The organism is Staphylococcus sp. EG-SA-15 (genome assembly GCF_017151895.1).
In the GTDB taxonomy this organism is placed as follows: Bacteria; Bacillota; Bacilli; order Staphylococcales; family Staphylococcaceae; genus Staphylococcus; species Staphylococcus aureus.
Map to the genome: position 1 here is coordinate 1 of NZ_JACVZN010000016.1, position 55372 is coordinate 55372.

At 31.3% G+C, this 55372-nt stretch carries 56 protein-coding genes and 3 pseudogenes; 12 read left to right on the forward strand and 47 right to left on the reverse strand.

From position 1 onward, the window contains the following. The 3 genes from alsT to parE all read right to left on the reverse strand — a co-directional run. A partial coding sequence (gene alsT, locus IDG64_RS08305; protein WP_206171303.1) for a glutamine transporter AlsT occupies positions 1–1235 on the reverse strand: 1235 nt, incomplete at its 3' end. Between the two features lie 249 nt (positions 1236–1484). After that, positions 1485–3887 (reverse strand): DNA topoisomerase IV subunit A, encoded by a 2403-nt coding sequence (parC, locus tag IDG64_RS08310; RefSeq protein WP_001289570.1) that lies wholly within the window; start codon positions 3885–3887, stop codon positions 1485–1487. Beyond that, a complete protein-coding gene (parE, locus tag IDG64_RS08315) occupies positions 3887–5878 on the reverse strand; it encodes a DNA topoisomerase IV subunit B (protein WP_001548666.1) in 1992 nt (663 codons plus the stop codon). The genes parC and parE overlap by 1 nt, the downstream gene beginning before the upstream one ends. Before the next feature lie 205 nt (positions 5879–6083). On the opposite strand from parE, the gene plsY reads away from it, so the two are divergent. Both plsY and IDG64_RS08325 read left to right on the forward strand, forming a co-directional pair. After that, on the forward strand, positions 6084–6692 hold the full coding sequence (gene plsY / locus IDG64_RS08320; RefSeq protein WP_000972779.1) for a glycerol-3-phosphate 1-O-acyltransferase PlsY: 609 nt from the start codon (positions 6084–6086) through the stop codon (positions 6690–6692). Positions 6693–7067: 375 nt separating this feature from the next. Next, positions 7068–7364, forward strand: coding sequence for a HesB/YadR/YfhF family protein (locus IDG64_RS08325; protein WP_001165377.1), 297 nt, complete (start codon positions 7068–7070; stop codon positions 7362–7364). Between the two features lie 206 nt (positions 7365–7570). Here the strand turns inward: IDG64_RS08325 and menI are convergent, their stop codons facing one another. The 3 genes from menI to IDG64_RS08340 form a co-directional block, all read right to left on the reverse strand. After that, positions 7571–8038, reverse strand: a complete 468-nt coding sequence (gene menI, locus IDG64_RS08330; RefSeq protein WP_000640487.1) for a 1,4-dihydroxy-2-naphthoyl-CoA hydrolase MenI — start codon at positions 8036–8038, stop codon at positions 7571–7573. A gap of 179 nt (positions 8039–8217) precedes the next feature. Beyond that, positions 8218–10923: an aconitate hydratase AcnA gene (gene acnA, locus IDG64_RS08335; RefSeq protein ID WP_000729744.1), complete on the reverse strand. Its 2706-nt coding sequence runs from the start codon at positions 10921–10923 to the stop codon at positions 8218–8220. Positions 10924–11752: 829 nt separating this feature from the next. Continuing rightward, the gene (locus IDG64_RS08340) at positions 11753–13399 is read right to left on the reverse strand and encodes a BCCT family transporter (protein ID WP_001088978.1); all 1647 of its coding nucleotides are present in this window, start codon (positions 13397–13399) and stop codon (positions 11753–11755) included. Positions 13400–13602: 203 nt separating this feature from the next. Here IDG64_RS08340 and mscL point away from each other — a divergent pair, with 203 nt between their 5' ends. After that, on the forward strand, positions 13603–13965 hold the full coding sequence (mscL, locus tag IDG64_RS08345) for a large conductance mechanosensitive channel protein MscL (protein WP_000910489.1): 363 nt from the start codon (positions 13603–13605) through the stop codon (positions 13963–13965). A 70-nt stretch (positions 13966–14035) separates the two neighbouring features. Here mscL and sbcC read toward each other — a convergent pair whose 3' ends face one another. The 8 genes from sbcC to sosA all read right to left on the reverse strand — a co-directional run bounded on the left by sbcC (position 14036) and on the right by sosA (position 22198). Beyond that, the gene (sbcC, locus tag IDG64_RS08350) at positions 14036–17065 is read right to left on the reverse strand and encodes an exonuclease subunit SbcC (RefSeq protein ID WP_000803177.1); all 3030 of its coding nucleotides are present in this window, start codon (positions 17063–17065) and stop codon (positions 14036–14038) included. Positions 17066–17068: 3 nt separating this feature from the next. Then, positions 17069–18190 (reverse strand): exonuclease subunit SbcD, encoded by a 1122-nt coding sequence (sbcD, locus tag IDG64_RS08355; RefSeq protein WP_206171304.1) that lies wholly within the window; start codon positions 18188–18190, stop codon positions 17069–17071. A 123-nt stretch (positions 18191–18313) separates the two neighbouring features. Continuing rightward, entirely contained in the window at positions 18314–18781 is a 468-nt protein-coding gene (locus IDG64_RS08360; RefSeq protein WP_000966142.1) for a CcdC family protein, read from the reverse strand. Positions 18782–18874: 93 nt separating this feature from the next. Next, positions 18875–18973, reverse strand: a complete 99-nt coding sequence (locus IDG64_RS08365) for a hypothetical protein (RefSeq protein WP_001789897.1) — start codon at positions 18971–18973, stop codon at positions 18875–18877. After that, positions 18960–19202, reverse strand: a complete 243-nt coding sequence (locus tag IDG64_RS08370) for a YneF family protein (RefSeq protein WP_000246909.1) — start codon at positions 19200–19202, stop codon at positions 18960–18962. Before IDG64_RS08370 ends, IDG64_RS08365 begins: the two co-directional genes overlap by 14 nt. A gap of 277 nt (positions 19203–19479) precedes the next feature. After that, positions 19480–21468: a transketolase gene (gene tkt / locus IDG64_RS08375; RefSeq protein WP_000481446.1), complete on the reverse strand. Its 1989-nt coding sequence runs from the start codon at positions 21466–21468 to the stop codon at positions 19480–19482. A gap of 120 nt (positions 21469–21588) precedes the next feature. Next, positions 21589–21828, reverse strand: coding sequence for a DUF896 domain-containing protein (locus tag IDG64_RS08380; RefSeq protein WP_000071351.1), 240 nt, complete (start codon positions 21826–21828; stop codon positions 21589–21591). 136 nt (positions 21829–21964) lie between these two features. Beyond that, positions 21965–22198 (reverse strand): DNA damage-induced cell division inhibitor SosA, encoded by a 234-nt coding sequence (gene sosA / locus IDG64_RS08385; protein ID WP_000499650.1) that lies wholly within the window; start codon positions 22196–22198, stop codon positions 21965–21967. 142 nt (positions 22199–22340) lie between these two features. Here sosA and lexA point away from each other — a divergent pair, with 142 nt between their 5' ends. Continuing rightward, positions 22341–22964 (forward strand): transcriptional repressor LexA, encoded by a 624-nt coding sequence (lexA, locus tag IDG64_RS08390; protein WP_001208755.1) that lies wholly within the window; start codon positions 22341–22343, stop codon positions 22962–22964. Positions 22965–23342: 378 nt separating this feature from the next. Here lexA and IDG64_RS08395 read toward each other — a convergent pair whose 3' ends face one another. The 5 genes from IDG64_RS08395 to IDG64_RS08415 form a co-directional block, all read right to left on the reverse strand. Continuing rightward, positions 23343–24359, reverse strand: coding sequence for a CAP domain-containing protein (locus tag IDG64_RS08395; protein ID WP_172792699.1), 1017 nt, complete (start codon positions 24357–24359; stop codon positions 23343–23345). A 21-nt stretch (positions 24360–24380) separates the two neighbouring features. Then, positions 24381–25358, reverse strand: a complete 978-nt coding sequence (gene guaC / locus IDG64_RS08400; RefSeq protein ID WP_000688126.1) for a GMP reductase — start codon at positions 25356–25358, stop codon at positions 24381–24383. A 156-nt stretch (positions 25359–25514) separates the two neighbouring features. After that, on the reverse strand, positions 25515–25784 hold the full coding sequence (rpsN, locus tag IDG64_RS08405; protein ID WP_001085655.1) for a 30S ribosomal protein S14: 270 nt from the start codon (positions 25782–25784) through the stop codon (positions 25515–25517). Positions 25785–26237: 453 nt separating this feature from the next. Further along, entirely contained in the window at positions 26238–26387 is a 150-nt protein-coding gene (rpmG, locus tag IDG64_RS08410; RefSeq protein WP_001265708.1) for a 50S ribosomal protein L33, read from the reverse strand. A gap of 90 nt (positions 26388–26477) precedes the next feature. Further along, positions 26478–27995 (reverse strand): catalase, encoded by a 1518-nt coding sequence (locus IDG64_RS08415; protein ID WP_000082542.1) that lies wholly within the window; start codon positions 27993–27995, stop codon positions 26478–26480. Positions 27996–28198: 203 nt separating this feature from the next. Between IDG64_RS08415 and IDG64_RS08420 the strand changes: the two genes are divergently transcribed. The 3 genes from IDG64_RS08420 (at position 28199) to IDG64_RS08430 (ending at position 30185) form a co-directional block, all read left to right on the forward strand. Further along, complete coding sequence (locus tag IDG64_RS08420) at positions 28199–29653, forward strand: amino acid permease (RefSeq protein ID WP_000389956.1); 1455 nt, start codon at positions 28199–28201, stop codon at positions 29651–29653. A 138-nt stretch (positions 29654–29791) separates the two neighbouring features. Continuing rightward, a complete protein-coding gene (locus IDG64_RS08425) occupies positions 29792–29896 on the forward strand; it encodes a hypothetical protein (RefSeq protein WP_001791424.1) in 105 nt (34 codons plus the stop codon). Then, a complete protein-coding gene (locus IDG64_RS08430; RefSeq protein WP_000580198.1) occupies positions 29871–30185 on the forward strand; it encodes a hypothetical protein in 315 nt (104 codons plus the stop codon). The genes IDG64_RS08425 and IDG64_RS08430 overlap by 26 nt, the downstream gene beginning before the upstream one ends. Before the next feature lie 292 nt (positions 30186–30477). On the opposite strand, the gene IDG64_RS08435 is transcribed toward IDG64_RS08430, so the two are convergent. The 4 genes from IDG64_RS08435 to IDG64_RS08450 are packed head-to-tail and all read right to left on the reverse strand — an operon-like array spanning position 30478 to position 34602. Next, the gene (locus IDG64_RS08435) at positions 30478–31281 is read right to left on the reverse strand and encodes a Cof-type HAD-IIB family hydrolase (protein WP_000186309.1); all 804 of its coding nucleotides are present in this window, start codon (positions 31279–31281) and stop codon (positions 30478–30480) included. A 57-nt stretch (positions 31282–31338) separates the two neighbouring features. Continuing rightward, on the reverse strand, positions 31339–32253 hold the full coding sequence (gene thrB, locus IDG64_RS08440) for a homoserine kinase (RefSeq protein ID WP_000073184.1): 915 nt from the start codon (positions 32251–32253) through the stop codon (positions 31339–31341). 1 nt (position 32254) lies between these two features. Continuing rightward, a complete protein-coding gene (thrC, locus tag IDG64_RS08445; RefSeq protein WP_001255460.1) occupies positions 32255–33316 on the reverse strand; it encodes a threonine synthase in 1062 nt (353 codons plus the stop codon). A 5-nt stretch (positions 33317–33321) separates the two neighbouring features. Continuing rightward, positions 33322–34602 (reverse strand): homoserine dehydrogenase, encoded by a 1281-nt coding sequence (locus IDG64_RS08450; protein ID WP_000735864.1) that lies wholly within the window; start codon positions 34600–34602, stop codon positions 33322–33324. 190 nt (positions 34603–34792) lie between these two features. Here IDG64_RS08450 and IDG64_RS08455 point away from each other — a divergent pair, with 190 nt between their 5' ends. Further along, positions 34793–36175, forward strand: a complete 1383-nt coding sequence (locus IDG64_RS08455) for an aspartate kinase (RefSeq protein WP_000868645.1) — start codon at positions 34793–34795, stop codon at positions 36173–36175. A 54-nt stretch (positions 36176–36229) separates the two neighbouring features. On the opposite strand, the gene IDG64_RS08460 is transcribed toward IDG64_RS08455, so the two are convergent. Beyond that, positions 36230–36805 (reverse strand): hypothetical protein, encoded by a 576-nt coding sequence (locus IDG64_RS08460; protein ID WP_001803470.1) that lies wholly within the window; start codon positions 36803–36805, stop codon positions 36230–36232. 330 nt (positions 36806–37135) lie between these two features. On the opposite strand from IDG64_RS08460, the gene IDG64_RS08465 reads away from it, so the two are divergent. Beyond that, the gene (locus IDG64_RS08465; protein ID WP_000011823.1) at positions 37136–37990 is read left to right on the forward strand and encodes a hypothetical protein; all 855 of its coding nucleotides are present in this window, start codon (positions 37136–37138) and stop codon (positions 37988–37990) included. A 142-nt stretch (positions 37991–38132) separates the two neighbouring features. Here IDG64_RS08465 and nucI read toward each other — a convergent pair whose 3' ends face one another. Continuing rightward, on the reverse strand, positions 38133–38666 hold the full coding sequence (gene nucI, locus IDG64_RS08470) for a thermonuclease NucI (protein ID WP_000841351.1): 534 nt from the start codon (positions 38664–38666) through the stop codon (positions 38133–38135). A 138-nt stretch (positions 38667–38804) separates the two neighbouring features. Here nucI and IDG64_RS08475 point away from each other — a divergent pair, with 138 nt between their 5' ends. Then, on the forward strand, positions 38805–38993 hold the full coding sequence (locus IDG64_RS08475; protein ID WP_001027143.1) for a hypothetical protein: 189 nt from the start codon (positions 38805–38807) through the stop codon (positions 38991–38993). A gap of 121 nt (positions 38994–39114) precedes the next feature. Here the strand turns inward: IDG64_RS08475 and IDG64_RS08480 are convergent. The 3 genes and pseudogenes from IDG64_RS08480 to IDG64_RS08490 form a co-directional block, all read right to left on the reverse strand. Beyond that, a pseudogene (locus IDG64_RS08480) lies at positions 39115–39204 on the reverse strand (ABC transporter ATP-binding protein); the annotation flags it as partial. A 175-nt stretch (positions 39205–39379) separates the two neighbouring features. Next, positions 39380–40861: a cardiolipin synthase gene (gene cls, locus IDG64_RS08485; RefSeq protein WP_001212860.1), complete on the reverse strand. Its 1482-nt coding sequence runs from the start codon at positions 40859–40861 to the stop codon at positions 39380–39382. A gap of 56 nt (positions 40862–40917) precedes the next feature. Next, positions 40918–41115, reverse strand: coding sequence for a hypothetical protein (locus IDG64_RS08490; protein ID WP_000435068.1), 198 nt, complete (start codon positions 41113–41115; stop codon positions 40918–40920). A gap of 269 nt (positions 41116–41384) precedes the next feature. Here IDG64_RS08490 and IDG64_RS08495 point away from each other — a divergent pair, with 269 nt between their 5' ends. Further along, the gene (locus tag IDG64_RS08495) at positions 41385–42410 is read left to right on the forward strand and encodes a threonine aldolase family protein (RefSeq protein WP_000622704.1); all 1026 of its coding nucleotides are present in this window, start codon (positions 41385–41387) and stop codon (positions 42408–42410) included. Positions 42411–42966: 556 nt separating this feature from the next. On the opposite strand, the gene IDG64_RS08500 is transcribed toward IDG64_RS08495, so the two are convergent. The 19 genes and pseudogenes from IDG64_RS08500 to hflX form a co-directional block, all read right to left on the reverse strand. After that, a complete protein-coding gene (locus IDG64_RS08500) occupies positions 42967–43161 on the reverse strand; it encodes a hypothetical protein (RefSeq protein WP_001217295.1) in 195 nt (64 codons plus the stop codon). A 10-nt stretch (positions 43162–43171) separates the two neighbouring features. Further along, a pseudogene (locus IDG64_RS08505) lies at positions 43172–43819 on the reverse strand (minor capsid protein); the annotation flags it as partial. Between the two features lie 70 nt (positions 43820–43889). Further along, positions 43890–44012, reverse strand: a complete 123-nt coding sequence (locus IDG64_RS15500) for a hypothetical protein (RefSeq protein ID WP_000027399.1) — start codon at positions 44010–44012, stop codon at positions 43890–43892. A 401-nt stretch (positions 44013–44413) separates the two neighbouring features. Further along, positions 44414–44626 carry a hypothetical protein gene (locus IDG64_RS08515; RefSeq protein ID WP_001566611.1) on the reverse strand — a complete coding sequence of 71 codons (213 nt, stop codon included), beginning with the start codon at positions 44624–44626 and terminating at the stop codon, positions 44414–44416. Then, positions 44593–44721: a hypothetical protein gene (locus tag IDG64_RS08520; RefSeq protein WP_031835011.1), complete on the reverse strand. Its 129-nt coding sequence runs from the start codon at positions 44719–44721 to the stop codon at positions 44593–44595. Before IDG64_RS08520 ends, IDG64_RS08515 begins: the two co-directional genes overlap by 34 nt. Before the next feature lie 64 nt (positions 44722–44785). Then, positions 44786–44908, reverse strand: a complete 123-nt coding sequence (locus IDG64_RS15505) for a hypothetical protein (RefSeq protein ID WP_000273438.1) — start codon at positions 44906–44908, stop codon at positions 44786–44788. A 5-nt stretch (positions 44909–44913) separates the two neighbouring features. Continuing rightward, a complete protein-coding gene (locus IDG64_RS15160) occupies positions 44914–45348 on the reverse strand; it encodes a hypothetical protein (protein ID WP_000910096.1) in 435 nt (144 codons plus the stop codon). A 195-nt stretch (positions 45349–45543) separates the two neighbouring features. Then, a pseudogene (locus IDG64_RS15165) lies at positions 45544–45750 on the reverse strand (minor capsid protein); the annotation flags it as partial. A gap of 72 nt (positions 45751–45822) precedes the next feature. After that, a complete protein-coding gene (locus IDG64_RS08530; RefSeq protein ID WP_000956747.1) occupies positions 45823–46074 on the reverse strand; it encodes a hypothetical protein in 252 nt (83 codons plus the stop codon). A gap of 128 nt (positions 46075–46202) precedes the next feature. After that, positions 46203–46307 (reverse strand): hypothetical protein, encoded by a 105-nt coding sequence (locus IDG64_RS08535; RefSeq protein WP_000477492.1) that lies wholly within the window; start codon positions 46305–46307, stop codon positions 46203–46205. A gap of 511 nt (positions 46308–46818) precedes the next feature. Beyond that, positions 46819–47004, reverse strand: a complete 186-nt coding sequence (locus IDG64_RS08540; RefSeq protein ID WP_000006110.1) for a hypothetical protein — start codon at positions 47002–47004, stop codon at positions 46819–46821. A 427-nt stretch (positions 47005–47431) separates the two neighbouring features. Further along, positions 47432–47542 carry a hypothetical protein gene (locus IDG64_RS08545; protein WP_001788716.1) on the reverse strand — a complete coding sequence of 37 codons (111 nt, stop codon included), beginning with the start codon at positions 47540–47542 and terminating at the stop codon, positions 47432–47434. Between the two features lie 701 nt (positions 47543–48243). Then, positions 48244–48450 (reverse strand): hypothetical protein, encoded by a 207-nt coding sequence (locus IDG64_RS08550; protein ID WP_001002340.1) that lies wholly within the window; start codon positions 48448–48450, stop codon positions 48244–48246. Positions 48451–48743: 293 nt separating this feature from the next. Next, a complete protein-coding gene (locus IDG64_RS08555; RefSeq protein WP_001789892.1) occupies positions 48744–48968 on the reverse strand; it encodes a hypothetical protein in 225 nt (74 codons plus the stop codon). A 688-nt stretch (positions 48969–49656) separates the two neighbouring features. Further along, positions 49657–49854, reverse strand: coding sequence for a hypothetical protein (locus tag IDG64_RS08560; RefSeq protein WP_001789891.1), 198 nt, complete (start codon positions 49852–49854; stop codon positions 49657–49659). Positions 49855–50346: 492 nt separating this feature from the next. Beyond that, positions 50347–51687, reverse strand: a complete 1341-nt coding sequence (glnA, locus tag IDG64_RS08565) for a type I glutamate--ammonia ligase (RefSeq protein ID WP_001126603.1) — start codon at positions 51685–51687, stop codon at positions 50347–50349. An 18-nt stretch (positions 51688–51705) separates the two neighbouring features. Then, on the reverse strand, positions 51706–52074 hold the full coding sequence (locus IDG64_RS08570; protein ID WP_000624945.1) for a MerR family transcriptional regulator: 369 nt from the start codon (positions 52072–52074) through the stop codon (positions 51706–51708). A 242-nt stretch (positions 52075–52316) separates the two neighbouring features. Continuing rightward, positions 52317–53555, reverse strand: coding sequence for a methionine gamma-lyase family protein (locus IDG64_RS08575; protein WP_000652047.1), 1239 nt, complete (start codon positions 53553–53555; stop codon positions 52317–52319). Positions 53556–53573: 18 nt separating this feature from the next. Next, entirely contained in the window at positions 53574–54812 is a 1239-nt protein-coding gene (gene hflX / locus IDG64_RS08580; RefSeq protein WP_000068617.1) for a GTPase HflX, read from the reverse strand. A gap of 111 nt (positions 54813–54923) precedes the next feature. On the opposite strand from hflX, the gene IDG64_RS08585 reads away from it, so the two are divergent. After that, positions 54924–55372, forward strand: a 449-nt coding sequence (locus IDG64_RS08585; protein WP_206171305.1) for a glutathione peroxidase, incomplete at its 3' end; no start/stop codon positions are given.

Sequence of the window (55372 nt, forward strand, 5' to 3'; positions counted from 1 at the left end):
TTTACAACTGCACCGACAAAGACAAGTACTACAACAAGACATCTAAAGATAAATAATATTACACGGTTTGTTGATAAAAATTCAATATTAGATTGACCGTAATAGTAATTACCTACCACAGATGAAAATGCAAACAGTGTAACTGCTATTGTTAAGAAAATACCTCCAGCAGAACCTAAATGCTCATTAAGTGCTGATTGAGTAACTGCAACACCTTGAGGTGCGTTATCACCAAATTTCAGTCCTGAATATAGTAAAATCATGATTGCAGTTGCTGTACAAACCAACATTGTATCAAAGAACACACCTAATGATTGGATTAAACCTTGCTTAACAGGGTGTGGTACGGCAGCAGTTGCCGCTGCATTCGGCGCAGAACCCATACCAGCTTCGTTAGAGAATAAACCACGTTTGATACCTTGAAGAACCGCAGCACCTACAGCGCCACCAGTTACTTGTTCGATACCAAATGCACTTTTAATAATCGTACCTATCATAGGAACAATTTGATCTAAATTAAATAGCAATATTACTAAAACCATACCAATGTAAATGATAGCCATAATCGGTACAATTAACGAAGATAACGTAGCAATACTACGTACACCACCAAATATAATAATAGCTGTTACGATTGCTAAAATAATACCTGTGATTACTGGACTAATATTATATTGCGTATTTAACGACTCCGCAATTGTATTAGATTGCACTGTGTTAAATACAAATGCAAATGTAATTGTAATTAAAATCGCAAATACGATACCTAGCCATTTTTGATTTAAACCTTTAGTAATATAGTAAGCTGGACCACCACGGAATCCACCATCTTTATCATGTACTTTATAAACCTGAGCCAAAGTCGCTTCTATAAATGCACTCGCTGCACCTATAAATGCAATAACCCACATCCAAAATACTGCACCTGGACCGCCTAAAACAATCGCAGTCGCAACACCAGCAATATTACCAGTACCAACTCTCGAACCAGCACTAATCGCAAATGCTTGGAATGGCGAAATACCCTTCTTACCATCTTCTAAAGTTTCTGGACGTTCTACTAAAGCTCTAAACATTTCAGGTAACATTCGTAATTGAACGAATTTAGAACTAATTGTAAAGAAGAATCCAGCTGTCAATAATAGACCAATTAAATATTGAGACCATATTAAATCGGTACCAACATGGACAAATTCTTTAAACCATCCAGGTATTAAACTATCGAAATCTTTCAAAATAAACCCCTCGCATCCTCTACATGAATCATGTACCTTCTATAAAATTAGACCGAATTGAAACTTCAGTAAATATAGAGATACATCATCATTTCTTATACAATACAAGAGATTTATATTAGTTTGGTCAAAGTATATCGCTAATTTAACGATAAGTACTTGGTCAGCATTTAATATAAATCCCTTGAATTTAGTCAAAATTTAACATTACTGTATTTTATCATTTAATTTCGTGATTGCATATAGTTTTTAGCTAATATACATGTCTATTACTTCACCAAAATCATCTGTATCTACAATGAATGAGCCATTTGTATATTGTTCAGATTTATGAATATCATTAATTAAACCATGTTCTTCATTTGATTTTGAATATAATGTATATTGACTATGTTCACCTGTCACTACATGTGCAGCTACAATACGATGTGGATTTTTCTTTAATTCTTTTAATAAAGTTATTCCACGTTGTGCTCTTTTAGCAACTTGTAAGATTTTAAAACTAATACGTTTTAACGAGCCGCGTTGTGTGGCCATCAATATAGTATTATTTTCAGAAACACCTTCTGTCATAACAACGAAATCTTCAGCTTTAAGATTTATTGATTTAACACCAGCTGCCCTTAATCCGGTATCTGATAGTTCACTTGTATTATACGTTAATGACATACCTTTATTAGTAATGACGGTAATTAATTGATCTTTTTCAAAGCGCATAACACTAATCAAATCATCATTTTCTTTAACTTTAGTAGCAATTAAAGGTTTATTAAAACGCGTTGTTTTAAATAGAGGCACTGTACTTTTCTTAATCATGCCATTTTGAGTCGCAAAAACATAAAATGCATCTGTATTAAAGTCCTTTTCATTAAAGACATTAATAACCACTTCATCTTCTTCGATAGGAACTATTTGTGATACATGTTGCCCCAATTCTTTCCAACGAATATCTGCTAATTTATGAACCGGTATAAATAGATAACGACCTTTATTTGTAAATACTAGTACGGTATCTTGCGTATTTACTTCTTGATGTTTAAGTAAACTGTCACCATCTTTTAAACCAATATCTTCAACACCGCTAGCATTAAAGCTACGAATAGAAGTACGTTTAATATATCCATGACGTGTCATACTTAAAATAACTTCTTCACTAGGCACCATAACTTCTTTGTCAATTTTAATTTCTTCAATTTCTGCTTCAATTAAAGACAGTCGTTCAGATTTGAATTTCTTTTTAATTTCATTCAATTCTTCTTTTATGACATTCAATAATGCATCATGGTTATCAAGAATATGACGTAATTGTTTGATTAATGCTTCAAGTTCTTTATGTTCACCTTCAAGCGCAACTATGTCAGTATTTGTTAAACGATATAACTGTAACATTACAATTGCTTCAGCCTGTTCTTCTGTGAACTCGTATACTTCGATAAGGTTTTCTTTAGCGTCACGTTTGTTTTTAGAGCTACGAATCAATTCGATTACTTTATCTAAAATTGACAACGCTTTAATCAAACCTTCAACGATATGCATACGTTTTTCAGCATTATCTAATTCAAACTTTGTTCTATTTGCAACAACCTCAATTTGGTGATTCAAATAACTATCTATAATTTGACGAATACCCATCAATTTTGGACGACCATCACTAATAGCGACCATGTTGAAATTATATGAAATCTGTAAATCAGAGTTTTTATAAAGATAATTTTTGATTGATTCACTGTTCACATCTTTTTTCAATTCAATTGCTATTCGTAAACCAGTTCTATCAGTTTCATCACGTACTTCAACGATACCATCGACTTTTTTGTCAGCACGTAATTCATCGATACGTTTTACTAAGCTACTTTTGTTCACTTCATATGGAATTTCAGTAATAATTAACTGTTTACGTCCATTGCGTAAAGTTTCTTCTTCAACTTTAGAACGAACTATAATTCTACCTTTACCTGATTCATAAGCTTTTTTAATACCATCAATACCTTGAATAATACCACCAGTTGGAAAATCAGGACCTTTAATATATTTCATTAATTGATTGACTGTAATATCCGGATTATCAATATATTTAAGGGTTGCTTGAATCACTTCAGCTAAATTATGTGGTGGTATATCTGTCGCGTAACCTGCAGATATACCTGTAGAACCATTCACTAGTAAGTTAGGAAATCTTGATGGCAATACCATTGGTTCGAGTGTCGTATCATCATAGTTTGGAATGAAAGAAACTGTCTCTTTATTAATATCACGTAATAACTCTTCAGCTAGTAAGCTTAACTTAGCTTCAGTGTAACGCATTGCCGCTGGCGGATCATTATCGATACTACCATTATTACCATGCATTTCAATTAAGACATGTCGTAACTTCCAGTCTTGACTTAAACGGACCATTGCTTCGTACACTGAGGAGTCTCCATGTGGATGATATTGACCAATAACATCACCGACTGTTTTCGCACTTTTACGGAAATTTTTATCGTGTGTATTACCACTTGAATACATTGCATATAAAATACGACGTTGTACTGGTTTTAAACCATCACGAACATCTGGCAATGCACGCTCTTGAATAATATATTTACTATATCTTCCAAAGCGATCACCTAAAACATCTTCAAGTGATAAATCTTGAATTATTTCACTCACTAGATTTCCTCCTCATCAAATTGATCATTTTCAAGCACTTGTACTTCAGAATTATCTAAAATACTTTGGTCCTCTTGCATACCAAACTCAACATGCTTTTCAATCCATTCACGTCTAGGTTGTACTTTGTCACCCATTAATGTTGTTACACGTTTAGATGAACGCACTTCATCTTCAACTTGTACACGAATTAAAGTTCGTGTTTCTGGGTTCATCGTCGTTTCCCATAATTGTTCAGGGTTCATCTCACCCAAACCTTTGTAACGTTGTAACGTGAAGCCTTTACCAAGTTCTTTTTGTAATTTATTAAGCTCTTCGTCTGTCCAAGCGTATTCAACTCGCTTTGTTTTGCCTTTACCTTTTTCCAATTTATAAAGTGGAGGTAAAGCAATAAATACACGACCTGCTTGAACAAGCGGTTTCATATATTTGAAGAAGAATGTTAACAATAGCACTTGAATATGCGCACCATCAGTATCAGCATCAGTCATAATAATTACACGATTATAATTACTATCTTCAATTTTAAAGTCAGTACCAACGCCTGCCCCGATTGTGTGGATAATTGTATTAATTTCTTCATTTTTAAAAATATCTTCTAGACGTGCTTTCTCTGTATTAATTACCTTACCACGTAATGGTAATATCGCTTGGAATTTGCGGTCTCGTCCAAGTTTTGCTGAACCTCCCGCAGAATCACCTTCGACTAAATACAATTCATTTTTTTCAGTGTTTTTACTTTGTGCAGGTGTTAATTTACCAGATAGCAAAGTGTCTTTACGCTTGTTTTTCTTACCTGAACGAGCATCTTCACGAGCTTTACGTGCAGCTTCCCTTGCTTGTTGTGCTTTAATCGCTTTTTTCACAAGTGATTTAGACAATTGTCCTTTTTCTTCTAAATAGAATGGCAATTTGTCTGCAACAACTGAATCAACAGCACTTCTAGCTTCAGAAGTACCCAATTTAGATTTCGTTTGTCCTTCAAATTGCAATAATTCTTCTGGAATACGAACAGACACAACAGCTGTTAAACCTTCACGAATATCATTACCATCTAAGTTTTTATCTTTTGTTTTAAGTTCATTAATACGACGTGCATAATCATTAAATACACGTGTCATTGCTGTTTTAAAACCAACTTCATGTGTACCACCATCTTTAGTACGTACATTATTTACAAAACTTAAAATACTTTCTGAATATTGATCATTATATTGGAAAGCTACGTCTACCTCTATACCATTTGCTTCACCTGAAAATGTAGCTACGTCATGCAAAACTTCTTTTCCTTCATTGACATAACTAACAAACTCTTTGATTCCTTCTTCATAATGGTAATGCTCTTGACGCTCTTTACCACTGCGTAAATCATTAAGCGTTATTTTTAAATTTTTCAATAAGAACGCAGACTCTTGTAGTCGTTCGCTTAAAACATCAAAATTAAATGATGTAGATGCTTTAAAAATTGTGTCATCAGGTTTAAATGTTACTTTGGTACCTGTTTTCTTAGTTTTACCTTTTTTCACTAAACCAGAAGATGGCGAACCACCGTTTTTAAAACTTTGATGATATATATTACCATCTCGATGGATTTCAACTTCAAGCCATTCACTCAATGCATTTACAACTGAAGCACCAACACCGTGAAGACCACCTGAAGTTTTATAGCCGCCTTGTCCAAATTTACCTCCTGCATGTAAAACAGTAAAGATAACTTCGACTGTCGGTTTACCTGATTTATGTATACCTGTTGGCATACCACGTCCATTATCTTCTATAGAAATACTACCATCTTTATTAATTGTTACATCTATTTCGTTACCGTAACCATTCAATACTTCATCGACGGAGTTATCGACAATTTCATATACTAGATGATGTAATCCCCGTTTATCAGTTGATCCAATATACATACCAGGTCTTTTACGAACTGCTTCTAACCCCTCTAAAACCTGTATTGAATCATCTGAATAATTATTTTGTTTATTCATTGCCAATGATTTCGCCTCCTGCAAACGTACGTTCGTTTTTAAAACTATACAATAGTTATTCTTATATAAATCAGCGTAAAATGCAAGTATCAATTAACTTTCATAGCTTAATTCCATATATTAATCCCCGTTTTTAAAATTTTTAGCCGTAATTTAAACGAATATGATAAAATAGTCCTAAGATATTAAAGGATGTGTAATATTTATGATGATAATCGTCATGTTACTACTAAGTTATCTTATCGGCGCTTTCCCAAGTGGATTCGTAATTGGAAAATTATTTTTCAAAAAAGATATTAGACAATTTGGTAGTGGTAATACTGGCGCTACTAATAGCTTTAGAGTATTAGGTCGTCCTGCAGGATTCTTGGTAACATTTCTAGATATTTTCAAAGGGTTCATAACTGTTTTCTTCCCTTTATGGTTACCAGTTCACGCAGATGGCCCTATTAGTACTTTTTTTACAAATGGTTTAATTGTTGGCTTATTCGCTATACTTGGACACGTTTATCCTGTTTATTTAAAATTCCAAGGTGGCAAAGCGGTTGCAACTAGTGCAGGTGTCGTCTTGGGAGTCAATCCGATACTTTTACTAATACTTGCAATTATCTTCTTTATTGTATTGAAGATTTTTAAATATGTTTCTTTAGCAAGTATCGTTGCAGCAATTTGCTGTGTGATTGGCTCGCTTATCATTCAAGACTACATTTTATTAGTCGTTAGTTTCTTAGTTTCAATCATATTGATAATTAGACATCGCTCTAATATCGCAAGGATTTTTAGAGGCGAAGAACCTAAAATAAAATGGATGTAACAATTTTTTGACATTAGTCCATCATTGCATATTTTTTTGCAGTTGATGGATTATTTTATTTTTGCAAAAACAATTTTTTTAACTTAAAATCCAACTATACTTAGTTTTTTTACAAGAACATTTGATACCGAGACATAAATCAATGTCATAGGCTCCACAATGTTATATTAGCTGTAGTTAACCGAACGAAATGCGCTTATAACTAGGTTTTTTCAATTCTGGTCGGGGGTCCCAACATAGAAGCTTATGGAAATTCAGCTTACAATAATGAGCAGGTTGGGGTGGGCTCCAACACAGAGAATTTCGATAAGAAATTCCACAAATAATACAAGTTGGCCCACTCCCATTCTGTAATAAATATAGGAGGTCATTGTTATGCAAATAGAACTTACTGATGCAGCAGTAACTTGGTTTAAAAATGAACTAGAGTTGCCTGAAAATAATAAAGTGCTCGTGTTTTTTGTAAGATATGGTGGCGAATTCCAACTCAAGCAAGGATTTAGTCCTGCTTTTACAGTTGAACCAAAGGAAGATGTTGATATTGGCTATGAACAACAATATGACGATTTAAATGTTGTCGTAGCGGAAAAAGATTTGTGGTACTTTGAAGATGACCACATTATTGTAAATGTAGTTGATCACGAAGATGAAATTTCTTATTCCACAAAATAACTAAAATAAAACGAACTTGTTTACACATTCTGATGTGTACTGAACCTCGGAAGTTGTACTTTGGTTTAGCACATCTGATGTTGTATGAACAAGTTCGTTTTTGCTATATATTAGCTTATCTTCACGCTAATTACATTAATGTTAACGTATTGGCTATTTTTTATAGATTAATTGTTAATATTGCCTCTCCAAACATTTACAGTAACTTATAAAGAATCAATACCATCCATTATCTCTACTGTTTTCCCTTCATTATTGAGCGTTTGCACTTTACTATAGGCTTCATGCCAATCTGGGAAATAACGATCCAACCGTATAGGCTTAAAAGTATCTTCTTTAATGCAAATCAATTCTGTGGAACCTGTAGTTGCAAGTTCACCTTTTTCATTAAAAATCTCATATTTATACACTGAACGTAATCTCGAATATTTTTCAACCCAAGTTTTAACTTTAACTTTTTCTGGATAAAAAATAGACTTTTTATAATTGACATTGAGGTCAGTCACAGGTGAAATGATTCCTTGTTTTTCCATATCAGCATAACTAAAACCTAACTTCGATATATAATCCAACCGCGCAACTTCAAACCAAGTTGCATAATTCCCGTGATAAATTACACCCATCTTATCAGTTTCAGCATAACGCGCTTCTATTTCTGTAATACTATATATCATTTTAAGCCTTCTTTCAGTTTAACTTTATATCTCATTCTAACATAAAATACAAGAAGAGGCCGGCCAAGAACACAAAGGTTTTGAACCGACCTATTATATCATAAAGTTTATAGAAGTATTTTTGAGCACTATCAAAGTGCCTCAAATACCGATTTAAATTTTACTGTGATATCTATTTTTTATTGCGCTAATTTATTTCTTAAAACCATTTGTAAAATTCCACCGTGACGATAGTAATCCATTTCAACAAGTGAGTCAAAACGAACCATAGCGTCAAATTCTACCAAATCACCATCTTGCTTCTTAGCAGTAACTTTGACGTAGTCATGTGGTTGAACATTTTCATCAATATTAACAGAAATTTCTTCTGTACCATCTAGACCAAGAGAATCAGCTGATTCACCTTTTTTAAACTCTAATGGTAATACACCCATCATAACTAAATTTGAACGATGGATACGTTCATAACTTTGTGCAATAACTGTTTTAACACCTAATAAGTTTGTACCTTTTGCTGCCCAGTCACGAGATGAACCCATACCATAATCGTTACCAGCTAATACAACTAAACCTGTACCATCTTCTTTATATTTCATTGCAGCATCAAAGATAGGCATTACTTCATTTGTTGGCCAATAAGTTGTAAAACCACCTTCAGTACCTGGCGCTAATTGGTTTTTAATACGTATATTAGCAAACGTACCTCGAACCATTACTTCGTGATTACCACGTCTTGAACCATATGAATTAAATTCACGAATAGGCACTTGATGATCTTGTAAATATTTACCAGCTGGCGTATCTTTACCAATTGCACCTGCTGGAGAGATGTGGTCAGTTGTCACAGAATCACCGAATTTACCCATAACACGTAAACCATTTAATGGAACAATCGTACCCGGTTCTTTAGATAATCCTTGGAAGAATGATGGATTTTGAATGTATGTTGAATTAGGATCAAAGTCATATAGAGGTTGATCAGTTACATCAATCTCATTCCATAATTCGTTGTTATTGTATACGTTATTATATTCTTCAATAAATAATTCAGGTGTTACAACACTATCAACGGTATCTGAAACTTCTTTAATTGATGGCCAAATATCTTTCAAATATACATCTTCACCGTCATTACCTTTACCAATAGGTTCATTTTGTAAATCAATATCAACCGTTCCAGCTAATGCATAAGCAACAACTAACTGTGGTGAAGCTAGGTAATTGGCTTTAACAAGAGGATGGATACGACCTTCAAAGTTACGGTTACCAGATAATACAGATGTCACTAATAGGTCCTCATCAGCAATCGCTTTTTCAATTTCTGGTAATAAAGGACCTGAATTACCGATACAAGTTGTACATCCATAACCAACCAAGTTGAAGCCTAAATCATCTAAATAAGGTTGCAAGCCAGCATCTCTTAAATATCCGGTAACAACTTTTGATCCTGGTGCTAGAGAAGTTTTAACGTATTCAGGAACTTTCAAGCCTTTTTCAACTGCTTTTTTAGCAACTAAACCTGCACCTAACATTACATAAGGGTTAGATGTATTTGTACATGATGTAATTGCTGCTATTGCAATATCACCTGTTTTCATTGTAGCTTTTGATCCATCTTTGAAGTTAATTTCAGCTTTCTTATCAAATTCACTTTTATCTAAACCGTGTCCTTGGTTGCCCGCTGGAGCTGTTACAGAATTTTCAAATGATGATTTCATATCACTTAAGAAAATTAAATCTTGAGGACGTTTTGGTCCTGAAAGCGATGCTTCAACTGTTGATAAATCCAATTCGATAACATCTGTATAATTAGGATCTTCTTTCTCAACATCAAAGAACATATGGTTTTGTTTCAAATATTCTTTTACTAGCGCGATATGCTCATCTGATCTACCAGTTAACTTCATATATTTAAGAGATTCATCATCAACCGGGAAGAATCCGCAAGTTGCTCCATACTCTGGTGCCATGTTTGCAATTGTAGCACGGTCTGCTAGTGGTAAATGTTGTACACCTGGACCAAAGAACTCTACAAATTTACCAACAACACCTTTTTTACGTAGCTCTTGAGTTACTCTTAACGCTAAATCAGTTGCTGTTGCGCCTTGTGGTAATGAATTTACTAGTCGTACACCAATAACCTCTGGAATTGGGAAATAAGAAGGTTGTCCAAGCATTCCAGCTTCAGCTTCAATACCACCAACACCCCATCCTAGTACGCCAATACCATTTATCATTGTTGTATGTGAATCAGTACCAACTAATGTATCCGGAAATGCAGTTTTTTCACCATCTACATCACGAACATGTACAACACTTGCTAAATATTCTAAGTTAACTTGGTGAACTATTCCAGTTGCAGGAGGAACTGCATTGTAATTATCAAATGCTTTCGTTGCCCAATTTAAAAACTGATAACGTTCATAGTTACGTTCAAATTCTAATTTCATATTACGTTCAAGAGCTTCTGGATTTGCATAGCTATCCACTTGAACTGAGTGGTCAATAACTAAATCCACCGGTACTTCTGGATTAATTTTAGTAATATCTCCCCCAACGTCATCCATTGCTTTACGTAAAGAAGCTAAATCAACTACGGCTGGTACACCTGTGAAATCTTGTAAAATAACACGAGAAGGTTTAAATGGTACCTCGCCTTCATTTCCATCTTTTCCAAACTGACTTAAAGCTTTAATATGATCGTCTGTAATTACAAAATCATCTTCTTGACGAAGTAAAGATTCTAACAAAACACGAATTGAATAAGGTAAATTGGAAACTTTAGTAATGCCTTGCTCTTCTACAGCTTTTAAATCATAGTAAGTATAACTTTGGCCATTCAAGTCAAAATGTTTTTTTGATTGCTCTTTAAAATTTGCAGCCATTTAATGATCCCCCTTGATACATTTTTATATTTATATGCCTTGATTAAATTGTATTATTATATTTATTGATAAACAACTCATCATGCTTAGAAAACGCTTAATTTAGGTTTTGACTTTTTAATCAGAGTATATAAGCAAAACTTATCATACAGGTAAGGTGTAATAAGTATTTTTTATTAATTGAGAATAATTATCAATTTCGTGAATGATTCAATTCAATTTTCAAACGTATTATTTCATTGAGCAGAAAGAAAATTGTGGCGCCAAACTTTAATATTTCTTTTCAATGTCATTCTTTTGATGGGAGTGGGACAGAAATGATATTTTCGCAAAATTTATTTCGTCGTCCCACCCCAACTTGCACATTATTGTAAACTGACTTTCCGCCAGCTTCTATGTTGGGGCCCCGCCAACTTGCATTGTCTGTAGAATTTCTTTTCGAAATTCTCTGTGTTGGGGCCCCTGACTAGAATTGAAAAAAGCTTGTTACAAGCGCATTTTCGTTCAGTCAACTACTACCAATATAACTTCGTAGAGCATAGAATATTGATCTATGTCCCAGTCTGAGTTAATTTTCTATAAAAGTATAGTTAATTTTTTTATACCGTCGTACTTCACTTTAGCTTTGTCAAACCTCTTTCTATTAAGTTGTCAGAAATAAACCTATCTTAAAATATAAAAAAATCGAGAATTCGTAGTTTAATAACGAAATTCTCGTTCTTATCCTTTTGAATATACTCAATTTTCCACAAAAACAAACAAGTAGTATATCTGTTCTAGCTACTAGAATGACATACTACTTGTTATTAAAATACTTAACTAAACTTTATTAGTTATCTTTTTTCTCTATATTTCTACGTGACTGACGCTTTTCAAGAATGTCAGATTCATAATCTTCTTGTTGACTCTTGATATATTCTTGTAAGCGATGTTTATTCGGAGTCAATGTTAAACCTAGGAATTTACGTTCCTGGTTCGCATCCTTGTAGAAACTTACCATCATGAGTATGACGACAAAGGAGAATGGGAATGCACTTATAATTGCAGCACTTTGAATCGCATTTAAAGCTTCAGCGCCGTTACCGCCACCAGCTAATAAAAGTACAAATGCTATTAAGGCCTGTGAAATTCCCCAAACAACTTTTACCATACTAGATGGATTTAATGAACCAAATGTTGTTTGCATTCCTAATACAAATGTTGCTGAGTCAGCAGATGTAATAAAGAATGATGCAATTAATAATAATGCAATCAACGATAAAACAATGCCAAATGGCACATGATTAAACACTCCAAATAGCTGTGTTTCAGGAGTCATATCAAAAATTTCTTTGTGTTTCTTACCTGTCTCGATGCCTAATACACCAAAGACACTAAACCAAACAAAACTAACAATTGCTGGAACTAGCAAGACACCAGAAATGAACTCTCTAATTGAACGTCCTTTTGAAACTCGTGCAATAAACACTCCAACGAATGGACTCCAACTTAACCACCAACCCCAGTAATAAAGTGTCCATGAAGACATCCATTCACGTTTTTGAGGATTTAAAGCTGCTGTATCAAAACTATTAAACAAGAATGTGTTTAGTAAACTACCCGTAGAGCTAGTTAACATATTTAAAATAAGAACAGTTGGTCCAACAATTAAAGCAGCTACCATTAAAATAGTACCTAAACCAATGTTCAAGTTACTTAAGTATTGAATACCTTTACTTAATCCAGACCATGCACTTGCTATAAATAAGATAGTAACAACAATGATGATAATCGCTTGTACAAACGTATTGTTTGGAACATTGAACAAGTAATGTAAACCACCATTAATTTGTAGAGCACCCATACCTAACGAAACGGCTACCCCAACGATTGTCGCAAATACAGATAAAACGTCAATAAAAATTCCAATAGGACCTTCTACTTTATCACCTAAAAGAGGACGTAAAGTTCTAGATAATAAACCTGGTTCACCTTTACGGAATTGCGAATATGCCAACGCTAACGCAACAACACCATAAACAGCCCAAGCATGGAATCCCCAATGGAAAAATGTTGAACGTAGAGCTTCAGTATAAGCTTCAGTAGTTTTGGGATCTGCTGTAGGTGGCGTAGCAAAGTGCGCCATCGGTTCTGCTGCACCATAAAACACCAAACCTATCCCCATACCAGCACTAAACAACATAGCAAACCATGAAATTGTATTAAACTCAGGTTTGTCATTTGGTTTACCTAGTTTAAGTTTTCCAATAGGACTAAAAATAAGGAATATACAGAAGAACACGATAATCGTAGTAAGAATAAGATAATACCAACCTAACTTTTCTGTAATCCACATTTTAATATTATTGGTAACATAGTTGAATTGTTCAGGTAAAAATGCACCAAGTAATACGACTATAGCAACAACAATTGCACTATAGATGAAGACTGGTGAATACTTCTTTCCATTTGGATTCTCTGGTGAAGAAGAATTCATAATTAATTACTCCCTTCAATTCTATATTTAATTTTATGTAGTAGAATAAAAATATTATCTAAACATTTTATTCAATAACTCACGCACCTTTATAGGATAACAAAGGTCTTTGCGATAATCAAATTTTCTTGAATAATCTATTTTCTAATTTTTTTATTTGTTGTATAATTGAGGTTACATTTAAAAAAGAGAGGTTGAGTGTAATGTTAAAAGAATTCAAAGAGTTCGCCTTAAAAGGTAACGTCTTAGATTTAGCAATTGCTGTTGTGATGGGTGCAGCTTTCAACAAGATTATATCTTCATTAGTAGAAAATATCATTATGCCATTAATTGGTAAAATTTTCGGATCAGTTGATTTTGCTAAAGAATGGTCATTCTGGGGTATTAAATACGGTTTATTTATCCAATCTGTTATCGACTTTATTATCATCGCGTTTGCTTTATTCATCTTTGTTAAGATTGCAAATACATTAATGAAGAAAGAAGAAGCCGAAGAAGAAGCAGTTGTGGAAGAAAATGTTGTGTTATTAACTGAAATCAGAGATTTATTACGTGAGAAAAAATAATTTTTAAATAAAAAGAGATGGGCTAAGGTTGTTCTATACATTCCAAAGTACCATCTCTATTTTTTATGTTTTAATTTCTTTTGAATCTTGTTGAACTCTGATATTGATCTGATTTCACTTCTAAAACTAAAGGTATTCTATTTTTCAATTCGCTCACATGTGAAATAATCCCAACCATTCTACCAGTTGATTTAAGATTTAATAAAGTGTCTAACGCTGTTTCAAGCGTTTCTTGATCTAATGTACCGAATCCTTCATCAATAAATATTGATTCTAGTGAAATACCTCCTGATTGCTGCTGTACAATTTCGCTTAACCCTAAAGCTAATGCAAGCGACGATTGGAAAGTTTCTCCACCGGATAACGAGCTAATATGTCTAGACTTATTTGAATGCAAATCAAATACATCAATTTCTAGGCCACTAAGACCATGAGAAACCGCTTCTCGCCTAATTAGTTGGTATCGATTATCTGACATTGTTGCTAATCTCAGATTTGCTTGAGCAATAATTTGATCTAAATAGTAAATTAATACAAAGTTTTCCAATGTAAGATTTTTGTTGTTCTTACCACTGACAATCTCAGCCAATTGAAATATTTCTTGTTGATCCTTTAATTCTTGATTTAAGTAATTAATATGCGAAACTATAGATTGTGTTTTTTTAATATTATTTTGACATTGATAATGAACAGCAGAGTATTCATCTATCAGTGTATTCATCTTTCCTTTTTTCAGTTCATATTCATCTATTAATTTATCAGAGTCCAATAACTCTTTATCCTTGGTTAATGATTCTAACCTAGCTATTTCCATTTCAAATTCATGATAACGTTTTTTATAAGTATCCCTTTTCTGCTCTAATTCCTCTTGCTCGCCCCTCCAGGCTATTATTTCATTTATATCATTGTCGTCAGTTAAATTCAGCCTCGACATTTCCATTTCAATAGATTGTTCATTCAATTCTAAGTCATTATTGTAAGTTTCTAGTTGATTTTCATAGTGATTTAGATTATTTTGCTCAATTAACTTTCTTTGAGACAATTGCATTAACTTATCTTCAATCTCCTTTGAGAGTTCTTGATGCTGATTCACATCTTGAACATACTTCTTATAATCCACCTCAAAATTAGTGATATTATTATATTTCGAGAGTGTTTCAAATTCAGTGATGAGATCTCGACATAATTTCAACTCAGATTCATTTTTATTTAGACGCAATTGTTTATTATGAATTTGCAACGTTAGATTATCTTTTTCTTCTTTCATTTGTTCTATAAATTTATTAAGATCTCTTTGATTATTCAATGCATTTTCATTTTCTAGCAGACGCTTATTCAATACTTCAAGTGAAAAATCACTTTGCGTTTTAATATTAATATTCGATATTTTTTCATTAACAAATTTAATTTCAGAATTATGCACAGCAATATTCGATTTTATAGCGTGGATATTTGCTTCAATTTCTTTAATTTCATTTTGACGTTTAGCAATACTTTCAAAATCAATATGATGCCCTAAATCCTGAATTTCATTACCACATATCGGACATTGATCTCCAATATTTACAGCAGATTTAACTTCACTTATAAAGCTTTCTTTATCATTTAAGTCCAATTTTGTTTTATCGTAGCGATCTAATTTTATTTCGAGATTCTTCAATATAGATGTTTCTTCATTAATTTGATTCTCTAACTCTTGCTTACTACCTAATAGTTTATCTAATTCAGCTTTAGCTTTTTCATTTTCTTTAATTATATTAATTTCATTATTTATGTTCGTTATCGTATTATTTAGTTCGATAATTTTCTCGTAATCACTTTCGTTATTACCTATTGAATCTTCGACCTTTTCTAAACCTTTAATTAGATTATTTAATTCATCACCTAATTGTTCACTCTCAGTTCTCAAGCGTTCAATATTGAGATAACTTTGTTGATACTTATTAATATCGTTAAATAATACTCTAGTTTTATCAATAAAAGAGATTTTACTTTCAATTAAATCTCCATTTTCTTCTAACATTTTTTTCTCTTTGTCTATGTTTCGCTTATCACAATCAAGATTCAATATTTTATTATTGGTTTTAGAAATATCTTTTTTGCTATTAGCAATTTTAGTTTCAATTTTTTCTCTATTTTCAATATAATTCAATAGGTTTGTAATATCTTGTAACAACTTTAACTTAGCTTCAATTCCCTCTATTTCAGGTTGTTGTTCTTTCAATTGAACGAAATCAATTTTATTTTTGTTGAGTTGATTAATATTATCTTTTAATATATTATTTTCTAATGTTTTCTTTTCTATTATTTCAAATTCTTTAATAGCAGTTTCTTTACTTTCATTTACAGATGCTAGTATTTCTTTCGACCTAGCTTGTAAAAGTGGTATATTTTCAATCAATTTGTCTATCTGTTGAGTGGCAACCTCTAATAAGCCTTTTATATTGTCATCATCAAATGATTCAATTTCTTGCCATAAAAGGTCAATTTGTTGATATCTATTCTCGATTTGAGCTTTTTCTTTTTTTACTTCTTCTTTTAATATTTCTCGTATAGCTTCAAATTTTTCACTGTCAAACAGTGTTCTTAATATCCCTTGCTTTTCACGACTGTTTGATATTAAAAAGCGTTTGAATTCACCTTGAGGCAAAATAAACAATTGTCGGAATTGATCTGCATTTACTCCTAATAATTCAATAATGAATTGGTTACCTGAAATTACTTTACTTTCTCTAATTTCATACTTGCCATCCACCATCTCAAATACATCAAATTTAGCGTTCGTTTTTGTTGTATTACCTTCTTTGATATAAGGGCCTTGTCTATGCACTTTATAAATTCGCTGATTTAATTGAAATTCAAATGTTACTGACATCGGCTGTTTACCATCAGCGAAATGACTTCTCAAATCATTTTCTTCTCTTTGTTCAGTTGATGCTTTACCAAACAAGGCATAAGTCATTGCATCAAAAATCATTGTTTTACCCGATCCAGTCTTACCACTTATTAAAAACAATTCATTATTATCAATTTTAGAAAAATCAATTTCTTCTTTTAAAAAGGGGCCGAAATTATTCAACTTTAAATGTAATGGTTTCATTCATTAATCCTCCTTTCTCAATTCGTTTTCTAAAATATTTTTTATCTTTTTAGATTGGATATCCGATAATTCTTTATCAGTTATATGTTTATAAAACATTTCGATAATTGACATGTCATCTTTTTCACTTATTTCTATAGCATTATTTTCTTCATTATAATTAAAAGTTTCATTCGTCAGCGCTAAAGTATTAGGATAAATTTGTTTTAAACTCATCATTGGATCAGTAATATGAGACATATTTTTAAGTTTAAAATGTAAATAATTATCTTTATTTTTCACATGAACTTTTTCATTAATAACATCATTATATTCGCCTGAGATAATTTCCAATTGTCTAAGTGGCTTAAGAGGAATAAATACATCGTTAATAATGCCATCATTAATTGTTACACGTCTATACCCTTTAGCTTGACCCGCTTCCGAAAATGAATACTGCAATAAGGAGCCACTATATTTAATTTTGTCGTCTTCTATACTAAATGGATGATGCAAGTGACCTAGCATGACATAATCAAATATATCAAAAACACGTTTCTGAACTGACTCAACCGTTCCAATAGTTAATGGTCTTTCAGAATCAGATGTCTTTCCACCTTGAACAGTCAGATGACTAATTAAAATATTGACGGCATCTTCATCAATTGCCGGTGCTATTGTTTCAATACAGCGCGTAATTCCCTGTTGATGCGTTTCAATGGTGTCATCTTCAAAATAGTGTTTCATTTCGCTCACAGTAGCATAAGGGAGTGTATAAAAATTAACCCCACTTATCTCTATTGGTGAATTAATCGATGTAAAATCTGTTCTTATAAATAACTGATTATGTTCAAACCAACTCGCCCCATAGTTTAACCTCTCTTTACCATCGTGATTTCCACTAATCATAATTATTGGTATACGCAGTTCTAAATTTAACTTTCCAATCGCTTGTTCTAATAACATGATTGCATCTTTACTTGGATATGTTGTGTCATATAAATCTCCAGCTATCACAATGATATCGGGTTCTTCTTCTTTCATTTTTTCTACGAACATATCTAAAATATACGCTTGATCTTCTAAAAGCTGTTTGCCATTTAATATTTTCCCTAAGTGCCAGTCTGCTGTATGTATGATTTTCATTACTGCCTCCATATAGAACATTTGTTCGCTTTTATTTTAATATAATCATTTCACCTTTTCAAGTAAAATTAAAACCACTCATCGACTGATTTAGAAGTCGATCACAAGTGGTTTTAAAAGTAATTAATTGATTAATGTTTTCTTTAGTTTTTTGTATTTATATAGCATTGCTGCTCTCCAAGGAACAATCATACAGAATGCTAATAAAAAGAACATGCCGCCTAATTCTCCAGGATCTATTTCATTACTAATGAATATTTTCATCACAGTACGAATGATAAGTAATGAAATCAAAATAACTGGAAATGCTTTAGATCGTTTCATATAAATTTCTGTACCTTTGACTTCAAATCGAGAAGTCCAAATTAGAACTGTAGAAAAAAGCAAACCAATTATAAAGGCTTCTAGCATTTCCGATCCTGTTAGCCTAAAATATGGAACGACGTACATCAATGCACCGGTCGCCATAAAAAACGGTGGCAAAACTATTTTTTTCTCATTTACCGGATAATTTTGAGCTTTCATACGAATAACTATAACTATAGTTCCCATAAATAAAGCTACAATGATTGAAAATATTAAATAGAGCACGCAGACACCTTCTCGTTAAATAAACTCTCTGTAAATCATACAAAATGAATTATAGCATTTCTCAGTCTATTCGTCATTTTGTTAACTTTAATTTTAATAAACATATTTGTTTTTATTAATTTGATTATAAAAAGAGGCCATTTCCATATCTGGAAAATAGCCTCTATCAATTGCGAATTTACTTTTTCGCACTCTTCATATTTTGATCCATATTTTTATTCATCATCGTCATCATTTGATTAATTTTCTTCTGAGAAGGTTTTTGACCCATTTGCATCATCATCATACGAAGCATTTCTTCGTTGATTGGTGGGTTTTTCTTCAAGTAGTCCATCATATATTTTCTAGCTAAAAGGAAACCTCCAATTAAACCTAAAATTAATGCAGCTACTATAAAAATAATTGCTAACCAAGTTGCCATTGTTTCACCCGCTTTCTTTATCCTACTGAATTTTACTAAATTCATCACATTATTTCAAGAACTAGTTTATTCAAGTATTTTAATATCGATACTAAAAATAATATCAAAAATCATGCTGTTATAACAGAGCTTTTAAAGATTAATCTGAAATAGTATACTTTCATAACTTATCACTTATGATGTAGTTTAAGTGCTATACTCTAAATTTCAACACTTTAAAAGAAGCCTAAGATTATGCATCCTAGACTTCTAAACATACTCGCTTTATAAATTATTCTTATAAGCTCATAACTTGGTTTAAGATATTTTCTTTAGTAAATCCATATTTTTCAACTACTAAATCGCCAGGTGCACTTGCGCCAAAGCCGTCAATAGCAATAACTTTACCTGCAGTACCTACATATTTATGCCATCCAAGCGGTGAAGCCATTTCAATCGCAACACGTTTTGTTACGCTTGATGGAATAACTGATTCTTTATATTCTTCAGATTGTTGTTCAAATGCATTCCAGTTAGGCATTGAAACAACACGCACTGATTTACCTTGTTTTTCAAGATCTTTAGCAGCTTCAACTGCAAGACTAACTTCTGAACCTGAAGCTAATAATAGGAATTCTGGTGTCTCTTCAGAGCCATAAACTGTATAGGCACCTTTTCGAACGCCTTCTTCAACTACATCTTCTGGTACATCTAAAACCGGTAAGTTTTGACGTGTCAATACTAATGAAGTAGGTGTAGATTCAGATTCTAAGGCAACTTCCCATGCTACTCTTGTTTCATTACCATCAGCAGGACGGATAACATTCATATTTGGAATAGCTCTTAATCCAGCTAATTGTTCAATTGGTTCATGAGTAGGACCATCTTCACCTACTGCAATTGAATCATGTGTGAAGATGAACGTTGCATTTAATCCCATAATTGATGATAAACGTAACGCTGGTTTTAAATAATCACTAAATACGAAGAATGTTGCACCATATGGATGTAAACCTCCATGTGCAGCCATACCATTTACAGCAGCACCCATAGCAAATTCACGTACACCAAACCACACATTTTTACCTTCAGGTGTTTCAGAACTATAATCTGTTGCATCATTTACATTGGATTTGTTTGAACCAGCAAGGTCTGCTGATCCACCAAAGAATGAAGGGACAGTTTTACTGATTGCTTGAATAACAGTACCAGAATCAGCACGAGATGCACCATTATGACCCAGTTCAAAACGTGGTAATTCATCCTTATAATTTTTAGGCAATTTACCACTAATCGCTAATTTAAATTCTTCTGCTAATTCAGGATATGTTTCTGCATATTTTTCTAATAATGAATTCCATTGAGATTCATCTTCATTAGCACGTTTTAACATAGTATTTTGGAAAATTTCGTATACCTCTTCTGAAACATTAAAACGTTTTTCAGAATCTAAACCGTAATTTTCGAATGTTAATTTTCTTTCAACTTCACCTAAAGGTGCCCCATGAACACCATTAGTTCCTGCTTTATTCGGTGAACCAAATCCGATTGTTGTTTTAACTTCAATAATCGTTGGTCCTTCTTGAGATTTAGCTGTAGTAATCGCTTTATCAATTTCTTCTAAATCATTACCATCTTTAACTAGTAAGTAATTCCAACCATATGCTTCAAAACGAGCTTTTGTGTTTTCAGAAAAAGCTTTGTTTAATTCGCCATCTAATGAAATATCATTTGAATCGTATAAAACAACTAATTTACTTAATTTATTATGTCCAGCAAATGAAGCTGCTTCATGCGATATACCTTCCATTAAATCACCGTCAGAAGCTAATACATATGTGTAATGATCTACAACATTATATCCTTCTTTATTAAATTTCCCTGCTAGGTGATCTTCTGCTAAAGCTAATCCTACTGACATAGCAAAACCTTGTCCAAGTGGTCCAGTAGTAACTTCTACACCATCAGTATGTCTGTATTCAGGATGGCCTGGTGTTTTAGAACCCCATTGTCTAAATTGCTTTAATTCTTCTAATTCTAAACTACCAGAAACATGTAACAAGCTATACAATAATGCTGAACCATGCCCTGCCGATAATACGAAACGGTCTCTATTGAAGTAATCTTTAGATTGTGGATTAAAATTCAGATGACGTGTCCACAAAGTGTAAGCCATTGGGGCAGCTCCCATAGGTAATCCTGGATGACCAGAATTCGCTTTTTCGATTGTGTCGATACTTAGTGCACGTAGCGTATCAACAGCTAATTGATCTTTTTCATTAAACATCTTGTGTATCTTCCCTTCTTCAATTTTATCAAATACATTATAACTTATTTTAAAATAAAAAGATAAGTAAAATACTTATTTCAAGTTATAATGTCAGAAAATTCTTTACAGATTTGTGATTTAATTTTTATTATCTCTTTTTTGTTGTATCTCTTTAATTTTTTCAGGTGTTACATCATTACCTTCTGGATCAATTACTTTAGTATTTTCAATTTGTTGTTTAAACCCTTTTCTAAAACTCTCAAGATAAGCTTTTCTTAAGGCTGTTTGCTCCTTTGCTTCTTCTTGAGTTAATCCTACTTCTTTTTTCTTTTTAGCTAACTCGTTAATTCTTTCGATATTCAAATCAGAATTACTCAATTAAAAAACCTACCTTCAATTTGTTTATTCAATCATTATAATACTTTAACAAAATATAACAAATTTAAGACCAGCAAAAAAGTAATAAAAAAACGCTATTTCGCAAAAATAGGAAAAATAACGTTGTGACAATGTATCAATTTATTAAAGCGAACACTTTCCCATCTCTTTGTTCGCCATTGTTTGTAGGGTCTTTATGTTCGTATGCTTTATTTATCGTATTGTTCTTAATTTGATGGTCAGTCATTTCGTACACTTGTTCCGAGTGAGCACTAACGTTCGCACTTAACAAGAATATTGCAAAGGCTGCACTTGAAACTAAAAATATGATGATATATGTTGATACGTTTTTATATTTATTGTAAAACATCATTTCCACTCCTAGAACATTTGTTTGTATAAGTAATTTATCAGAACTTATGTTCTGTGTCAATATTTTAACGAACAAATGTTTGTTTTGGTTGTGAATTAATGATATACTGTATTTAAATTAATTTAGGGAGTGCCTATATATGAGAGAATTAACAAAACGACAAAGCGAAATATATAACTATATTAAACAAGTTGTTCAAATGAAAGGTTATCCGCCTAGTGTTCGCGAAATTGGTGAAGCAGTTGGCTTAGCATCCAGTTCAACTGTTCATGGTCATCTTTCACGTCTTGAAGAAAAAGGATATATAAGAAGAGATCCAACGAAACCACGTGCTATAGAAATTGTAAGTGATCAAACAAATGATAATATTAATATGGAAGAAACGATTCATGTGCCAGTTATTGGTAAAGTCACAGCAGGTGTTCCTATTACCGCTGTAGAAAATATTGAAGAGTATTTTCCATTACCTGAACACTTAACATCGACACATAATAGCGACATATTCATATTAAACGTCGTAGGCGACAGTATGATTGAGGCTGGTATATTAGACGGAGACAAAGTAATTGTTCGCAGTCAAACCATAGCAGAAAATGGAGACATTATTGTTGCTATGACTGAGGAAGATGAAGCAACTGTCAAACGCTTCTATAAAGAAAAAAATCGTTATCGATTACAACCTGAAAATAGTACAATGGAGCCAATTTACCTCGACAATGTTGCTGTAATTGGGAAAGTAATTGGTTTGTACCGCGAAATGTAATATTTTAAACCGTTATATATTATCGTAATTGTTAAACCCTCATTTTTATAAATTTTGGACCTCTTGAAAAAGTTTCGTTTTCAAGAGGTTTTATTTATTCTAATCTAAATTCAGTTCAAACAGAAATTGCGAATTGTTAGATAATCTCATTCTTTAATATAAATTTTGAATTACAGATTCCTGCAAAATGTTACACAAATTAAAACTCGCCCCCGTAATAATTTACAGGAGCGAGCCATTATTATTTTTTCTTTCTTTTTTATTAAGTATATCTTTGACGCGTTCAAGTATATCCGCATCTTTTGGTTTATCTGTTGTCATCATGTTTATCTACTTCCTTACAGACAAACATTACCCTTTAAACTCATACCAAAAACATTAACCAGTATAATTTTCTGTCCAAAAAGGTTGTTTTTCATCATTAAAATCAACACCAACACCTAATATTTTAAACGTATCATTTAAAATATTTTTTCTGTGACCAATAGAATTCATTAATCCTTGATGTGCATAGATACTACTAACTTGACCATATGCTAAATTCTCTCCGGCTGAGTTAAATGTAATACCATCTTTTTTCAATCGATCAAATGGTGATTGACCTTTTAAATTTGTATGATCAAAATAATGATTGTTGGCCATATCTTTACTATGCTTACGTGCAGTTTCAGAATTCTGTTTAGAATACTTCAATGTAAATAATTGATGTTGTTTTCTTTCAGCATTAACTAAATCAAAATTTTGTAGTTCAAAACTATCTGCAAGCGATTTCGAAGGTGCTCCATATTGTTCTTTTAATCTATTTTCCATAGCATCACTTACTTGTAAAACAGCTGTTACATTATTACGTCGATGCTTATCATAAAATACCGTCGTATAAATGTGATTTTTATGGAAAACATCATATTCTTTATTATTTTGTTCGTAACGCACTCTACCTTTAACAATCTCTGTTTCTGGTTCGCCTAATCTTTGCCTTACAACCGATTTAGGTGTATTGTATTTAATTTTTGATTTTGAAGTGATTATATTTTGATTTGTATATAACGCATTAACTTTATCTTTCATGTAACTTATCATTATAAAATTATTGTAATCGTCATCATAATACGTATACCACTTCGTACCATATTCATTAAATGTCACTCTTTTTGGTTTATTTAATGTTTTCTCAACATCTGATTTCGACATGTTCATTTGTATATTATTAAAGGCAAATTGTTGTTTCTTCGGTGTATCCAATTTATTTTCCGCAGAAATTGTTTCTTTATTGATGTGAATGTCAATATATTGTCTTACTTCATTTTGTAAATGAATGAATGGTTTAAATTCTGTTATTGGCGCAATGATAATAATTGATAAAAACGCAACAACAGTTACTATGAATTTTTTAATTTACATCACCTACTATAAATATTAATCTCTATCACCGTTGAAAATAGAGTTTCTAACAATAACATAATCTACAGTACGTAATGATTTCAAGTCTTTTCCACCGGCATATGAAATTGAGCTTTGTAAATCTTGTTGCATTTCTTTTAAGGTATCCATTAATGAACCCTTATGTTCTACAAACATTTTTTTACCTTCTACATTTTTATGTTCGCCTTTTTGAAATTCAGATGCACTACCAAAATATTCTTTATACTGTTTACCATCAAGTTCTACAGTTTCACCAGGTGATTCTTCGTGTGCAGCAAATAATGAACCAATCATGACCATTGATGCACCAAATCTAATTGATTTAGCAATGTCGCCATGCGTTCTTATACCACCATCGGCAATCAAAGGTTTACGAGCTGCTTTACTACATATGTTTAATGCCGCTAACTGCCAACCACCAGTACCAAAACCTGTTTTAATCTTTGTAATACAAACTCTACCAGGACCTATACCGACTTTGGTAGCATCAGCACCAGCATTTTCTAATTCTCTAACACCTTCTGGCGTGCCAACATTACCAGCAATAACAAAACTATCAGGTATATGGGTTTTTATATGTTTAATCATGTTTATCACTGAATCTGAGTGACCATGCGCAATATCTATTGTAATATATTCGGGGATTAATTTTTCTTGAGCTAACTTTTCAATAAAATCAAATTCCGCTTTCTTTACACCAACTGAAATAGATGCAAATAAGCCTGAATTTTGCATATGTTTTATAAAAGGTATTCTTGCTTCTTCATCAAAACGATGCATGATATAAAAGTAATCATTTTCAGCAAACCATTTCGCTAATTTCTCATTCATAACTGTTTGCATATTTGCAGGAACTACAGGTAGCTTGAATTTTTTCGGACCAAATTGGATAGTTGTATCACATTCAGACCTACTTTCAACTATGCATTTATTAGGTATTAATTGAATATCTTCGTAATCAAATATTTTCACTTTAAATAGCCCCTTTAAAAACTAATTATTTTTAAATGCAAATTAAAAACCGAATGTTTCCTTATTAATATGAGAAAACATTCAGTTTATAGCATTCGTATATACTGTACATTGTTTTATTGATATTGTAAATGGGCTAAAGTACGAAATTTGATTTTACCAACTTGATTTTTTAACACCTGGAATTTGTCCTTTGTGCGCATGTTCTCTAAACGCAATACGAGACATTTCAAATTTACGTAATACACCTCTAGGTCTTCCAGTTACTTTACATCTTCTAGTTAAACGTGTAGGTGATGAATCTCTTGGTAATTTTCTTAACGCTTCGTAATCACCTTTTGCTTTTAACTCTTTACGTAATTCGTAATATTTATTTACTAACTCTTCTCTTTTTCTCTCTTTTGCTATTTTAGATTTCTTAGCCATATATAGTTACCTCACTTTTTATCAAATCGTAATTATTACGATTTATATAATAACACAATCCTCACATAATTCAACAGTAAAGTTTCATTTCTTTGTTAAATCATTTTCTAAACCATCATATTTAACATTAAAGTGTATTGTCGAACATTTATAAAACATACCCAGAATTACTTCGTACTTATTAAATTCCGCTTTAAAATTTTAAATTCTACTATATTAAATACTCTTTCAAGCATTCGCTAACAAAGTGACTTTATAAAATCAGTAATCTATTTCCTTCTATAAATATTCTCAAATTTTAATAAAGTAACAACTAATATAATCATATATTGTTCTACCGATGAAACTCAATCCATTAATCACTCTTCACAAAAATTTCATAAAAAAGCGAGCTCCCCAATATAATAGGTAAGCCCGCTTTATTTTCAAATCGTCGTATTTGAATGATAAGAATTACTTAGTTTCACGATGTAACGTATATTTGTTTAATCTTGGGCAATATTTTTTCATTTCAATACGCTCAGGATTATTACGTTTATTTTTAGTAGTGATATAGTTACGATCGCCACATTCTGTGCATGCTAATGTTACGTTTACGCGCACGTTAAACACCCTCTCTTGTTAGGAATCTTTACGATTTATTATGATATCATAAACTGCTCAACTACGCAATATAGAAACTACATATCAAATTTATTTTTCAAAGTTTTCGTATGTTTCATCATTTTCAGTTTCAAGATCAATAGAATTTATATCAATACCTAATGCTTTTGCAACACCTTTACCATATTCTGGGTCAGCTTTGTAACAATGACGAATATGACGTCGTTTAACATTATCCGTTACGCCTTCCATTGCATTTGCTGTATTTGTAAAAATTCTTTCTTTAGCGTCCTCTGATTGTAATCTAAACAATTTACCTGGTTGTTCAAAATAATTATCATCATCTTGACGTTGATTATATTCATAGCCGTATCCATCAGTTGGGAATGGTGGCTTTTTATATTCAGGTTGAGAATCAAATTTACCATGGTTATTTGGATAATAATGTGTTCCTCCACCTTGGTTATTGTCAACTACGCGCATTTGACCATCTCTACTAAAAGGACAAATATTTTCAATACCAACACCTTTAGGTTGGTTTACAGGAATCTGCCAATGATTAACTCCTAATCGATATCTTTGCGCATCGCCATATGAGAATAAACGCCCTTGCAGCATTTTGTCTGGAGAAAAATCTAATCCTGGAATAATATTAGTTGGTGCAAACGCAGCTTGTTCAACATCCATAAAGTAATTATCTGGATTTCTATTTAATTCAAACTCTCCAACTTCAATTAGAGGATACTCATCGTGATACCATACTTTTGTTAAATCAAATGGATTATCTTTATGGTTTTTAGCTTGTTCCTCAGTCATTACTTGAATATACATTGTCCATTTTGGATAATCACCTTTTTCAATGGCTTCGAATAAATCGCGTTGAGATGAATCACGATCTGTAGCTATAATTTCAGCAGCTTCTTCATCAGTTAAGTTTTCAATACCTTGTTGCGTTCTAAAATGGAATTTAACCCAAACACGTTCACCAGAATCATTATACATAGAGTATGTGTGAGAACCGAACCCATGCATATGACGTAAATCTTTAGGAATCCCTCTATCTGACATTAAGATCGTTACTTGGTGCAATGCTTCTGGAAGACCCGTCCAGAAATCCCAGTTATTTTGTGCATCTCTCATATTTGTTCTAGGATCTCGTTTCACCGCACGATTTAAACTAACAAATAACTTTGGATCTCTAAAGAAGAATACTGGTGTGTTATTCCCTACTAAATCCCAGTTCCCTTCTTCAGTGTAGAACTTTAACGCAAATCCTCGAATGTCACGCTCCGCATCAGCAGCACCACGTTCTCCTGCTACAGTAGAGAAACGGGCAAACATTTCGGTTTGCTTACCTATTTCAGAGAATATTTTAGCATTCGTATATTTTGTTATATCTTTAGTTACAGTAAATGTCCCAAATGCACCAGAACCTTTGGCATGCATTCGACGTTCTGGTATTACTTCTCTATCAAATTGAGACATTTGCTCTAAAAAGTAAATATCTTGCATTAAAAGAGGTCCCCTAGGCCCTGCTGTCATACTATTTTCTCGGTCTGATACTGGATGCCCAAAAACACCAGTTAACTTTTTGTCTTGTTGTGACATAGTCATCCCTCCACAATTTATAATAATTATAATTTAATACATATTATAATTTAACCCCATCAAAATTACAATTAAACATGCTCAAGATGATTAAAAAATCAGAAAATTTTAATTTTTTCGCTTTACAGTACTAAATAGTTATTGAATAGTACACTTAAAAAGCTTACAATAATGGGTATATTTAAATAGATGGGAGACTAAATATGGAAGATAATAAAATGAACCGTAGTCTTAACTCAAGACACATTTCCATGATTGCTATAGGTGGTGCAATTGGGACTGGTCTATTTGTAGCTACTGGTAATATCATTTCTCAAGCTGGTCCTGGAGGCGCTATACTCGCTTATCTTGTTATTGGTGTCATGCTATATTTCTTAATGTCATCAATTGGAGAGTTGGCAACATTTTATCCAGTATCAGGTTCATTCAGCTCTTATTCAACACGCTTTATTGACTCATCTCTTGGCTTTACCATGGGATGGTTGTATTGGGCATTGTGGTCATTAGTTACAAGTGTTGATGTCATAGTAGCGTCAAATGTGCTTTATTTCTGGGACACATTTAAATTTTTCCACCCCATTACTTGGAGCTTAATCTTTATTACAATTTTACTATTATTAAACATTTTTTCTGTAAAATCATTTGGAGAAACTGAGTTTTGGTTATCATTGATTAAAGTGTTAACAATTATCGTATTCGTTATTTTTGGCTTTTTAATGATTTTCGGTATCTTAGGTGGTCATACATATGGATTTGAAAACTATACAAAAGGCCAAGCACCGTTTGTTGGTGGTATCTCTGGTTTCTTAGGCGTATTATTAGTCGCCGGATTTTCGGTTGGTGGTACAGAAGTAGTAGCAGTAACTGCTGGTGAATCAGATGACCCTAAAAAGTCTATGCCTAAGGCAATTAAACAAGTATTTTGGCGTATTCTTTTATTCTATGTCTTATCAATTGCAGTAATTGGTGCAATTATTCCGTACACAGATCCATCATTATTAAGAGCAAGTAGTTCAATAAGTCAAAGCCCATTTACAATTGTATTCGATAGAGTAGGCATAGCCTTTGCAGCATCAGTAATCAACGCGGTTATTTTAACTTCATTATTATCCGCTGCAAATTCAGGTGTTTATACAACAGGCAGAATGTTGTATTCCTTAAGTTCAGACAAAAAAGCACCCCAATTTTTAAGTAAATTAAACAAGACAACTAAGTTACCTTTAAGAGCATTATTAACTACTTATGCAGTCGTTGTTATTGTTATTATTTATGCAAACTTTAATTCAAATGCCGTTTTTAATTTACTTGAAATTATTGGTTCAATGATTATAGTTGTTTGGGGATCAAGCATTTGGTCACAAATACGATTGCGACAAGCTATTAAAAAACAAGGTCAAGACCCTAATAAGGTCCTACCATATAAAGCACCTTTTTATCCATTAGGACCAATCATTGTCATCACTACACTATTATTCTTGCTATTTGGTGGCTCAGTTGAATATATTTTAAAAGATCAATGGTTAAATGCTTTTAAAAACTTTTTACCTTTAATCATTCTAGCGTTGATTTACTTTATTCATAAAATCATTCACAAAACAAAATTTGTAAAGCTAGAAACAATTAATTTAAAACCACACGATTATGACAATCAAAAATAAATAAATTCTCATACGGCAGATGCTTTAGATTATCTATAGCATTTGCCGCTTTTTAATGGTGTAGAGCAGATATACTTTAATATCTTTTTCTAGTATAAAGTGTATTAACTAGTATTCTGTTTATATTTTATTATTACCATGTTACCATTCTTTATTTTAGATATTTTGCATATCGTGTATAATATAGATAACAATAACTTTTCAGGGGTGAAATTCAATGATTGGACAAACAAATTTATTTGATGATGTACTAAAGCAAGATGAAAGATTTGTTATTGTAGTTCAAGCATTAGAAGAAAAGAACGGACAATTATTAAAGAGAACTTTAAGGGAATATCCCGGTTTAAACCATAAACAAATGAATGATTTATTTATGCACTTAAAGGAATTATTTTCCGAAGAATCATTTGCTGAAAACCAATCAGCGTTCAGTATTACAGTTTATACAAATTTAGATTATACTGCTGACCAAATATATGCTCATGTAAAACGTTTCAGAGGTAAGCATGACTGGACACAAACAGCTAAATAAAATCAAGATGCTTGCAGTGATTTTAACAATTAATGTTAGATTGTCACTGCATTTTTTAATGCATTCGTTATTATTCAGAATGATCAAATTTATTTATCTACCTTCAGTGACTAGTTAATACTTGATTTATTCAAAAAATATACATTTACTCTATTCGTTTGATATCATTACTAATCTAAAATATGTATTTCAAATCCTCCATAGTATAACTGAAGTCATTTTCACATAAATAAAAAGCCTTAACCACAAGATATCTTATTCAAATATCATGTGTTAAGGCTTATTTTAAAATTTATAACAATTTTTTGAGCGCATGTGGAATACCATTTTCATTATGGTCCAACGTAACTTCATCTGCATATTGCTTAAGTTCATCTGATGCATTCCCCATAGCAATAGCTAGACCTGCGACTTCAAACATTGATTTATCATTCATACTATCACCAAAAGCAATGACTTGATCCACCGAATATCCCAATTTGTGACATAACGCTTTAATTGCATTACCTTTTGAAACATCTTTGGCCATAAATTCTAAGAAGAATGGCTTACTTGTCGTAGCATCTACATTATCATTGAACACACCATTCAAATCAATTCTAGCTTCTGTAATATTCGCTACATAATCTACACCCATGACCTTGGGTACATCGCCTTGAATATACGCTTTGATATCATCAACACGTTTCATCGGTAAACCTGTTAATTCTGCTTCAATATTCATATACTCATGTTCGCTGTCGTAAATAATTTGACCATCATGATATGTAAGAACGAAAAAGCCTCTGTCTCGACAATAATCTACAATTTCATCGAAATCTTGCTTACCAATCGATTTACTTACTTCTACTTCTTCATTAGTCATGTTAATCGTTTTACTACCGTTATAACTAATAATATAGCTATGATGTTCAGGTAATTTTAAATCTCTAGCAGTTGGAATCATACCTTCAGTAGGTCTACCAGATGCTAAAACAACATAATAACCTTCATCTTGAATTGCTGTTAAATAATTTGCAGTTTCTTCTGATATCACATTATCTGAATTTAGCAATGTGTCATCCATATCTAAAACGACAACTTTATAATTTGTCATATCGCATTAAATCTCCTCTCTATTCTGCATTTAATACTATTTTACAATATAAAGCGTCTATTGGTATACAATTCGTTCTTTAACACCACTGATATTAATATCGACCAATTCAGAATGGCATGATACTACCTGACTATTTAAAGAGCGAACCAATTCCCCACTATTTTCTTTACGACTAAATATTAAAATAGTTGGTCCAGCACCACTAATTACAGTTGCATAGGCATTATGTTGACTAGCAATTGTTTTCACTTCATCAAATTCAGCAATTAAATGCTGACGATACGGTTCATGAAAGCCATCTTGTTGCATGAGTTTACCTGCTAATTCATAATTGTGCTGTGCTAATGCACAAATCATTGTATTACTAATTGCACTACTTTTAACCGCTTCACTATGTGTTAATTTTTGTGGTAAAGCACGTCTTGATGCTTCTGTTTTTAGTTCATAAGTTGGTATCGTTACAATCACATCCACGTCTGGTATGTCGATATGTGCAACTGACGTTTCTTTCGAGACATCATTATAATATCCAGCGATTAAACCACCATAAATGGTCGGCGCAACATTATCAGGATGTCCTTCGATTTCAGTCGCTAATTGTAATACCTCATGTTTAGACAGTTGGATATCACCAAAATAATTTGCGATATATATAGCTCCTACTAAAGCAGAAGCTGACGAACCTAACCCTCTTGCCAATGGAATATCACTTCTCATTTCGATACATAAATTAGGCAAGTCAACACTATATTTAGAAGCAACTTGTTGTGCTACATGATAAATAAAGTTTGTTTCGTCAGTAGGCAATTGCTTAGATGCATCATCATGGAAAATATATTCCCATTTTGTCCCTGATGTTTCCTTTACAGACAGATGCAAAAATTTATCTAAAGCCATACCTATAGAATCAAAGCCAACTCCAAGGTTGGCTGTTGATGCAGGAATTGTTAACTCCAAAACATTCGACATGTTATAAAGCTCCTTTAATATAATCGATAATGCTATCTTTATCATTTGGCAATGGCTTTATCGGATTATCTAGTAGTGAAATAGCAGTATCAGGATCTTTTAATCCATTACCAGTTAAAATAGCAACTACTTTTTTACCTTGAGGTAATTTACCTTGTCTATGCAATTTAATTAAACCTGCAATAGAAGCATTACTCGCTGGTTCACTAAAGACACCTTCTTTAGTTGTCATTAACTGATATGCTTCTAGAATTTCATCATCAGTAACACTATCTATTAATCCATTTGATTCTTTAAGAGCATTAGTCGCCTTATCCCAACTAGCAGGATTACCAATTCGAATAGCAGTTGCAATCGTTTCAGGATTTTTAATGACTTTATTTTGAACAATTGGTGATGCGCCTTCAGCTTGGAAGCCAAACATTTTCGGCAATTGTGATCCTTTAGCTTCATGATATTCTTTAAAGCCTTTCCAATATGCAGTAATATTACCTGCATTACCTACAGGAATCGCTAAAATATCAGGTGCTTCACCGTCTAATTGTTGTACAATTTCAAATGAGCCTGTCTTTTGTCCTTCGATTCTAAATGGATTGACAGAGTTTACAAGCTCGATTTCGCCACTTTTTGCAATTTCTTTTACAATTTCTAAAGCTTCATCAAAGTTTCCTTCAATAGAAACGATTTCTGCACCATACATTACTGCTTGCGACAATTTACCTAATGCAATTTTACCTTCTGGTATTACGACGATAGCTTTTAAACCTGCTCTCGCTGCATATGCTGCTGCAGACGCTGATGTATTTCCAGTCGAAGCGCATATTACAATTTTCTTACCTTGCTCTTTTGCTTTTGTCACAGCCATTACCATACCGCGATCTTTAAATGAACCTGTCGGATTGGCACCTTCATACTTCACATATAAATCTATGCCTAGTATTTTAGACATATTTTCACAATGAATGAGTGGTGTATTTCCCTCGTTCAATGTTAATTTTGGTGTATTTTCATTTACTGGTAAATGTGCTTTAAACTCTTCTACTAATCCTTGCCATCTTCTCATTATAATTAAACTCCTTCTACTGGGTATACTTTGTCAACTTCGTATCCATGCTTAGTGATTAATTCTTCCGGTGATGATTCCAATCCAACTATAACAGCGGCATATGATTGATTATCGTAATTTGCAACTCTTAATGATCGGTGAAATGGTAATATTGCCTTTAACTCATTTTCAAAATTTTCAATTGAACCTTTGACATGATTCACTACTACAAAGAAATTGGATTTTTCTTTAATATTAATTTCTGCATCTGAATCCATCATTTCCCGTGTTTTATCTGTCTTTAATTCAAAATGTGGTGGCAATGTGTGTAAATCTGATTCAAAGAATAATGCTACATTCAATAAATCACTGACAACGGCACTACCTGTTGCTAAACTGCCTGCTCCTTTTCCATAAAACATCGTGTCACCAACAGCATCACCAATGACATAAATCGCGTTATATTCATCCTCTACAGCTGCTAATTGATGCTTTTTATCAATTAACGTTGGTTCTACCGATGCATTAACTTTGCCATTTTCATATATTCCCTTACCAATCAATTTAATTTTATACCCCAGTTGATCGGCTACATTAATATCAGTTAAAGTTACGCCACTAATTCCTCTTCGTTTAACGTCGTTTAATTTAATGACTTGGTTAAATGATAAATATGATGTAATGACAACTTTACGCGCTGCATCTACCCCTTCTACATCATCAGTTGGATCCGCTTCAGCAAAACCAAGTCTTTTCGCTTCATCAAGTGCTTCCTCAAATGTCGTTTGCTCTTTAGTCATTTTAGATAAAATAAAATTAGAGGTACCATTTAAAATTCCCATAAATTTTGAAATATTATTCGCATTCAAACCATTATTTATGGCATTTACGATCGGAATACCACCTGCTACACTCGCTTCAAACTTTAAAGCTACACCATTTTCTTCTGCTAAATCTTCTAAAAGTTTAAGATGTACTGCTAATAAATCTTTATTTGCGGTAATAACATGTTTTTTATTTTTAAGTGCTGTTCTTAACCAATCTACAGTTGGTTCAATTCCTCCCATGACTTCAACGATAATATCTAATGAATCATCATTTAAAATTTCATTAACATCTTCAGTTAAATGATATTGGCTAATATTTAGCGGTCTCTTTTTAGATTTATCTCGAACAAGAATATGCTTTATGACAATATCTTTATTTAATGTATCTTGAATTTGCTGTCGGTTCTCTTCGATGATTTTAACAACACCAGATCCGACAGTACCTAATCCTAATAATGCTATATTTAATTTTTTCATTTTATGTACCTCCGTTTGTGCTTTTGAGAAAAACAAATGTATTATTGAAAAACACTAGATGATAGTATAGTATAGAATTATTCTTTATTTTTGTAAAGTTCGTAATATTCAAAATATAAATACATAATATCATTCTTACTTACAAAACTGAATACAATTTTCTGATTTTTTAGAAAGGTTGGCATGCACTATGAAAGTTTCCAAATTCGGTGGTAGCTCCGTCTCCAATGCTACTCAAATTAAAAAGGTTTTAAATATTGTTAATTCTGATCCAGAGCGAAAGATTGTTATCGTTTCTGCTCCAGGTAAAAGACATGATAATGATATTAAAACAACTGATTTGTTAATCAGATTATATGAAAAGGTCATTAATCATCTTGATTATCATGATAAAAAAAGAGAAATTATTCAGCGTTATGATGATATTGTAAAAGAATTGCAAATGGATGAAAGTATTTTACGGACGATAGATGTGACTTTGGAACATTATATTAATCAATTAAAAAATGAACCAAAGAGACTATTAGATGCATTACTTTCTTGTGGTGAAGATTTTAATGCGCAATTGATAGCTTTATATAATAATAGTCAAGGTATACCAACAAAATATATATCACCGAAGGAAGCGGGTATTTTTGTTACTGACGTCCCACAAGAAGCACAAATATTAGATAGTGCTTACTCTGAAATTAAAAAATTAAGAGATTATGATGAGAAACTAATTATCCCAGGATTTTTCGGCGTATCTCATGAAGGATATATAGTTACATTTCCACGTGGCGGATCAGATATAACTGGCGCCATCATATCAAGTGGTGTTAGAGCTACAATTTATGAAAATTTCACCGATGTGTCTGGTATTTATAAAGCTAATCCAAATATCATCAAAGATCCTGAATTAATCGAAGAAATCACTTATCGAGAAATGCGTGAATTATCTTATGCTGGTTTTAGTGTTTTCCATGATGAAGCCTTACAACCACTTTATAAAGATCGCATCCCTGTGGTGATTAAAAATACGAACCGCCCTCAAGATAAAGGTACATTTATAGTGCATGATAGAGAAATAAATGCGAAAAATGTGATTAGCGGTATAAGTTGTGATAAAGATTTTACCGTTATTAATATCAAAAAGTATTTAATGAATAGACAAGTCGGGTTTACTAGAAAGATATTAGGTGTCTTAGAGGATAATAATATTTCATTTGATCATATGCCTTCAGGTATTGATACTATCAGTATCGTTATGCGTTCAAAACAAATTCAAAATAAAGAAACAAAAGTATTAAATGAAATTCGTCAAAAATGTGATGTTGATGAGCTAAGTATTGAGCATGATTTAGCAATATTAATGATTGTCGGCGAAGGTATGAATAAAGTCATCGGTACTGCAAATAAAATTACACATGCCTTAGCTGAATCAAAAATTAACTTAAAAATGATTAACCAAGGTGCTTCGGAAATCTCGATGATGTTTGGAATTCATGTAGATGATGCTGAAAAAGCTGTATTATCTACATATGAGTTTTGCTATCACGGGGTTGCATTAAAAAACTTGTGTGATAAAAACTAATATAAAAGCAATTCGTAACACATGTATTCAACTGCGTTATGAATTGCTTTTTTCTTAATTATTTATTGTTCTCTGGATTGCATCCTTAATACGTTGCTCACCTACTACAAATTTTAAAATAAAAAATTGATAGTAGCTTAATGCATCTATGACTCGTTTATAATTGGAATAATGATGATACTGATGGTGTTGCATTAGATCATACATTAGAACGATCTCCGGTTTAATATAATCCACATCCCAATTTAAACTATGGAAGTATATGTTACTCTTAGGTATACGTATATTCGGATCCAATCTAAAAATCCATTCATCGTTTACTACATCATAAACGAAAATACTCATTATTGTTGTATCATCATATTGCACATAAACTTTTGCAATTTTTGAAAGTGATAAATCTTCTTTAGCTATTGCTTGATCTTGCTTATCTATGTATAGTAACGCATATGATTGCGGAATAACTTTCACAATATCACTTAAACGCTTACGTTCCACGCATATTTCAACAATAGAAGGTAATTTTAATTCATCATTTAAGAAAAGCTGCATGGCAACTTCACCGTGAAATTTAAATAATTGCGATGATGTTTTCATTAAATTGTCCACTAATTGTTCTTTAGCATTCATTTCATTCACTCTCAAATACACCTCCTAAGCAAGCGCTTTCACAAATATCATTATACATTTTAAAATTAATGAATTCAATCTTCAAAATACTATGAGTGACCTAATTCTGTCATTTAAATGACCGTTATAACATAAATTCGACATAAACTTGAATTCACGAATCTTTCACGTCATATTCATTGAACATCAATATCTGTCAGTTTATAATTTGATTATAACAATGATGAACTAAAATCAACTAATAAAAATGTGGGAAATTGAATAACAATTAATCTTTATTAATTATTATTGTATACAAAGTTAAAGAAGTCAAAAAGGATTGGTGAAAAAATGTCTTTTTATGTTGTACTTATCATTATCATTGTAGCATTAATTGGTATATTAGTTTTAAATCAAAGGTATAGTAATAGTAAAATAGATACCGAAGTTTATGCAAGAAAGCAACTTATTAAAAAGAACAAAGCATTAAGTGCAGAAAATGCTGAATTAAGAAGTCAAATGCTGAGTTCTAATAATGATGTTGGCCACCATGCATACAAAAATGCTAAAAGAGAATTACGCAAGATTTTAGATAGCTATCTCGAAAATGGTAAATTAAAATATTACGATATTATCGTTACAAGCAATTTAGCTACTAAACATCCGTTTTTCGAGTATGCACGTTCATTTGATTTTATCATTGTTTCAGATATCGGTTTAATAAACGTTGATGTAAAAAGCTGGGGTGAAAAAACATTTTATCACTTTGATGTACCTGATGAGCATGATACAGAAATAAGCAATAGTAATATTGAAAAAGTTGTCGGTCATTACATTAGCCAGCAATATCATGATCAGTTTAATTCATCAAGAAAGTCTATCTATACTTTTACAGAAACAGTTCAACCAAATCGTGTTATTTATGATTTTTATGATTATGATCCGTATCAATTAGCAGCAAATAATGCGAAAGCATTAAAGGATCATATTGAACAAAACTTTAACTTTAAAGTCCAAAGTACCGGTGTTATTTACTTTAGTGATGGTACAGTTAATATCATTCAAGGTTCTGAAGAAAGAGATAAATATGTTGATACAGTTTCAACAAAATCTTCGTTACGACGTATTATTAGCGAAGCCATAGAGCTATCTAAACACCCTTTAAATAAAGAACAGGTTGATCAAATCACAGCTATATTCAAGTAAAATCAAAGGCATAATAATCCATTACGCTCGATACGCACTATGGTTATTATGCCTTTAAATTATTTCTATATATAAATTTATGGTAATAATAAATCGATGCTTCAAGTATATTTTACTTTAATATATATAATCACCTATTTAATTATTTACTCCAAATATTTAATTTCTGTTGTTTAGCTTTATTTTGTGCTTCTATAAATACATTTCTATATTTGCCATTTGGTGAAAAATACTTCTCTCTAGCAAGTCCCTTTTCCACTAATTCCTTATTGTACATACGATCTTTACTTATCCATACATACGCCAATGTTCTACCATAGCGATCTTGTTTTTCTTTATCATATTCTAAATAAACATCTTGATTTGTTAATGTCTTCTTACTATAATTTGATGCTTCTTTGCCAAATGGTTGTACAGGCGTATTCGGTTTCACCGTTTCTGGCGTATCAACCCCTATAAGCCTAACTTTAATTTCTTTACCATTTTGATTTGCAATAAATGTATCACCATCCACAACTCTTTGAACATGTACTTTATCTTTACCATTTAAATCTTGTACAGTTTCATGATTCGTCCCCTTTTTGAAAGGACCCGTATGATTCATAAATTGAAATGCTAATACACCTACAATAATGATGGCTACCACAATCATAGCAAGCGATTTATTTGACTTCATATTGCCACCTACTTCTCTTTTTTCATTCCGATTAATCATATAAAAGTTAAGAAATATCGTCAATAGCCATATCTACATATTTCAATATTTTGGAAAGCTATAGCATGATATAATGTTATTGTTAAGGAGTGAAAATAAATGAACATTTCAAATGAAAATACAGTCACATTAATTGCAGTAATTATCGCAATTATCATTGGTATTTTCCTACAAATATTTTTCAAATTACCATTAATAGTGACGGCAGTACTATCTATTTTATTGGGTATCTTTGTAGGCTTTATCGTTTACTTGATTGTTTCGTTTTATAATAAGCGAAAAAATTAGTTAACAAATCTAAATTGCGAGTACCAAAATAAAAGTATTGAGTAAGATTTTGATTATTGACTCACTTTCCAAGTCTCTTAAATCAAAACACTCAATACTTTTTTGTTTGTATTTAGATCCAACCTTTTTCAATATCAAATGAAATGTTTTTTAAAACACGCTTTTTCTTAAATGATTTATTAATATTAGATATTTGAATCAAATGAACCACCTCTTAATATTTTATTAATTTAATATTAGTAAATTTATTAGATTTAAAATAGAACACTTTGTCATAGATTTGAAATGACAAATGTCATTATTAGATTTACATAATATATTTATCGTTATTTTAATTTTGGGCAAAATAAAAAGAGCCTCTATAATCGAGACTCCTTACAAATAAATTATAAAATTGGCGAAACTAATTTTGCTAACGATTCTTTGAATTTAACAGACAGCGGTCTATTGGCATATGATTCTTTGGTTAGTTGTTTTGATTTTGTAATATCATGTTCATAAGCCACCCTTAAATCTTTAGCAAGATTTTCATCATATACAAAGGCATTTACTTCAAAATTTAATTCAAAACTTCTAAAGTCCATATTTGCTGTGCCCACTGATACGATTTCATCATCAATTAAGCACATTTTAGAATGTATAAATCCATTTTCATACGTATAAATTTTAACACCACTTGATAATAAGTCAGAGGCATTTGAAAATGTCGCCCAATATACTAATGGATGATCTGGCTTACATGGAATCATTAAATGTACATCTACACCTGATTTAGCAGCAATTTTAATGGCATTTATATATGAATTATCCGGAATGAAATATGGTGATTGTAAATATACAGATTTCTTTGCACTCATAATCATTTTTGTATAACCGTATTCAATTTGATGCCAGTCACTAGCCGGGCCACTTGCAGCTATTTGAATTGGTGAATTGCCCAATGGTCCGTTCTTTTTAGGGAAATACTTAACATCATATTCAAATTGTGGACGGTGCGCTTGCGAATTCCAGTCTAAAATAAATCGCAACTGCAGTGCATCAACCGCATCCCCTTGTATACGTAAATGCGTATCTCTCCAATATCCTAATTTTCCTAATCCTAGATATTCATCACCAATGTTAAATCCTCCGACATAACCTAGTTGACCATCGATTACGATGATTTTTCTATGATTTCTATTATTCATTCTGAAATTCAATAACGGTAATTTTGAAGCAAAAAATGCTTCAACTTCTCCACCTAACGATTTAAAATGATCAAAATTTGCCATCTTAACATTTTTAGATCCAACATCATCATATAATATTTTTACTTCTAGACCTTGTTTCAATTTTTCTTCTAAAGCATGTAAAATTCTTTTACCTAAACCATCTAAAGCGAAAGTATAGTACTCTAAATGGATATATTCTTTTGCATTTTTAATATCTTTTAAAACTTGATCATATAAATCATTTCCATCAATGAAATGATCAACTTTATTATTTTCAGTTAAAAAACCATCTTGATCCATCAAAAGCATACGTACTAAATCATGATGTTTTTGAACTTGTTTGTTATCAGTACCATAATTACCTTTATCAAAGCTTTCTATTTGTTGTTTTAAAAGTCCATCGAAATCCGTTAACACGTTACCATTGTTTTTATTCAATTTGCGTGCCGAAACGGTTCTACCAAAAAACAAGTAAAGAATAAAACCAATCAATGGTAAGACAAAAAGTACAAATAGCCATGCCCAAGTTGAACTCGCTGTACGCCTATTTCTTTCTAAAAAGATAATAATAAAAGCCAATACTAAATTAATGATGAATCCAATGGCTAAAATAATAGTAAATAACGTTCCTAAATCGTTTGAAAATGTAAATCGCATAGTCTTTTCTCCTATAAAGAAAGGCACAAAAAACATTTTGCACCTTTCACGTCATATTATTTATTCACAGATAAAGTTAAAATTGCATTGAATTCTTCTTCATTATTTGGGAATGTTCTTTCTTCTATTTCTTTAATAGTAATATTTACTAATTTTAAATTTGTAGCTTCTTCAGAACTTAAAAAAGCATTAATGTTTTTTTCTAATAACTCTAAAGTCTCAGCTGTAAAAGTTTTAAGTTTAATTTGTTCCATTTAAATCCCCTCTTTTCTCTATTTCCTAAATCATAGAACTTTTAACAGTAAAATTCAATCATTAATACATGTGTTCCAGCATGAAAAGTCGCTATGATTAAAAATTAATTAATTTTCTTAATGTATTGTTTGATGTATAATATATTTATTCAACTTCGCGATAATGCGATACAAACTTTAACAATTCACAATACATTTTAAATATCGAACTAGTTTTGAAATTAGTTTATCATATTAAAATGCTGATATTAGTTTTAGGGGGAAATGTAGTGATCTCATTTGAAAATGATTATTTAGAAGGTGCTCATGAAAAAGTATTAAAACGATTAGTAGATACAAATCTTGTACAAGCTTCGGGATATGGCTTTGATCAATTCACAGCTCAGGCAATTGAAAAGATTAAAGATACAATTGATTGTCCAAATGCTACTATCCGTTTTTTAGTAGGTGGAACGCAAACCAATCAGGTTGTTATTAATTCAATGTTAGAAAGTTACGAAGGGGTTATTTCAGCAGACACTGGTCATGTTGCTGTGCATGAGGGCGGTGCAATTGAATATAGTGGACATAAAGTAATTACTATACCCTCTAAGGAAGGAAAAGTTAGTGCTTCAGATGTTGAAACTTACATGGAGACATTTAAAAGTGATTTTAAAAAGGACCATATGGTATTCCCAGGAATGGTATATATTTCTCATCCTACAGAATATGGCACATTATACTCTAAATCAGAATTGAAAGAGTTATGTAAAGTATGTAAGCAATATCAGCTTCCATTATTTATGGATGGTGCACGATTAGGGTATGGATTGATGAGTGACCAATCAGATATGACTATTAAAGACATCGCTAAATATTGTGATGTATTTTATATAGGTGGTACGAAGATAGGTGCATTATGCGGGGAAGCCATTGTTTTTACGAAAAATAATGAACCGAAACAATTTACCACTCGAATCAAGCATCACGGTGCCCTTCTAGCAAAAGGACGGTTAACAGGCATACAATTTTTAGAATTATTTACGGACAATTTATATTTTAATATAAGCAGACATGCTATCGAAATGGCAAATAAGATGAAAGACGGGTTTATAAATAAAGGCTATCGTCTTTACTTTGATTCTCCAACCAATCAACAATTTTTTATTTTAAGTAACGAAAAAATAGCAGAGTTAGAACAAAAAGTTAAATTTGCTATTTGGGAAAAATACGATGATCAACATCGTGTTGTTAGATTCGCAACCAGCTGGGCGACAACCGAAGAAAATTTAAATAAACTATTAGAATTAATCTAATAATGCTGTTATATGTCATCTGGCAAATCATTTATTAATTAATCAAGATTAGTTGAGTAGTTGTGTTTATTTATATATGAAACTGCTCATTTGTAGCCGTTGATGATATAAAATTACATTATTCCAAAACAAGGTACTACAGATTATTGAGTATCTTGTTTTATTTTATATATTTAAAAATGTTAATTTGTGCTGTATTTACTTTAATTTGACGAGATTTGAGAAGTATTATGATGGTTATAGTTATTTTATGAAAGTGATGTATTATCATTTGAATTACTAAATCTATTTTGGTAGGAATATCGATGTTTAGTTTAAATGGAATGCACTATTTAAGTTTTTAATATGGAGATGTTTGTGACATTTCGATGATTAAGATTTTTATAGGTGTGCATCTTTACAAATAAACTTTGTGTTTAAAATTGAACTTAGGAAATCGATAGGTTTAGATGAAGATTTTGTTGAAGGTATGTGTCTTGTATCCTTAGTTGTTATAAAAGCGCAAAAAATGGCATCACTTTATCTTTATCTGTGTAGAAAGGATGCTATTTAGAAATTATTTTAATAATCTAATACTTTTTATCTCAGTTTCATCAAACGAATAAACAGCAAAATCAGTCTGTATATCTACAACAAGATTTCCTGTTTCACTCTCAAATTCATTTTCATAGTCAGTTACAAACCCTTCGTATTCTTCATTATTCAAAAGCGTGATAATAACATCTTTACGATATGCATCTTCAATTCTCAATACTTTTCACCTACTTATCAATATAAGGTACTATATGAGCACCTGTCTTCGAATAATGCACTTTTCCTTTTCTGGTTTCAATATACACATTATCGATATGTGCTTTTCCAATAATTTGATTAAAATTAATAATCTCTTTCATATCAAATAGCTCATCACTTAATATTAGATTGCCTGTTGACATTTTTTCTCTTAACAATTCATTCAATAAATCTATAGAAAGTATTGTATAGCTAGGCAATTTCTTATTATTTAAAATGGCTCTTTTTTTATTTTCATTATATAGATGATGACCTAACATATGTCCATTTTGTTTTTCACAATTTATTTCTATTTTCATTTTACAACTTTCAATCATTTCTTTCATCTGGTTTTTAGCTTTTTCTTGTAATTTAGCTTCTTTTACTTCTACCTGATATTTACCTTCACGCTCTTTAAAGAACTTGTCTCGCCAACTGCCAACATGTGGCACTGTGGTACTTCTACACTAAGGATGCATAGGTGGCGCATTCACACCTGGTATCATATCTTTAACTTTAAATATTTTTCCGTTGAGTGAATGACATAATTTAGATGTTTTACTATCTATTTTGGCAACATATTTATATTCGCCATCTTCACCAAGTTCTTTTAAATATGTTAACTTTTGTGATTCTGCATTTTCAGTAAATAGTTAAAAAAGCGTATAAAAATAGCACCACCTTCTCTTTATCTGTGTAGAAAGGATGCTATTGATATTTAGACTTTGATTGATTAATTTCTTTTTCTAATTCTTCTTTCTTCGATAATTCATCCATATGCTTAAAAAAATCTTCTATAGAAATGTAACCATCTAATTGTTGAATTGACATAATGTATTACTCCTATTTGTCCTTTCGTTTTATATATGTTTTATTATAAAGTTGCTTTAGAATATTATCAACTATCGCTTCATTATTTCTCATAGTTATAGATTGTTTTATATCTTTCATAATTTTATAAACTTGAGACTGATTATATAATGAAGTTTTACTTATATGTTTTACTACACTATAGTTAGTAACAATAGTCGTTGTTTGGATAGATTTATTTCCAATAAACATCTTTAAACCATTCAATGAAAATCCTGATTGTCCAGGATGGTTATGTAACATAACAATTGAATTCGGTTTACTGTTAAATAATAATTCGGTTGCTTGTTACCCTGGCACAAAAGATACACTATCTTGATCGCCATATACTTTTGTAACTTTAGCACCTTTTAATAAATAAGCTACTTCATTTTAGCTAACTTCTCAGCTTCTTGAACCGCATCTTTAATACGTTCATCTGATTTTTTGCGTTCTCTAGCTATACGCTCTTTAATCAATTGTGATACTTCTTCTTGAGAAAATGTTTTCTCATTCTGTTGTGATTGTTCATCACTGTTGTCTAGTTGCTCTTCGTTCTGAGTTACGTCAGTAATATTACTTTCATTTTTCTCCATGAGACATACCTCCGTTTATAGTCTGTCGACTGATATTCCATACTTGCTTTTAAAATGTCATCAGCACGTTTTGGACAATAAAAAATAACCTTCACATTGGAAGGTTAAAAAAGTGTATAAAAATAGCAGCACTTTCTCTTTATCTGTGTAGAAAGGATGCTATTTTTCTAATTTTTGTTCTTTATTCTTATTTTCTAATTCTATTGCTTTCTTGTATTCTTTATCCAATAATTCTTGTGACTGTTTATTAGTTATTTCACCATCTAACTGTGCAAAATACATTTTAATCACCTAACTTTATATATTATGTTACCACTATTATATAATCTCTTTAGAATCATATCAATATCCTTATGATTGAATTTTTTTATATTCTTATTTTTATTATATTTTTTAATACAATCAATACAAGTTGATTTGCAATATTCTTTTGTCTTAGTTAAGTACTTTGTTTGACCTTTATTTGTAACAATTGTCAGTGTTTTAATAGAATTATTAAATATAAATAAATACAAGTCTGTAAGAGAAAAACTAGACTGCCCAGGATGGTTATGTAACATAACAATTGAATTCGGTTTACTGTTAAATAACAATTCTGTTGCTTTTTCCCCTGGTGCAAAAGATACACTATCTTGATCACCATATACTTTTGTAACTTTACCATCTTTTAATAAATAAGCTACTTCATTGCTATCATTGTTTTCTTTGGCATCTTTAAGCAAGGCTTTATGTTGTTCTTGTATAAATTGATTTTCTTCTTTGGTATGTGTTGGAATATCAACATATCTGACTTTATCAATTGCTTGATCAGTAATATATATTTTCTTTCCTAATACTTTAGCTTGTTGTAATTCATCTTTGGTTGTGTCATCTTCTACTTGATATTTACCTTCACGCTCTTTAAAGAACTTGTCTCACCAATTGCCAACATGTGGCACTGTGGTACTTCTACACCAAGGATGCATAGGTGGCGCATTCACACCTGGTATCATATCTTTAACTTTAAATACTTTGCCGTTGAGCGAATGACATAGTTTAGACGTTTTACTATCTATTTTGGCAACATATTTATATTCGCCATCTTCACCAAGTTCTTTTAAATATGTTAACTTTTGTGATTCTGCTATTTCAGTAAATAGTTAAAAAAGCATATAAAAATAGCACCACTTTCTCTTTATCTGTCTAGAAAGGATGCATTAATACCATGCTATTTTATAATTTTCGGGAAATTCTTGCTTCTCGATAAAGTCTCTTACTACAGAAAAAGACTTATTACGATATAACATAAAATATTCTTCATTTTCTATTTCAGATAATGAGAAATCTATAACCTCTGCATCTTTTTTATTAAAAGTTACTGAACCTTTACCGTTACTTATATCATCTTCAGGTATATATTCATATATTATAACCTGTTCATCTTCTTTCAATTTTATTAATGTAAGCATTTAATCCACCTTCTTTTTTATAAAAATTGAATAATCGTATTTTTTTGATACAATTTTATGTGCATAATCATAGTTGAAATTATACTTATTCATCAAATAATGTTCAAGCGCCTCATGACGCAGCAGTATTAAATCTTGTTTTTTATTGTTTTTCCTTCTCTTAAACGTTGCCAACTTACTGCGATATTATATTCTGGATAATAACTTAAAATCGAATAATTCACTTTGAACATAACAAATCACTCCTTGTACAGTGGTGAAGCAAGTATTATTATTAAATTGTAGGAGTGAAATTCCCTCCTGACTGATTAACGCTCGAATGTCCATTCAATCTTTATAAAGTAGAGATTTATTAAGATTAACAATTTGGTACATTTGAGCTTTTTTATTTCCTTCACTCGCACCTTCTTAAACTTATATGTTCATTATACAAATATAAAAAGCTATAACAATTTAATGAAAATGCCCCCTTCGAAGTCGACATTGAAAAAATGAAAACTTTGAAGGGAGCATTTCAAGACGATCCATTCCAATCTTTTTTATCATTTAAAACTTAACACTTATTTTCCCTTATTCGATGCTAATTTCGTGCAATAAATTCTAAATGAAACGACATACTCCTTTTTCACAAATTGGAATCTACTATTTTTGTATTTTAATTATTATAATATCCATTCACCATATGATTTTTATTAATAGTTAAATCAAATAAACATAGCTTGATTAATTTATACATTAGTTAAATTACAAAACTTTATTGGCATATTCATATAATTTTTCTGTTGTATTCAGGGTTAGATTATCTACTTCGCGTTTGCCCTGTCTTAATTGTGAAAGTACGTATTGAGAAACTCCAGTTTTTTTAGAAATTTCATATCCTGTTAAATTACTTTCAATTAATTCAATTATTTTTTTCTTGTATTCTGACATTTTTTCATCTCCATATCTGTACAATGTTTTCTGCTTTTTTTCGAAATTCTGTGAACTTAACGTATTTTTTATCTATAAATGATTTTATTATTTTTCTATTCATTAATGGCTATCATCACTTCATAATAGTTAAATTTTATATTTTCAATTTTTGTTTCTACATATTAACGACTTTTCATCATCAATTACTTTGTCAAAGATAAACGATTTGTCTTGTATACCTTACGCCTTTTACAAAACTTCAATGTTTAGTATTCATTGAAGTTTACAGCCACTTCTAAAGTTTAACCTTTTATGTATTTTTATTAGATTAGTGTCTTTCAATATTCAAACTACTAACTCCAGTAGTCTATTAAATTTGAGATATTGAGATATCTTTAGAATTTAATTTTTCCGGAGTCATATAGACTTCTCAAATACTATACATTTATTTCATAATTTTGAACCCTAATATTACTAAAATAATTATAAACGTCCCTATTAAAAATTCTATTTTCTCTTTTTTATTTGTTTTTCGCACTTTAATAGTCATCTTCATTTTACTAATGGTGAGAAAGTAATATTTTATTCAAAGAATATGACTTCGTATTAAATCAAATCTCACATTCTTATTAGTTTGCAAATTCAATAGTCCTATCAGAATTAAAATCAAAACATTCAAACTATTTTATCGTTTTTACTTCCTCGACCATTTTCACCTCCTTATAATCTATATAAATTATGTTTACCACACGATTCTTTACACTCGATGAATTAATTTTGTTAAGAAACATTTAGGCATGTAACTTTGTAATAAAAACATTTTCAAATAAATGTACCAAAAACTTTCATGAAATAAAGTATACTTTTCAAATCTATTAATTTTAAAAATCATAAAATCAAATGCTATATTAGAATATAATTATCACAAATCATCATATATGCCAATTACACAATTTAATATAAAAAATTGTCAATGAAAAATTATGCACATAAACATTATTACAAAATATGTATAGTATAGAATACTGCATTAAAGTTAACTTATTTACTGTGTTCAGCCTTTAATATCATCACTTAAAGATTATTCAAGATTTAATGGCAATGATAATTTCATAATATGCATTTTTGATTATTTAACCATGTACAATTTCTAAAACTAAGAGTTTATCTTATTGAGGTGGACAAAACGTGGACAGACAACCATGAAATCATTAGAAATTTAATTTCTTGTCCACCTAACCTAACAAAATATTTTTGTTAACATTCTGTTTTATTTTCTAATGTTCTTTGATATTCATATAACTTGATTATCGTTTTAAATTTAGCTTCTTTTATTTTAGTTTTACCTACCTTTAAATCTGTAACTGTTTGACGTGGTACACCTGAATTTTTTGAAATACTATATGGTGTATTGTTAGTTAATAACTTTTCTATTTCACTTATAATAGTTTCAATCTCATTCATTTTTAATCACGCTCTCTTTCTATTTATAATTATAATAATCCTAATGCAGTAACTACGTTTAGCAATACATTGTTTTTTTCTAGTTGCCAAACTAGTTAATTCATAAACTAATACCTAATAGTATTGGCGTTTTTTTTATATATTGATAAAATTTCTTGTCTCCATCTATTCTATATTATATTATTTGATAATTTTTTATTTATATTCACATTAAGTTATCCATATTTAATATACTTTAAAATTAGATGACTTAAAAGGCTCACTCCATGATATTTCAAAAATATGGCCTTATTTTAATCTTCAATCATTATTTCTAATTGTTTTTGGTAATTATAGAGTTTTTCCGCTGTTTCTAAAGTTAAATTATTCACTTTTCTTTTCCCGCTTCTTAATTCACTTATACCACCATAAGAAACATCAGTGTCTTGATTAATTCTATAATTAGATATTGATTTATCATTTAGTAATTTTTCTATTGTATTATAAATTTCTTTAAACTGGTTCATAATTTTTGTCAAAATGAAAGAATAATTTATTTTTTTCTAGTTAAATTAATAATAAATAATATTAAAGTTGCAATGTTAAGATAGAGAGTTAATTTTTTCCTTAATTCTCTTGTCATAAATACCACCTCCCTATTTAATGTGGTAAAGGTCTTTTGCCCTTTACCTTTTTAAAAGAACGATTTGATAAAATTAAGTACTTGAATTATTAAGCTCGTCACAGCTATTCGAAATTTAATTTTGCTATTCGTTCTTTTTCTTTAACCATTCTTATCATTTTTTCTCCTTTCCTCTTTATAGTTATTTAACATTCCACAAATTGGGGTAAGTGACATGTTGAACTCCCATATCCACTGGCAAGATTTATAATTTGTAATTCTAAAGTATAATAGCCTATATTTTTCAAAATCTCTTTTTTTATGATTAACATCCCTCTAAGTGCACCTAAAGGTTTTTATGTAATGTATTAAATATTTCCATTTATACATATACATCTTGTATAAAAAGAAAGAACTCCATATATACTCAAAAGGTATACTGAAGCTCTATATATTATATAAAATTATTATACTATTTTGAAAAACATAAGTAAATCACTAAACATGATTTCTTTCACTTTTAGAAAACTTTTAATACTATAAAAGCACCCACTCAGTCACTAGTTTGGGCAGTTATTGTATGCCTATTGAACTCAATGCTTATATTACAATACCTTTTTCGCATATTCATATAAGATCTTTGCATTCTTTAAGCTTAAATTTTCTATTCTTCTTTCTCTACGGCGCATAGCATTAATATTACCGTAACTTATCCCAGTATCTTTATTAATTTGATAACTCGATATCTCTTTGTTTTCTATCAATTCTTTGATTGTATTGAATATTTCATCATAGCAATTCATAAATTAGATGAGGCGAAATTTTTAATTTTTTAGAATATCAATAGTAGTATAACTAAAATGAAAATACCGATCGATAAACAAAAAGATATTTTTTGTTTTGTTTCTCTTTTCATATAGTATTACCCCCTTAATAATGCGTAGTAAGGTCCCTCTTTTCGGGGTCTTACCTTAGAACGTTCTGCAAATGAATTCGATGAGAAGTAATATGAATATGGCTATTTTCAAGTAATACTCAACGTTTTCGCGACGTTCTTTTATCGCCTCATCTCATCACCTCCAAATATATTAAAATTCATGTGAACTAAAATATAAAATGGTCTTCCCCAGCTTTAAAAAAATAAATACATAAAACATTTACTTGACCAAAACTTGACCAAATCCATTTTTTAACAAAAGTGGTCAAGTGAAATCCCATCTTTCCAAATCAAAAAAGAGCTAAAGCAAAACGCTCTAGCCCTTGATATTACTTATTTCCCATCATTGTTTAGCGTATTAATATTGCTTCATGTACTGATCTCTTTCCCATTCAGATACTTGAGTTCTGTAGTAATCCCATTCAATTGATTTTGAATTAATAAATTGATTATAGATATGATTTCCTAAAGCTTTTTTAATAACTTCATTTTCACGCATTGCTTTTAATGCAGTATAAAGTGTTGAAGGTAAGTCTTGAATGCCTACTGCTTCACGTTCTTCACGGTTCATTTCGTAAATATTTTGGTTAACTGGTTCTGGAACTTTTAATTTATTTTTAATACCATCTAGTCCAGCTTCTAAGATTGCAGCTAACGCCATGTATGGGTTTGCAGCTGGATCTACTGAACGTACTTCGATACGAGTAGATAATCCTCTTGAAGATGGTACACGGATTAATGGTGAACGGTTTTTACCACTCCATGCAATATAACATGGTGCTTCATAACCAGGTACTAAACGTTTATATGAGTTTACTAACGGGTTACATACAGCAGTAAATCCGCGTGCATTTTTAAGCACACCTGCTGTAAATTGATATGCAGTTTCCGTTAAGCCCATTTCAGTATTTGGATCAAAGAATGCATTTTCTTTACCTTTGAATAATGAAACGTTAAAGTGCATACCGCTACCATTCACACCGAATAATGGTTTAGGCATAAATGTTGCGTGTAAATTATGTTTACGTGCGATTGTTTTAACAACCAATTTAAATGTTTGGATATTATCACATGCTGTAACAGCATCTGCATATTTAAAGTCAATTTCATGTTGACCAGGGGCAACTTCATGGTGACTAGCTTCAATATCGAAGCCCATATCCTCTAATTCTAAAACAATATCACGACGACAGTTTTCACCTAAATCTGTAGGTGCTAAATCGAAATATCCACCATCATCATTAAGTTCTAAAGTTGGTTCCCCTTTTTCATCCAACTTAAACAAGAAGAATTCTGGTTCAGGCCCTAGGTTAAAGTCTGTGAAGCCTAAATCTTCCATTTCTTTTAATACACGTTTTAAGTTTGCACGAGGATCCCCTTCAAATGGTGTTCCATCTGTTTTATATACATCACAAATTAAACGTGCAACTTTACCTTGTCCAGCAGTCCATGGGAAGATTACCCAAGTATCTAAATCTGGATGTAAGTACATATCTGATTCTTCGATACGTACGAAACCTTCGATAGAAGAACCGTCAAACATCATTTCGTTATCAAGTACTTTTTCTAATTGGCTTACAGGCACTTCAACATTTTTAATTGTTCCTAAAATATCAGTGAATTGTAATCTTAAATATCTTACATTTTCCTCTTCTGCAAATTTACGAATGTCGTCTTTAGTGAAAGTACGTTTTGGCATTTTAAAATCCTCCAAATTTTATTTAATAAATCGGGATAAATCACCACGATTTATTGGCAAAGTTTCTCCAATAGGCTTTTGCGTGGCATCTACAATCATCTTTTTTCTTATCTCTTGTTCATCTGTTGTTAAATGCTCTTGTGAGTCATAAATGATTTGTTTAATCCCTTTGATATTAAATCCTTTTTCTAATAATGATTTAATTTCTAGTAATCTTTCCAAATCATTGAGTGAGAACAGACGTTTTTGACCTTCTGTTCTTTCAGGTTTGATGAGTTCATGTGTTTCATAGTAACGTATTTGCCTTGGCGTTAAATCCGTTAACTTACTTACTACACTCATAGAGAAGACAGCCATATTTCGTCTGATTGCATCATTCGATATCATTGTTCCTCTCCTCTACTTTTGAACTTGTTAATAACTTATCATAATTTTTTTAGGATTTCAAAAATATGTCAGGTTTTCTAACATAAAGCTTAAAACATTGATATAACTGCGATTTCGACTTCTAAAACGACATAAAACAATCTACAGCTAAAATATTTTTTCAATTTTTAAAAATAATCTGATAAATCTCCGCAAAAAATTTCACCCAAAACACATTATCATTTAGGGTGAAATTTAATCTATTATATAAGTCCTTGTTCTTTCAACTGATTAACAGCTCTTGTCACAGCAATTTTAACGTGTTCATATGTTAATCCTCCTTGAACATATGCTTCATAAGGAGGACGAATAGGTCCATCTGCAGATAATTCAATCGATGAACCTTGAATAAACGTACCAGCTGCCATAATAACATCATCTTCGTAACCAGGCATATAACTAGGTTCTGGACTAAAATGTGCATTAATTGGGGATGCGTGTTGAATACTTTGACAAAATGAAATCATTTGTTCTTTCGTTTCAAATTTAACTGTTTGAATTAAATCAGTTCGTTTTTCGTAGTACTTCGGCGTTGTGTTCATATTCATTTTTTCTAAAAATAAACTAGTAAACAATGCACCTTTAAGACTCTGACTGACAACGTGTGGTGCTAAAAAGAAACCTTGATACATTTCAAGCAATGCATTTAATGATGCACCCGCTTCTTTACCAATACCAGGTGCTGTCAATCTATAACCACATCGTTCAATTAAATCTTTTCTACCAGCAATGTATCCACCAATCTTAGCTAAACCACCGCCAGGGTTTTTAATTAATGATCCTGCTATTAAATCGGCACCACATTCTATAGGTTCACGTCTTTCAACAAATTCCCCATAACAGTTATCCACAAATATTAAAATATTAGGATGCACGTTTTTCAACCTAGTAATTACCTTTTCAATTTCATCTAGCGGAATTGAAGGTCTTTGATCATAGCCTTTCGAACGTTGAATCGCTATTACTTTGGTGCGCTCAGAAACCCCATCTAACACACTTTCAATATCGATCTTACCTTCTTTAAGTGCAATATCTTTATACGATACGCCGTGCTCCATTAAACTTTCAATACCATTTCCGTTTACGCCAATGACTTCAAGTAAAGTGTCATATGGACTACCCGTTATATAAATTAATTCATCACCATGTTTTAATAAACTTTGTAATGCAATAGTAATCGCATGCGTACCTGAAATAATTTGCGGACGAACAATTGCATCTTCTGCTTTAAATGCCTGCGCATATATTTCTTCTAAATGATCACGTCCAAAGTCATCATACCCGTATCCTGTTGATCCTTGTAGATCACTTTCGGTTGCTTTGACATGATGAAATGCATTTAATACTTTTTCTTGATTAATATATGCTGTTTCTTCAATTTCTTTAAAATATGGTGCTAACGTTGATTCGACGTCAGCTACTATCTTACTTATATCTTTCATTTGAATTTCGTCCTTTTATTATTTTTTAAATCCTTTTATACGATAAACATTTTCAATTTCATCATATTTAAGTTCAGTCACTAATGTATGTTGTTTTAGAAAATATAATCGATCTGCATTATTCGTCGCAATTGTCTCATCATAATAAGTTAATTGCCTTTTGATTTCATCAATAAATAACGTCTTAACAAGTAATTTATCACCATCATTTTTAGAAGAAACAAAAACATTAGGCAAATCACTTGCTGGACGATTTGATGCATGATCACATAAGTCCTTTTTATTAAAAATAACTATTTGAGAAATATGACTCATATCTAATTGTTTGATTAAATCATTAACTGTGTCATACTGCGTACGGTATTCAGGATGGCTACTATCTACGACATGTACTAATAAATCTGCACCTTTAGCCTCTTCTAAAGTTGATTTAAAAGCTGCAATTAACGTCGTAGGTAGTTTCTGTATAAAACCAACAGTATCTGAAATAATTAAATTAAATCCATCATTTATTTGAATTTGTCGTGTTTTAGGATCTAACGTTGCAAATAATTGATCTTTTTCATACGTCTCTTCATTTGCTAAAACATTAAACCATGATGATTTACCAGCATTTGTATAACCAACTAAAGCTACTTGAAACACCTGATTTTGATTTCTTTTATTTCGATATCTTTCGCGATGTTCTTCTACCGTCCGCAATTGATGTTTAATTTCATTCATACGAGTTCGAATATGTCTGCGATCCATCTCTAACTTCGTTTCACCAGGGCCTCTAGTTCCAATACCGCCACCTAAACGAGAAAGGCTTTTACCATGGCCTTGCAATCTAGGTAATAAATAATCAAGTTGTGCTAGCTCTACTTGCAATTTACCTTCTTTACTTCTTGCTCTTAATGCAAATATTTCAAGAATCAACTGAGTTCTATCAATAATTTTTACACCTAAAGCTTCATTTAGTGATTTGGATTGTGCAGTCGTTAATTCATCATTTGTGATGACTACATCAATATCTTTGAACTCAATAAATGCTTGAATTTCTTCAATTTTACCTTTACCAACATAATATTTGCGATCTACACGATCTCTGTTTTGAGTAATTTGACCCAACACTTCAAGTTGGCAAGTCTCTGATAAAGATGATAATTCCTCCATTGTAGACTCAAAATTAAATTGCTTATCATCTTGAGCATGTACACCGACTAAGACAGCTTTTTCTAGTTTATTTTTAGTATCATGAATTTGTTGCTGAGCCATGTTATACATCTCCTTAATAAAATCCTACTCAAAGTATTCTATCATAGAGTTTTAGTAAAGACTATTACACGATTTTGTGGTACATTTTAAGTAAATCGAAAGGATGATACAATGGAGACAATTTATGATTTTGTAGTAGAAACAAATAAAGGTGTTACTTACAAATTAGATGCATATAAGGGTGACGTTATGCTAATTGTTAATACAGCTAGCGAATGTGGCTTTACTTCACAATTTGAAGGTTTGCAATCATTATACGAGAAATACAAAGATCAAGGGTTTGTAATTCTAGGTTTCCCTTGTAATCAATTTGGTGGTCAAGAACCTGGATCAGGCGAAGAAGCAGCTCAAAACTGTAAATTAAACTATGGTGTTACCTTCCCTATGCATCAAAAAATAGACGTAAAAGGGGAACATCAATTACCTTTATTTAGATATTTGACTGCGGCACAACACGGATTCTTTAATGAGAAAATCAAATGGAATTTCACTAAGTTTTTAGTGGATCGCGAAGGTAACGTTGTTAAACGATTTGCACCTCAAAAAAAACCTGTTCAAAT

What these genes read in the sequence shown, in the direction of transcription:
- rpsN (WP_001085655.1), bottom strand. Translation starts at nt 25,784, where the DNA reads ATGGCTAAGAAATCTAAAATAGCAAAAGAGAGAAAAAGAGAAGAGTTA.
- IDG64_RS08490 (WP_000435068.1), bottom strand. Translation starts at nt 41,115, where the DNA reads ATGGAACAAATTAAACTTAAAACTTTTACAGCTGAGACTTTAGAGTTA.
- IDG64_RS08550 (WP_001002340.1), bottom strand. Translation starts at nt 48,450, where the DNA reads ATGAATGAGATTGAAACTATTATAAGTGAAATAGAAAAGTTATTAACT.
- sbcC (WP_000803177.1), bottom strand. Translation starts at nt 17,065, where the DNA reads ATGAAACCATTACATTTAAAGTTGAATAATTTCGGCCCCTTTTTAAAA.
- IDG64_RS08455 (WP_000868645.1), top strand. Translation starts at nt 34,793, where the DNA reads ATGAAAGTTTCCAAATTCGGTGGTAGCTCCGTCTCCAATGCTACTCAA.
- IDG64_RS08420 (WP_000389956.1), top strand. Translation starts at nt 28,199, where the DNA reads ATGGAAGATAATAAAATGAACCGTAGTCTTAACTCAAGACACATTTCC.
- IDG64_RS08460 (WP_001803470.1), bottom strand. Translation starts at nt 36,805, where the DNA reads ATGAATGCTAAAGAACAATTAGTGGACAATTTAATGAAAACATCATCG.
- hflX (WP_000068617.1), bottom strand. Translation starts at nt 54,812, where the DNA reads ATGGCTCAGCAACAAATTCATGATACTAAAAATAAACTAGAAAAAGCT.
- IDG64_RS08425 (WP_001791424.1), top strand. Translation starts at nt 29,792, where the DNA reads ATGTTACCATTCTTTATTTTAGATATTTTGCATATCGTGTATAATATA.
- IDG64_RS08575 (WP_000652047.1), bottom strand. Translation starts at nt 53,555, where the DNA reads ATGAAAGATATAAGTAAGATAGTAGCTGACGTCGAATCAACGTTAGCA.
- cls (WP_001212860.1), bottom strand. Translation starts at nt 40,861, where the DNA reads ATGCGATTTACATTTTCAAACGATTTAGGAACGTTATTTACTATTATT.
- thrC (WP_001255460.1), bottom strand. Translation starts at nt 33,316, where the DNA reads ATGAGAAGATGGCAAGGATTAGTAGAAGAGTTTAAAGCACATTTACCA.
- glnA (WP_001126603.1), bottom strand. Translation starts at nt 51,687, where the DNA reads ATGCCAAAACGTACTTTCACTAAAGACGACATTCGTAAATTTGCAGAA.
- sosA (WP_000499650.1), bottom strand. Translation starts at nt 22,198, where the DNA reads ATGTTTTACAATAAATATAAAAACGTATCAACATATATCATCATATTT.
- nucI (WP_000841351.1), bottom strand. Translation starts at nt 38,666, where the DNA reads ATGAAGTCAAATAAATCGCTTGCTATGATTGTGGTAGCCATCATTATT.
- IDG64_RS08450 (WP_000735864.1), bottom strand. Translation starts at nt 34,602, where the DNA reads ATGAAAAAATTAAATATAGCATTATTAGGATTAGGTACTGTCGGATCT.
- IDG64_RS08540 (WP_000006110.1), bottom strand. Translation starts at nt 47,004, where the DNA reads ATGTCAGAATACAAGAAAAAAATAATTGAATTAATTGAAAGTAATTTA.
- IDG64_RS08535 (WP_000477492.1), bottom strand. Translation starts at nt 46,307, where the DNA reads ATGTTCAAAGTGAATTATTCGATTTTAAGTTATTATCCAGAATATAAT.
- IDG64_RS08530 (WP_000956747.1), bottom strand. Translation starts at nt 46,074, where the DNA reads ATGCTTACATTAATAAAATTGAAAGAAGATGAACAGGTTATAATATAT.
- IDG64_RS08435 (WP_000186309.1), bottom strand. Translation starts at nt 31,281, where the DNA reads ATGACAAATTATAAAGTTGTCGTTTTAGATATGGATGACACATTGCTA.
- IDG64_RS08475 (WP_001027143.1), top strand. Translation starts at nt 38,805, where the DNA reads ATGAACATTTCAAATGAAAATACAGTCACATTAATTGCAGTAATTATC.
- lexA (WP_001208755.1), top strand. Translation starts at nt 22,341, where the DNA reads ATGAGAGAATTAACAAAACGACAAAGCGAAATATATAACTATATTAAA.
- IDG64_RS08430 (WP_000580198.1), top strand. Translation starts at nt 29,871, where the DNA reads ATGATTGGACAAACAAATTTATTTGATGATGTACTAAAGCAAGATGAA.
- IDG64_RS08415 (WP_000082542.1), bottom strand. Translation starts at nt 27,995, where the DNA reads ATGTCACAACAAGACAAAAAGTTAACTGGTGTTTTTGGGCATCCAGTA.
- sbcD (WP_206171304.1), bottom strand. Translation starts at nt 18,190, where the DNA reads ATGAAAATCATACATACAGCAGACTGGCACTTAGGGAAAATATTAAAT.
- tkt (WP_000481446.1), bottom strand. Translation starts at nt 21,468, where the DNA reads ATGTTTAATGAAAAAGATCAATTAGCTGTTGATACGCTACGTGCACTA.
- IDG64_RS08560 (WP_001789891.1), bottom strand. Translation starts at nt 49,854, where the DNA reads ATGAATTGCTATGATGAAATATTCAATACAATCAAAGAATTGATAGAA.
- acnA (WP_000729744.1), bottom strand. Translation starts at nt 10,923, where the DNA reads ATGGCTGCAAATTTTAAAGAGCAATCAAAAAAACATTTTGACTTGAAT.
- IDG64_RS08370 (WP_000246909.1), bottom strand. Translation starts at nt 19,202, where the DNA reads ATGGCAACTTGGTTAGCAATTATTTTTATAGTAGCTGCATTAATTTTA.
- IDG64_RS08515 (WP_001566611.1), bottom strand. Translation starts at nt 44,626, where the DNA reads ATGGAGAAAAATGAAAGTAATATTACTGACGTAACTCAGAACGAAGAG.
- IDG64_RS15505 (WP_000273438.1), bottom strand. Translation starts at nt 44,908, where the DNA reads ATGTATTTTGCACAGTTAGATGGTGAAATAACTAATAAACAGTCACAA.
- menI (WP_000640487.1), bottom strand. Translation starts at nt 8,038, where the DNA reads ATGATATATAGTATTACAGAAATAGAAGCGCGTTATGCTGAAACTGAT.
- IDG64_RS08465 (WP_000011823.1), top strand. Translation starts at nt 37,136, where the DNA reads ATGTCTTTTTATGTTGTACTTATCATTATCATTGTAGCATTAATTGGT.
- mscL (WP_000910489.1), top strand. Translation starts at nt 13,603, where the DNA reads ATGTTAAAAGAATTCAAAGAGTTCGCCTTAAAAGGTAACGTCTTAGAT.
- IDG64_RS08570 (WP_000624945.1), bottom strand. Translation starts at nt 52,074, where the DNA reads ATGATATCGAATGATGCAATCAGACGAAATATGGCTGTCTTCTCTATG.
- IDG64_RS08340 (WP_001088978.1), bottom strand. Translation starts at nt 13,399, where the DNA reads ATGAATTCTTCTTCACCAGAGAATCCAAATGGAAAGAAGTATTCACCA.
- IDG64_RS08545 (WP_001788716.1), bottom strand. Translation starts at nt 47,542, where the DNA reads ATGAAGATGACTATTAAAGTGCGAAAAACAAATAAAAAAGAGAAAATA.
- IDG64_RS08325 (WP_001165377.1), top strand. Translation starts at nt 7,068, where the DNA reads ATGCAAATAGAACTTACTGATGCAGCAGTAACTTGGTTTAAAAATGAA.
- plsY (WP_000972779.1), top strand. Translation starts at nt 6,084, where the DNA reads ATGATGATAATCGTCATGTTACTACTAAGTTATCTTATCGGCGCTTTC.
- parE (WP_001548666.1), bottom strand. Translation starts at nt 5,878, where the DNA reads ATGAATAAACAAAATAATTATTCAGATGATTCAATACAGGTTTTAGAG.
- thrB (WP_000073184.1), bottom strand. Translation starts at nt 32,253, where the DNA reads ATGTCGAATGTTTTGGAGTTAACAATTCCTGCATCAACAGCCAACCTT.
- IDG64_RS15500 (WP_000027399.1), bottom strand. Translation starts at nt 44,012, where the DNA reads ATGTCAATTCAACAATTAGATGGTTACATTTCTATAGAAGATTTTTTT.